Annotated in this window: 55 protein-coding genes and 1 pseudogene (2 of these 56 cut by a window edge); 41 read left to right on the top strand and 15 right to left on the bottom strand. The window is 48.1% G+C overall.

The window, feature by feature from the left end; all coding sequences use genetic code 11:
- The 9 genes from nikB to CHI14_RS19910 form a co-directional block, all read left to right on the top strand.
- Positions 1-177, top strand: partial view of a nickel ABC transporter permease gene (gene nikB / locus CHI14_RS19870; RefSeq protein ID WP_095290629.1) — the 3' portion only. Its footprint begins 771 nt before the window's first position; only the last 177 of its 948 coding nucleotides appear in the window; the start codon falls outside the window, past its left edge; its stop codon occupies positions 175-177.
- Positions 174-1,031: a nickel transporter permease gene (gene nikC, locus CHI14_RS19875; protein WP_095290631.1), complete on the top strand. Its 858-nt coding sequence runs from the start codon at positions 174-176 to the stop codon at positions 1,029-1,031. Before nikB ends, nikC begins: the two co-directional genes overlap by 4 nt.
- The gene (locus CHI14_RS19880) at positions 1,028-1,828 is read left to right on the top strand and encodes an ABC transporter ATP-binding protein (protein ID WP_095290633.1); all 801 of its coding nucleotides are present in this window, start codon (positions 1,028-1,030) and stop codon (positions 1,826-1,828) included. Before nikC ends, CHI14_RS19880 begins: the two co-directional genes overlap by 4 nt.
- On the top strand, positions 1,825-2,679 hold the full coding sequence (locus CHI14_RS19885) for an ABC transporter ATP-binding protein (protein ID WP_249281177.1): 855 nt from the start codon (positions 1,825-1,827) through the stop codon (positions 2,677-2,679). Before CHI14_RS19880 ends, CHI14_RS19885 begins: the two co-directional genes overlap by 4 nt.
- Positions 2,680-3,212: 533 nt before the next feature.
- Positions 3,213-4,310 (top strand): iron-siderophore ABC transporter substrate-binding protein, encoded by a 1,098-nt coding sequence (locus CHI14_RS19890; RefSeq protein ID WP_095290634.1) that lies wholly within the window; start codon positions 3,213-3,215, stop codon positions 4,308-4,310.
- A complete protein-coding gene (locus CHI14_RS19895; RefSeq protein ID WP_095290636.1) occupies positions 4,303-5,343 on the top strand; it encodes a FecCD family ABC transporter permease in 1,041 nt (346 codons plus the stop codon). The genes CHI14_RS19890 and CHI14_RS19895 overlap by 8 nt, the downstream gene beginning before the upstream one ends.
- Positions 5,340-6,371, top strand: a complete 1,032-nt coding sequence (locus CHI14_RS19900) for a FecCD family ABC transporter permease (RefSeq protein ID WP_095290638.1) — start codon at positions 5,340-5,342, stop codon at positions 6,369-6,371. The genes CHI14_RS19895 and CHI14_RS19900 overlap by 4 nt, the downstream gene beginning before the upstream one ends.
- Complete coding sequence (locus CHI14_RS19905; RefSeq protein ID WP_095290640.1) at positions 6,372-7,181, top strand: ABC transporter ATP-binding protein; 810 nt, start codon at positions 6,372-6,374, stop codon at positions 7,179-7,181. It begins immediately after the preceding gene.
- Between the two features lie 442 nt (positions 7,182-7,623).
- A complete protein-coding gene (locus CHI14_RS19910) occupies positions 7,624-9,129 on the top strand; it encodes a malate:quinone oxidoreductase (protein WP_095290641.1) in 1,506 nt (501 codons plus the stop codon).
- A 154-nt stretch (positions 9,130-9,283) separates the two neighbouring features.
- Here the strand turns inward: CHI14_RS19910 and CHI14_RS19915 are convergent, their stop codons facing one another.
- A complete protein-coding gene (locus CHI14_RS19915; RefSeq protein ID WP_095290643.1) occupies positions 9,284-10,357 on the bottom strand; it encodes a hypothetical protein in 1,074 nt (357 codons plus the stop codon).
- A gap of 400 nt (positions 10,358-10,757) precedes the next feature.
- On the opposite strand from CHI14_RS19915, the gene CHI14_RS19920 reads away from it, so the two are divergent.
- Positions 10,758-12,860 carry a TerD family protein gene (locus CHI14_RS19920; RefSeq protein WP_095290645.1) on the top strand — a complete coding sequence of 701 codons (2,103 nt, stop codon included), beginning with the start codon at positions 10,758-10,760 and terminating at the stop codon, positions 12,858-12,860.
- 99 nt (positions 12,861-12,959) lie between these two features.
- Here CHI14_RS19920 and CHI14_RS19925 read toward each other — a convergent pair whose 3' ends face one another.
- Together CHI14_RS19925 and CHI14_RS19930 are read right to left on the bottom strand one after the other, a co-directional pair.
- The gene (locus CHI14_RS19925) at positions 12,960-13,691 is read right to left on the bottom strand and encodes a glycosyltransferase family 2 protein (RefSeq protein ID WP_095290646.1); all 732 of its coding nucleotides are present in this window, start codon (positions 13,689-13,691) and stop codon (positions 12,960-12,962) included.
- Positions 13,691-14,428 carry a glycosyltransferase family 2 protein gene (locus CHI14_RS19930; RefSeq protein WP_095290648.1) on the bottom strand — a complete coding sequence of 246 codons (738 nt, stop codon included), beginning with the start codon at positions 14,426-14,428 and terminating at the stop codon, positions 13,691-13,693. The genes CHI14_RS19925 and CHI14_RS19930 overlap by 1 nt, the downstream gene beginning before the upstream one ends.
- Positions 14,429-14,644: 216 nt before the next feature.
- On the opposite strand from CHI14_RS19930, the pseudogene CHI14_RS19935 reads away from it, so the two are divergent.
- The 7 genes and pseudogenes from CHI14_RS19935 (at position 14,645) to CHI14_RS19965 (ending at position 20,383) form a co-directional block, all read left to right on the top strand.
- Positions 14,645-15,517: pseudogene (locus CHI14_RS19935) on the top strand (AraC family transcriptional regulator).
- A 581-nt stretch (positions 15,518-16,098) separates the two neighbouring features.
- Positions 16,099-17,067: an SMI1/KNR4 family protein gene (locus tag CHI14_RS19940; RefSeq protein WP_095290650.1), complete on the top strand. Its 969-nt coding sequence runs from the start codon at positions 16,099-16,101 to the stop codon at positions 17,065-17,067.
- Between the two features lie 218 nt (positions 17,068-17,285).
- Positions 17,286-18,086 carry an SDR family NAD(P)-dependent oxidoreductase gene (locus CHI14_RS19945; protein WP_095290651.1) on the top strand — a complete coding sequence of 267 codons (801 nt, stop codon included), beginning with the start codon at positions 17,286-17,288 and terminating at the stop codon, positions 18,084-18,086.
- Between the two features lie 62 nt (positions 18,087-18,148).
- Positions 18,149-18,883 (top strand): SDR family NAD(P)-dependent oxidoreductase, encoded by a 735-nt coding sequence (locus tag CHI14_RS19950; protein ID WP_095290653.1) that lies wholly within the window; start codon positions 18,149-18,151, stop codon positions 18,881-18,883.
- 63 nt (positions 18,884-18,946) lie between these two features.
- Complete coding sequence (locus CHI14_RS19955; RefSeq protein ID WP_095290655.1) at positions 18,947-19,360, top strand: MarR family winged helix-turn-helix transcriptional regulator; 414 nt, start codon at positions 18,947-18,949, stop codon at positions 19,358-19,360.
- Between the two features lie 108 nt (positions 19,361-19,468).
- Entirely contained in the window at positions 19,469-19,879 is a 411-nt protein-coding gene (gene flgB / locus CHI14_RS19960; RefSeq protein ID WP_095290656.1) for a flagellar basal body rod protein FlgB, read from the top strand.
- A 132-nt stretch (positions 19,880-20,011) separates the two neighbouring features.
- The gene (locus CHI14_RS19965) at positions 20,012-20,383 is read left to right on the top strand and encodes a winged helix-turn-helix transcriptional regulator (protein ID WP_095290658.1); all 372 of its coding nucleotides are present in this window, start codon (positions 20,012-20,014) and stop codon (positions 20,381-20,383) included.
- A gap of 67 nt (positions 20,384-20,450) precedes the next feature.
- Here CHI14_RS19965 and CHI14_RS19970 read toward each other — a convergent pair whose 3' ends face one another.
- A complete protein-coding gene (locus CHI14_RS19970) occupies positions 20,451-21,521 on the bottom strand; it encodes an SDR family oxidoreductase (RefSeq protein ID WP_095290660.1) in 1,071 nt (356 codons plus the stop codon).
- Between the two features lie 266 nt (positions 21,522-21,787).
- Here CHI14_RS19970 and CHI14_RS19975 point away from each other — a divergent pair, with 266 nt between their 5' ends.
- A complete protein-coding gene (locus CHI14_RS19975; protein WP_095290661.1) occupies positions 21,788-23,110 on the top strand; it encodes an ATP-binding protein in 1,323 nt (440 codons plus the stop codon).
- Between the two features lie 62 nt (positions 23,111-23,172).
- On the opposite strand, the gene CHI14_RS19980 is transcribed toward CHI14_RS19975, so the two are convergent.
- Positions 23,173-23,790 (bottom strand): NUDIX hydrolase, encoded by a 618-nt coding sequence (locus CHI14_RS19980; RefSeq protein ID WP_095290663.1) that lies wholly within the window; start codon positions 23,788-23,790, stop codon positions 23,173-23,175.
- Between the two features lie 218 nt (positions 23,791-24,008).
- Here CHI14_RS19980 and CHI14_RS19985 point away from each other — a divergent pair, with 218 nt between their 5' ends.
- Entirely contained in the window at positions 24,009-24,377 is a 369-nt protein-coding gene (locus CHI14_RS19985; RefSeq protein ID WP_095290665.1) for a DUF4180 domain-containing protein, read from the top strand.
- Positions 24,378-24,401: 24 nt separating this feature from the next.
- Entirely contained in the window at positions 24,402-25,526 is a 1,125-nt protein-coding gene (locus tag CHI14_RS19990; protein WP_095290666.1) for an SGNH/GDSL hydrolase family protein, read from the top strand.
- Between the two features lie 90 nt (positions 25,527-25,616).
- Here the strand turns inward: CHI14_RS19990 and CHI14_RS19995 are convergent, their stop codons facing one another.
- Positions 25,617-26,144 (bottom strand): dihydrofolate reductase family protein, encoded by a 528-nt coding sequence (locus CHI14_RS19995; RefSeq protein ID WP_095290667.1) that lies wholly within the window; start codon positions 26,142-26,144, stop codon positions 25,617-25,619.
- 75 nt (positions 26,145-26,219) lie between these two features.
- On the opposite strand from CHI14_RS19995, the gene CHI14_RS20000 reads away from it, so the two are divergent.
- Positions 26,220-27,122: a helix-turn-helix transcriptional regulator gene (locus tag CHI14_RS20000; protein ID WP_095290669.1), complete on the top strand. Its 903-nt coding sequence runs from the start codon at positions 26,220-26,222 to the stop codon at positions 27,120-27,122.
- A 283-nt stretch (positions 27,123-27,405) separates the two neighbouring features.
- Positions 27,406-27,672 carry a CD3324 family protein gene (locus CHI14_RS20005; protein ID WP_095290671.1) on the top strand — a complete coding sequence of 89 codons (267 nt, stop codon included), beginning with the start codon at positions 27,406-27,408 and terminating at the stop codon, positions 27,670-27,672.
- A 245-nt stretch (positions 27,673-27,917) separates the two neighbouring features.
- Here the strand turns inward: CHI14_RS20005 and CHI14_RS20010 are convergent, their stop codons facing one another.
- Together CHI14_RS20010 and CHI14_RS20015 are read right to left on the bottom strand one after the other, a co-directional pair.
- Positions 27,918-29,786 (bottom strand): AbfB domain-containing protein, encoded by a 1,869-nt coding sequence (locus CHI14_RS20010; RefSeq protein ID WP_095290672.1) that lies wholly within the window; start codon positions 29,784-29,786, stop codon positions 27,918-27,920.
- Positions 29,787-30,037: 251 nt separating this feature from the next.
- Complete coding sequence (locus CHI14_RS20015; protein ID WP_095290673.1) at positions 30,038-31,486, bottom strand: DEAD/DEAH box helicase; 1,449 nt, start codon at positions 31,484-31,486, stop codon at positions 30,038-30,040.
- A gap of 489 nt (positions 31,487-31,975) precedes the next feature.
- Between CHI14_RS20015 and CHI14_RS20020 the strand changes: the two genes are divergently transcribed.
- On the top strand, positions 31,976-32,914 hold the full coding sequence (locus CHI14_RS20020; protein WP_095290674.1) for a macrolide 2'-phosphotransferase: 939 nt from the start codon (positions 31,976-31,978) through the stop codon (positions 32,912-32,914).
- A gap of 77 nt (positions 32,915-32,991) precedes the next feature.
- Here CHI14_RS20020 and CHI14_RS20025 read toward each other — a convergent pair whose 3' ends face one another.
- Complete coding sequence (locus tag CHI14_RS20025; protein WP_170948200.1) at positions 32,992-34,506, bottom strand: leucine-rich repeat domain-containing protein; 1,515 nt, start codon at positions 34,504-34,506, stop codon at positions 32,992-32,994.
- 309 nt (positions 34,507-34,815) lie between these two features.
- Here CHI14_RS20025 and CHI14_RS20030 point away from each other — a divergent pair, with 309 nt between their 5' ends.
- The 6 genes from CHI14_RS20030 to CHI14_RS20055 all read left to right on the top strand — a co-directional run bounded on the left by CHI14_RS20030 (position 34,816) and on the right by CHI14_RS20055 (position 40,716).
- Positions 34,816-35,706 carry a diacylglycerol/lipid kinase family protein gene (locus tag CHI14_RS20030; protein ID WP_095290676.1) on the top strand — a complete coding sequence of 297 codons (891 nt, stop codon included), beginning with the start codon at positions 34,816-34,818 and terminating at the stop codon, positions 35,704-35,706.
- 142 nt (positions 35,707-35,848) lie between these two features.
- On the top strand, positions 35,849-36,766 hold the full coding sequence (locus CHI14_RS20035; protein ID WP_095290677.1) for an aldo/keto reductase: 918 nt from the start codon (positions 35,849-35,851) through the stop codon (positions 36,764-36,766).
- A gap of 274 nt (positions 36,767-37,040) precedes the next feature.
- Positions 37,041-38,423, top strand: a complete 1,383-nt coding sequence (locus tag CHI14_RS20040) for a helix-turn-helix domain-containing protein (protein ID WP_095290678.1) — start codon at positions 37,041-37,043, stop codon at positions 38,421-38,423.
- 345 nt (positions 38,424-38,768) lie between these two features.
- Complete coding sequence (locus tag CHI14_RS20045; protein ID WP_095290679.1) at positions 38,769-39,149, top strand: GntR family transcriptional regulator; 381 nt, start codon at positions 38,769-38,771, stop codon at positions 39,147-39,149.
- On the top strand, positions 39,146-40,021 hold the full coding sequence (locus CHI14_RS20050) for an ATP-binding cassette domain-containing protein (RefSeq protein ID WP_095290680.1): 876 nt from the start codon (positions 39,146-39,148) through the stop codon (positions 40,019-40,021). Before CHI14_RS20045 ends, CHI14_RS20050 begins: the two co-directional genes overlap by 4 nt.
- Positions 40,018-40,716, top strand: a complete 699-nt coding sequence (locus tag CHI14_RS20055) for a hypothetical protein (protein WP_095290681.1) — start codon at positions 40,018-40,020, stop codon at positions 40,714-40,716. Before CHI14_RS20050 ends, CHI14_RS20055 begins: the two co-directional genes overlap by 4 nt.
- A gap of 116 nt (positions 40,717-40,832) precedes the next feature.
- Here the strand turns inward: CHI14_RS20055 and CHI14_RS20060 are convergent, their stop codons facing one another.
- The 3 genes from CHI14_RS20060 to CHI14_RS20070 all read right to left on the bottom strand — a co-directional run bounded on the left by CHI14_RS20060 (position 40,833) and on the right by CHI14_RS20070 (position 43,722).
- Positions 40,833-41,609, bottom strand: a complete 777-nt coding sequence (locus CHI14_RS20060; RefSeq protein ID WP_095290682.1) for an isocitrate lyase/PEP mutase family protein — start codon at positions 41,607-41,609, stop codon at positions 40,833-40,835.
- A 57-nt stretch (positions 41,610-41,666) separates the two neighbouring features.
- Positions 41,667-42,725 carry a bifunctional transcriptional activator/DNA repair enzyme AdaA gene (locus CHI14_RS20065; protein WP_095290683.1) on the bottom strand — a complete coding sequence of 353 codons (1,059 nt, stop codon included), beginning with the start codon at positions 42,723-42,725 and terminating at the stop codon, positions 41,667-41,669.
- Between the two features lie 127 nt (positions 42,726-42,852).
- On the bottom strand, positions 42,853-43,722 hold the full coding sequence (locus CHI14_RS20070) for a DMT family transporter (RefSeq protein ID WP_095290684.1): 870 nt from the start codon (positions 43,720-43,722) through the stop codon (positions 42,853-42,855).
- Positions 43,723-43,924: 202 nt separating this feature from the next.
- Between CHI14_RS20070 and CHI14_RS20075 the strand changes: the two genes are divergently transcribed.
- Entirely contained in the window at positions 43,925-44,512 is a 588-nt protein-coding gene (locus CHI14_RS20075; RefSeq protein WP_095290685.1) for a hypothetical protein, read from the top strand.
- A gap of 121 nt (positions 44,513-44,633) precedes the next feature.
- Here CHI14_RS20075 and CHI14_RS20080 read toward each other — a convergent pair whose 3' ends face one another.
- On the bottom strand, positions 44,634-45,551 hold the full coding sequence (locus CHI14_RS20080; RefSeq protein ID WP_095290686.1) for a phosphatidate cytidylyltransferase: 918 nt from the start codon (positions 45,549-45,551) through the stop codon (positions 44,634-44,636).
- Positions 45,552-45,649: 98 nt separating this feature from the next.
- Between CHI14_RS20080 and CHI14_RS20085 the strand changes: the two genes are divergently transcribed.
- The 3 genes from CHI14_RS20085 (at position 45,650) to CHI14_RS20095 (ending at position 48,910) form a co-directional block, all read left to right on the top strand.
- Positions 45,650-46,192: a hypothetical protein gene (locus CHI14_RS20085; RefSeq protein ID WP_095290687.1), complete on the top strand. Its 543-nt coding sequence runs from the start codon at positions 45,650-45,652 to the stop codon at positions 46,190-46,192.
- Between the two features lie 227 nt (positions 46,193-46,419).
- Positions 46,420-47,745, top strand: coding sequence for a GntP family permease (locus CHI14_RS20090; RefSeq protein ID WP_343226060.1), 1,326 nt, complete (start codon positions 46,420-46,422; stop codon positions 47,743-47,745).
- Between the two features lie 22 nt (positions 47,746-47,767).
- The gene (locus CHI14_RS20095; protein ID WP_095290689.1) at positions 47,768-48,910 is read left to right on the top strand and encodes a glycerate kinase family protein; all 1,143 of its coding nucleotides are present in this window, start codon (positions 47,768-47,770) and stop codon (positions 48,908-48,910) included.
- Between the two features lie 111 nt (positions 48,911-49,021).
- On the opposite strand, the gene CHI14_RS20100 is transcribed toward CHI14_RS20095, so the two are convergent.
- Positions 49,022-50,068 carry a CdaR family transcriptional regulator gene (locus CHI14_RS20100; RefSeq protein WP_095290690.1) on the bottom strand — a complete coding sequence of 349 codons (1,047 nt, stop codon included), beginning with the start codon at positions 50,066-50,068 and terminating at the stop codon, positions 49,022-49,024.
- A gap of 304 nt (positions 50,069-50,372) precedes the next feature.
- Between CHI14_RS20100 and CHI14_RS30130 the strand changes: the two genes are divergently transcribed.
- Positions 50,373-50,513, top strand: a complete 141-nt coding sequence (locus tag CHI14_RS30130; RefSeq protein ID WP_170948201.1) for a hypothetical protein — start codon at positions 50,373-50,375, stop codon at positions 50,511-50,513.
- A 113-nt stretch (positions 50,514-50,626) separates the two neighbouring features.
- Here the strand turns inward: CHI14_RS30130 and CHI14_RS20105 are convergent, their stop codons facing one another.
- Positions 50,627-51,193: a GbsR/MarR family transcriptional regulator gene (locus tag CHI14_RS20105; protein WP_095290691.1), complete on the bottom strand. Its 567-nt coding sequence runs from the start codon at positions 51,191-51,193 to the stop codon at positions 50,627-50,629.
- Positions 51,194-51,393: 200 nt separating this feature from the next.
- Between CHI14_RS20105 and CHI14_RS20110 the strand changes: the two genes are divergently transcribed.
- The 7 genes from CHI14_RS20110 to CHI14_RS20140 form a co-directional block, all read left to right on the top strand.
- A complete protein-coding gene (locus tag CHI14_RS20110; RefSeq protein ID WP_095290692.1) occupies positions 51,394-52,269 on the top strand; it encodes a carbohydrate ABC transporter permease in 876 nt (291 codons plus the stop codon).
- A gap of 5 nt (positions 52,270-52,274) precedes the next feature.
- A complete protein-coding gene (locus CHI14_RS20115) occupies positions 52,275-53,183 on the top strand; it encodes a carbohydrate ABC transporter permease (protein ID WP_481856435.1) in 909 nt (302 codons plus the stop codon).
- A 33-nt stretch (positions 53,184-53,216) separates the two neighbouring features.
- Positions 53,217-54,593, top strand: a complete 1,377-nt coding sequence (locus tag CHI14_RS20120; RefSeq protein ID WP_095290693.1) for an ABC transporter substrate-binding protein — start codon at positions 53,217-53,219, stop codon at positions 54,591-54,593.
- A gap of 14 nt (positions 54,594-54,607) precedes the next feature.
- The gene (locus CHI14_RS20125) at positions 54,608-55,375 is read left to right on the top strand and encodes an HAD family hydrolase (RefSeq protein ID WP_095290694.1); all 768 of its coding nucleotides are present in this window, start codon (positions 54,608-54,610) and stop codon (positions 55,373-55,375) included.
- A complete protein-coding gene (locus CHI14_RS20130) occupies positions 55,372-55,707 on the top strand; it encodes a DMT family transporter (RefSeq protein WP_095290695.1) in 336 nt (111 codons plus the stop codon). Before CHI14_RS20125 ends, CHI14_RS20130 begins: the two co-directional genes overlap by 4 nt.
- Entirely contained in the window at positions 55,707-56,708 is a 1,002-nt protein-coding gene (locus CHI14_RS20135; protein ID WP_095290696.1) for a metallophosphoesterase family protein, read from the top strand. Before CHI14_RS20130 ends, CHI14_RS20135 begins: the two co-directional genes overlap by 1 nt.
- A 179-nt stretch (positions 56,709-56,887) precedes the next feature.
- A protein-coding gene (locus CHI14_RS20140; RefSeq protein ID WP_095290697.1) for a carboxylesterase/lipase family protein crosses the window boundary here: on the top strand, positions 56,888-57,671 show its 5' portion. It continues 677 nt past the right edge of the window; the window shows 784 of its 1,461 coding nt (coding positions 1-784); it begins with the start codon at positions 56,888-56,890; its stop codon lies off the right edge, out of view.

Consider the following 57,671-nt stretch of genomic DNA (forward strand, 5'->3'; position numbering starts at 1 on the left):
TACCCGGGCATTGGCAAGCTCGTCGTTGATGCCATACGCCAGCGCGACTATCCATTGATTCAGGGTTATATTCTGATCATGGCGGTCGTTGTATTCTTTGTAAATACGGCAGTTGATCTATCCTATCGATATTTGAATCCGGAAATGAAACTCAAGGAAAGGGAGGCCCACCGATGAAAACGATGCTTCTGCGTCCACTGGCCGCTAAAAAATCGAAAAAACACAGCCTACAGGCGATCACCGCCTTGTTATTTGTGCTGCTGATCATCGGGGCTTCCATGTATGCCTTTGTTTATCTTAAGCATGACCCTACACTAACCGACCTACGCGGACGGCTGCAGGGTGCAAGTGCTCTCCATCCATTCGGCACCGACCATCTGGGTCGAGATGTACTGACAAGGCTGCTGCTTGGAGGCGGCCAGACGCTCGGTTATAGTCTGTTGGCACTTGGAGCGGCACTGCTCATTGGAATTCCGTTTGGCCTGATTGCGGGATACAAGCGTGGTTGGATTGATAAGCTCTTCATGCGAATTGCTGATGGCTTCCTTGCCTTTCCTGACACGATTGTTGCTATCGTGCTGAGTGGGCTGCTTGGAGCGGGTATCGGTAATTTGGTGCTGGCAATCGTAATCGTCAAGTGGGTCAGCTATGCACGCCTTGTCCGCAGTACCGTCCTGTCCGAGTCGCAAAAGGACTACATTCGTATCGCACGAACCAATGGACTGTCAGACACACGCATTATGACCAAGCATCTGCTCCCGCATATTGCCGGGCATGTGCTCGTACTGGCAAGCCTCGATCTGGGGAAGATCATCCTGCTCATTTCCTCGTTATCGTACATCGGACTTGGGGCCCAGCCACCCACGCCTGAATGGGGAGCAATGCTGAATGACTCCAGGCCCTACTTCCAGTCACGGCCAGAGCTTATGGTCTATCCGGGTTTAGCCATCGTAGTGGTAGTACTGCTTGCAAATATGCTCGGCGACTATCTGAGAGACCGCTTTGACGTGAAAAAGGAGGTGCAGCCGTGATTCTCTCCATTGAGGAATTGAGCATCTTCAGCCGTGAGCGTACCATTGTCGACAGCGTCTCTCTCGCCGTTCGGGAAGGCGAATTCATGGCGCTGGTTGGACAGAGCGGCAGTGGCAAAAGTCTTCTTTCACAGTCGATTGGTCAACTGCTTCCGTCCAACCTGCACGCATCGGGGCGAATCATTTTTGAAGGCAGTAACCTGCTCGAACATAAACCGAAGGAGATGCGCGCCCTGCGGGGAAGCCGCATCTCATATATTTTTCAGGATTATCAGGGGGCGTTTACGCCGTTTCGAAGTATTGGCGGACATTTCGATGAATATCAGAAAATCCATGGAGAAAAGTCTTCTGCTGTCCGGCATAAACGCGCCATCGAGGCGCTGGAGTCCGTTGGGCTTGGCGCAGAGCTGCTTCGGCGCTATCCGTTCCAGTTGAGCGGTGGTCAGCTTCAGCGTGCTTCCATCGCGACATCGCTCATGCTATCGCCAAGGCTGCTGATTGCCGACGAGGCAACTACGGCACTCGACAGCGTCTCGGGTCACCGCGTGCTGGAGCTGCTGGCGCGTAAGCAGGCTGAGACTGGCTGCGCCATTCTGTTCATTACACACGACTGGCGCCATGTGCGCCGTTACGCCAATCGGCTAGCTGTTATGAAGGAAGGACAGATCGTCGAATCGGGCGGGAAACACCGTATTCTTGACCATCCGCAGCATGAGTATACGCGTCAACTGATTGAAGCAGCTCCTGTTCTGAGCCGCTCGTTGAAATCGGGTTTGAAGGAGGCGGAAACGCAATGAAGACAACCGAAATGGAGTACCACAAGGAATCATTCCCGGTTGAGGCACCTGTCCAACAGGACCAGGGTCAATCCGAGCTGTCCGACCAACCCGTGCTGGGTGTGGAACATCTCAGCCGCACTTATGCTGGCGCTGAGCGTCCAGCTGTTAACGGCGTGTCTTTCTCCTTAAACCAAGGGGAGTGCCTCGGCCTGGTTGGCGAGAGCGGCTGTGGCAAGAGTACGCTCGCTCGCTGTCTGCTGCGGATCGAAGATGCGGATTCCGGCTCGATCATGCTTGGCGGTGAGGACATTACGCGGCTTAGCGGCCGACGCCTGCGTCCGCACCGCAGGAAGATCCAGATTGTATTTCAGAATCCGGCTGCAGCGCTGAATCCAAAACTGAAAATTGCTGATTCACTGATTGATCCGTATGAGCAGTTCGGGAGAGACATTAAGCTGTCTCACTTTGCCTATACATCTAAGGACGCCTACGTGAAGCAGCTGCTTGAAGCTGTTGAGCTTACAAGTGATTTGGCTGGACGTTATCCGCATGAGTTAAGCGGCGGGCAGCGTCAGCGTGTAACCATCGCACGTGCCATTAGTATTGAACCGGACGTTATCGTTCTTGACGAACCGACAGCCAGCCTGGATGTGATATCACAGGGCGCTGTTATGCAATTGCTAACCGACTTACGGACATCACTGGGGCTTTCATATTTGTTTATCTCTCATGATCTGGCTGCCGTACATCGTATGAGCCAGCGAATCATCGTCATGAGAGAAGGACAAATCGTCGATCGATTTGGTGCGGATGAGCTGTTCGCAGAAGAACGCCATCCGTATACGAAGGAACTCATCTCAATCTTCTGAGTAAACCCGAGACGTAGGGGATAAAGATATACCCGAACGAATAGGCCACTTTCAATGAGAATTGATTGTGGCTTTTTGATGTTACTTTTGTTTTTCTGTAAGTTTGAAAGCTCATACTTTTGCTGGTTTGCTTATTTAACGTAAGATATCTGAGAATATAATAAGTTGTGTTCCCTCCTTTTTCATGACTCCCGATAGTATGCATACATATTTTTTGTTGACAATCGATTAAAACAAAGGTAAATTTGTGATATCGATAATCATTATCAGTGTCACAATAAGTATAAATGCATAAATATACGAAAACATCATTCTCTACTTTTGCTATAGGTTGATTGGGCACCGATACATAGAGACTGAGTTTCAAGTGAGCAGATGCACGCCACAACAATTCGGGACATCAGCTTCATTCAACCGCCCAGGTTGATTGAAAACGTTCTCGCAATGATTCGTGAAGTAGTTACAGTAACAGCAAGACAGGATCGTTAATCATGATATCCAAAAATTTAATGGAGAAAAGGAAGGGTCTACACATGAAGGGGAAACAAAACATTTCATTAAAAGCACTAATCATCTCGATGATTCTGATCTTGGCACTGGTGGGCTGCTCAACACAGCAATCCGATTCGACGACAGGTTCAACTCCAGCAGCGAACAGTTCGGCAAACACGGATGAATCAGCGACAGAAACAGCGGTTACGCCAGATGAAAGTACACAATATCCAATAACCATCAAGCACGCTCTTGGTGAGACCGTGATCGAAAGCAAGCCTGAGCGAGTGGTTACCGTACAATGGGCCAACCATGACATTGCCCTTGCTCTTAACGTTGTCCCTGTTGGATTCTCAGCGGCAAACTTCGGTGTTCAGGATGATAGCGGGCTGCTTCCTTGGACCAAAGAGAAACTGGACGAGCTTGGTGTAACAGATCCGAACGTGTTCCAGGATACAGACGGTCTTGATTTTGAAGCCATTTCGGATGCTAACCCTGACGTGATTCTTGCTGCGTACTCCGGTATTACACAAGAAGACTACGATACATTAAGCGAGATTGCTCCAGTTGTGGCTTACCCAACAGCTCCATGGGCAACGACCTGGCGTGAACAAGTAAACCTTAATGCTAAAGGCATGGGCATGGAAGCGGAAGGTGAGCAGCTGATCAAAGATACCGAAGACATGATTAAGGAGAAACTGAGTGCCTATCCCCAGATTGCTGGCAAAAAAGTAGTTTGGGTGAACTTCTCTGCACAAGACATGTCCAAACTGCATATTTATACGCCAGTCGACTCTCGTGTCTCTTTCTTGGAAGAACTGGGATTGAGTAATCCCGAAAGTATCACCGAACTCATTAAGGATCCGAAAAGCTACTCATTGGAACTAAGTGCTGAGAATGCAGAGGCTCTTAACGATGCCGATCTGCTGATCGGATACGGCAATGATGAATTGTTAAAGGCCATTCAAGCCGATTCCTTGCTGGGTAAAATCCCTGCGATCGAGAGAGGCTCTGTTGCCTTCATCGATAGCGACACACCTCTGGTTGCTGCCGGAACACCGAACCCGCTCTCGATTGCGTATACCATTGATGAATACTTGAAATTAATCGGGGCAGCGATCGACAAGATCAATGAATAGTTCTTCGACTTCCCCAAACCATTCTTTAAAACTTCATATGCCTAAACATTTCAAGACGGTGCTGTTCCTTTGCATCGTCTTGCTCGGCGTTTGCGTGTTGGCATCACTCACGCTCGGTTCCCGGCTCGTGAGATGGAATGAACTGATAGATGGCCTGTTTTATTCAAATGTAGACTCCTACGGGGCAAATATCGTCCGCAAACGAATATCACGGACCGTGTTCAGTTTATTTTGCGGAGCTGCACTGGGCGTTTCCGGAGCATTGATGCAATCGGTCACGCGCAACCCGCTTGCAGACCCGAGTATTCTGGGTGTCAATACGGGTGCGTCCCTGTTTGTTGTTTTCGGCATTGCCTTTCTGGGCATAAATACGGCAGGCCAATATATCTGGCTGGCCTTGGTTGGCGCTGCGCTTACCGCTGTATTTGTATTCGCTGTCGGTTCCATGGGGCGGGGCGGCGCTACACCCATCAAACTGGTGCTAGCGGGAGCGGCCATAACGGCAGCCCTTTCCTCTCTGGTGACTGCCATCATGATTCCACGCGCTTATGTTATGGATCAATTCAGGTTCTGGCAAGTCGGCAGCGTCGGTTCAGGCGACTGGAGCGATATCGGTACGTTTGTGCCGTTTCTGGCCATGGGTATCATCATTGCTTTTATTACGGCTCCAGCACTGAATGCATTGGCACTGGGTGACGACGTGGCAACCGGGTTGGGTGTTCGAACGGGAGTGCTCAGGCTGATCGCAGCACTTGCGGCGGTTCTATTGTGTGGTGCAACAACGGCATTAGCCGGTCCCATTGGTTTTATCGGACTTTTGGCGACACATGTGATTCGGCTTATACTCGGCTCTGACTTGCGTTTTGTTATTCCGATGTCTGCGATTTCAGGTGCGATTATCTTGACGATATCCGACGTGCTTGGCAGGCTCATCGGCAGTCCGGGAGAGCTCGAGGTCGGTGTGGTTACAGCCTTCATTGGAGCTCCGATTCTTATCATTCTAGCAATCAAATCGAAAGTGCGTTCATTATGAGAAATAATACGATGGAATTGATTATATCGGGCAGACGTCAAAGACGACGTCGGTGGGTCGTTGTTACTGTATTACTTGCCATACTCGCGCTCGCGCTATGCTGTGCCATGCTTTTGCTGGGAAATACCATTTACCCGCTTGGTGATGTCATCCGGGTCCTTTCCGGTGAGCAGATCAAGGGGGCGACATTTGCAATCTATACCATACGTTTACCAAGGATGCTTGCAGGGCTGTTTGCCGGATTTGCCTTCGGTATGGCGGGCTATATCTTTCAGACCATGCTGCGTAACCCCTTGGCGAATCCGAATGTCATCGGTATAACCTCCGGTTCAAGCGCAGCAGCCGTATTTTGCATCACGGTCATTCATGCAAATGGAGCCGTTGTTTCCATTGCTTCGGTCATTGCCGGTCTTGCGACGGTGGTATTGATCTATGTATTATCCAAGGGAAGAACCTTCTCGATCGGAAGATTGATCCTTGTCGGAATAGGTATCCAGGCCATGCTGGATGCTGTCATATCCTATCTTTTGCTGGTCAGTTCGCAGCAGGATATTCCAACTGCGCTTCGCTGGCTCAGCGGCAGCCTCAACGGCTCCAAGATGGACGAGCTTCCGCCTTTAATCATTGCGGTTCTGGTCCTGTCTCCTTTTATTATTGTGCTAGGCAAACATCTTGGTTTACTGGAGCTTGGAGAACAATCGGCCACATCACTTGGTGTTGCTACGGATAAGACAAGAGTTGTACTCATCTTGTGTTCTGTAGGCATGATTGCTCTCGCGACAGCCACTACGGGTCCGATCGCTTTTGTTTCTTTCCTTTCGGGACCTATCGCGAAGAGGCTAGCCGGATCAGGCTTCTCAAATGCCATTCCGGCGGGGCTTGTTGGCGTTAACCTGGTCTTGGCTGCAGATCTCATCGGGCAATTTGCGTTCGAGGTCAGATATCCTGTCGGCATCATCACTGGCATTCTCGGAGCGCCTTATCTGATCTACCTGCTCATCCGAATGAACCGAAAGGGAGAATTATAAATGAAACCGACGCATGAGTTCCAAGCGGAAGACTTAGTGGCTGGCTATGACAATAAAACCGTTATTCATGGCGTAGACCTTGCGATTCCCAGCAACCAAATCAGTGTCATCATTGGAGCTAACGGCTGCGGGAAGTCTACGCTTCTCAAAACATTGGCACGGCTGATCAAGCCGATATCAGGAAAAATTACGCTGGATGGGAAGCCGATCAGCAAATTCCCACCCAAGCAGCTGGCCAGGGTGGTGGGGCTGTTACCCCAATCCCCTATTGTCCCGGAAGGGATCTCCGTTGCCGATTTGGTGGGGAGAGGGCGGTTTCCGCACCAGTCCTTGCTGAGCGGATGGACCAAGAAGGATTACGAAGCGGTAGCAGAAGCCATGGAGATCATGGACATTACCGAGTTTGCCAACCATAACATCGATGAGCTTTCAGGCGGTCAACGACAACGGGTCTGGATTGCGATGGCTCTGGCGCAGCAGACGGATATTCTCTTTCTAGATGAACCAACAACCTTTTTAGATATTACCTATCAGGTTGAGATTCTCGATCTGCTCACCGACCTTAACCGGAGGCATGGTACAACCATTGTCATGGTGCTTCACGACATCAACCTGTCAGCCCGTTATGCGGATCATATCATTGCGTTGGTGGAAGGGAAGCTTGTCGCAGAGGGCGCTCCTTCTGACGTCATTACCAGCACCATGGTGAAAGACATATTTGGCCTGGACTGTACCGTGGTAGAAGATCCGTTGTCAGGCTCCCCTTTGGTTGTACCTCGGGGAAGATACCATGTACATGCTAGCGAGTAACATGCTAATCGGACGTTTTGCTCTAAGAGGCCACAGTAAAACAAGCTTATTCCAGGAATTCATCATCTGGAATAGGCTTTTTCCTTGCCGAGGGCCGGCACATTCGATTTTTTTCCTCATGAGGAGAAGTATAAACCTATAAACCTAGAAACCTAACCTATAATGGCGTTATGGCTTGCCATGTTTTCTATTATCTTGAAAAAATAAATCTTTCACCCCTATAAGCGGGTTAGCGGTAAGGTTGAAACTAAAGTATACTAACAGGTAAACCAAGTAACTTAAAATTGCATATTTCAATCTAACCGTAATATTGATACACTATGACCAAGGTTTAATTTCGTTCAGAAGAGGTTTGGGCCAGTTCAAGAACGGGCTCGCTGCAAATGCCAAATCGATAACGCTTACATCCTTTTGGCAAATATAGGATATAAGGACGGTAGACATGAGCCAGGGACAAACGAGTACAGATGTTATCTTGATTGGTGCCGGAATTATGAGTGCAACATTGGGAACCTTGCTGAAGGAATTGGCACCAGATTGGAATATTAAGGTTTATGAGAAGCTCGCCAGTGCAGGAGAGGAAAGCTCCAACGAATGGAACAATGCCGGAACGGGCCACTCTGCACTTTGCGAATTGAACTATACCGTTGAACGACCGGACGGAACCGTAGATATCAGCAAAGCCATTAAGGTGAATGAGCATTTTCAAGTCTCCAGACAATTTTGGTCCTATCTCGTTAATAGCAATCTGATTCGTAATCCGCGGGACTTCATTATGCCGCTCCCCCATTTGAGTTATGTGCATGGAGAGAGCAATGTCCTGTTTTTGAAAAGACGTTTTGAAGCCTTATCGAACCACCCTTTATTTGAAGGTATGGAATTCTCGGACGACCCGGCAAAATTGCGGAAATGGATTCCTCTGATGATGAAAGGCCGCAAGGGGAAAGAACCGATCGCAGCTACCAAAATCGACTCCGGTACGGATGTTAACTTTGGTGCTTTAACGCGTATGCTGCTCGATAACCTGAAGAATCAAAACGTGGATATCCACTACCAACATAGTGTGAAAAATATTAAACGCAAGCAAGGCGGAGCTTGGGAATTAACGGTGAAGAATCTGAGCAACGGTGCAGTAGAGCGCCATACAGCCAAGTTTGTTTTTATCGGTGCGGGTGGCGGAAGCCTGCATTTGCTGCAAAAAACCGGTATTCCGGAAGGTAAACATATCGGCGGATTCCCGGTCAGCGGACTTTTCATGGTGTGCAAAAATCAGGAGGTTGTGGAGCAGCATCATGCCAAGGTGTATGGTAAAGCTTCGGTGGGCGCTCCGCCGATGTCTGTTCCGCATCTGGATACCCGCTATATTGATAATCAGAAGTCGCTGCTGTTTGGCCCATTTGCGGGATTCTCACCCAAATTCCTGAAGACCGGTTCGAATGCCGACCTCATCACGTCTGTCAAAACACATAACCTTTTGACTATGCTTGCTGCAGGAGTCAAAGAGATCTCACTGACCAAATATCTGATTCAACAGCTTATGTTGTCCAAAGAGCAGCGTATGCAGGAACTTCGTGATTTTGTTCCAAGTGCCAAAAGCGAAGATTGGGATATGGTTCTGGCAGGTCAGCGCGTGCAGGTCATTAAGGATACGGTGCAAGGCGGCAAAGGCACACTTCAGTTTGGTACAGAAGTCGTTACTGCTGCCGACGGCTCAATAGCCGCATTACTCGGCGCATCACCAGGGGCTTCCACTGCGGTGCAAGTCATGCTGGAGATTATGCAGCGATGCTTCCCGCAGCATATGGATTCATGGGAGCCGAAGATTAAGGAAATGATTCCTTCTTACGGCGAGTCCCTGGTGGAGAATCCGGATCTTCTTCGCAAGGTTCACACGACGACAGCCAAGGCACTTGGGCTGACGGATGAGAAGAAGGTTGCTTCGGTGTAAAGAGGCAAAGGAGATAGAACAACATGGCCTCATATTTACTGTAATTATTACAATGGATAAGAATAGAGTATAAAAAAAGCCTTTGCTGACATTAACGTCGGTGAAGGCTTTTTGACGTACTATTCTAGATTAGTGCACGGCACTCCCTCCGGAGCTACAGATAGATCCGTTTTGCTTCGTCCTCAAAGAACTGAGTTACATTCGGATACGTGGTTATATCGATGCGCTTCTGTCGCAATATTCGCTCCATGAAGATTGTGTCCATAAAGATCTTATTGATAATCGTTCTGCACCACTCAGGGGTGTCTTCGAAATATTCCACCAATGCATGAATCTCATCAAACCTGAAAAACAGGATATACGAAGCATAGTTCTGAAGCAGCGTCGTGAAACAGTGGTCCCGATAGGGAGTGGAACGAGCTTCCTTCAGGAAATTTTTCATCATCTCAAACAACGCAGGTTTATTATTGTCGTGCAGCTGCAGCATCTGATCCACATCATTGATGAGCCGCAGCACCGCTTCTAATCCTTTCTCCTCAGGCATGTTCAGCTTGGCCAATTTCCCTTCAATACACTGCAGAAGCTGCAGCGTAAGGTGTTTGCAGGCTTGGATATCGTGTGGAGCAATGGCGATCTGCTCGGTGTACTCCTTAATATTTGTACTATAGTGATCATGAAATGCCGTGAAATAACGCTCCAATGGAATATCGGTTTTGGTATGCACCAAGTTCTGACCGTCAAATGAACACGCGTAGAGCGTTTCCTCGTTAACCGGATGAGCATAAAGGTAGTAAAAGAAGAAAAAGTCTCTTACCTGGTGCTTCTGTTCCTCGTTTAAACGGGTGATTTCGCTCAAGTGAGACAGCTGCAGGAAGCTGTAGTTTTTCATGAAATCATTCATGGTGCTGTACGCGTTATGCGAGTTAACGGACAGCGTGGTGTTTAGGGTGAACAGAAGGTAGTACAGAACCAGTTCATCATATATATCCATCTGTTGAAAAACGTCTGCGAGGACAGGCTGCCAGTCTGGTGCAGATATATAATGCGGATCTCTTGGTATCAATTCGTACATCCAATTCGTGAAAGTCTCTTCCGGGTGATCCGTCAGAAACAAACCAGCACTGTCATCTGCGTATAAGCCGTATTCAAAAGGTTTCGTTCGTACAGGCGGTAATCCGCGTTTGAATTTGATATTCAGATACTCGTTATATAGTGTTTGAAGTTCCATCTGTCATAACCTCGATTCATGCGAAGATCTCTAGATAATTCTTATATATAGTGGTATTCGACGAATATCATTGCATTCCCTATTTGGCTGACTATCAAGCGAGCTGTATTCATTACGGGCGATATTGGCGAACGGTTAATGCAGTCGTAATACTTTCACCCTGTTGGGAGATCGTGGAATCTGAGATGATGGGTCTACCAAAGGTTCGGGTCACGAACTTCGGACCTCTGGCCTTCAGGCTATTGCGATCCTTCCTTCTAACTCAATTGGATGAATAGGGTCGCAGCTCTCCTGAAGGATTTCTATTCAAGAGAGGAGGCGCCCAGGCTATTATATTCCTTCCTTCTCAATCTAACCTTTCACGTTATATAGGGATATAGCTTTCCTGGACTCTTTAATCATGAACCATAATACCATTTATTTAAGGCGAACAAACAAACTGATTATCGAACATCAAGGGGAGGAACAACTGCCCAAGTCTTATCTGGCTACTGCCCTTAAAAATATTGAAACGCTGGGATACACGTTCTCCGATGAACTGATGCGATCCGTACGAAGATTATCCAAGGAACAGTTTGAAGCATTAGTTGTTCAGTTGGTGGCGGATCTGAGAGTGATGGTCGGGGCACATGTGAAGTACAAACCGATGTATCCGGGATTTCCCATGCAGGTCATGCAGGAAGATGAAGCGGAGCTGTATCTCAATGCCATCATTCACTACTTAACCCTTGTATATCCTGATCGTGAACCTGTTGATAGACAGCCTTTGTCTGACAAGACAGATCTGAAAGTGATCCACTTGGGAAGTGAGGAAGATTTCAGAACGCTCATCCTCCAGCTGATTGAAGCAAAGGGATCCATTTCGGAGACGGACAAGAATGACATCGATACCGTACTGGAACATGCGGAACCGGATGAAGTAGATGCGATACTGCCTACTGAAATTCCGTTCAAGGAGAATGTGGGCTTCGTGGTGGCTTCGCTGTTGAAACATGAAAAGGCGAGGTTGGAACGAATCGGTCCGTACTTCAAAACAGCAACCGACGTCCTGCGTTTGGCTGCTGCCTGGTCGAACGGTGATGTCAGTCTGGCTGCGCCTGTACGCTTTCGCAAGTTCAAGCGTCGTGAGAGACGTCTATTGCTTGGTCTACTGGAGCAATGCGGGCCGATCACCGAGGACATGCTCCGGTATAAGGATCGCTGGGTTCGTCTGGGGGAGATTCTGCATCCTTCCGAATATAAGCTTCGGTATCCTCGCTGCGAAGAAGCCTTTGATATTCTGCGCAATAACAAGCCGTTTGCCACCTTCAACAGAAGCGTGGAGCTGGCGTTCCAGTATCACAACACCTGGAGCCTGATCGATCTGCTGTCGCAGCGTCCGGGTGAATTTGCCAGAAGACTGGATCATCTATTGCGAATCACTGAGGATGAGGCCTATGTACTGTTGGCATTTGGTGAGGTAACTTCACAGGTATCGACGCCGGTGCTGCTGCAGGTGAGACAACATTTTGCCCAGCGTAATGAACCCCAGGATCTTCGTGTCTTTTTCCCAAAAGGCAACGTGGCAAAGGCATTCGGCGTTCCGAATCAGCTGCCAGAGCTGGATGAGACGACGTGCCGGGAAGTTGTGCAATTGTGCGAGCAGGCTCTGATTGAACGATTCGCTGCTCTTCCTCCGCTGGGTAAGACGTATATCGATGAACAGCTCCATGACTATCTTGTGCCGTTTTCCCAACGTTCCGCGAGCAAGGCCCTGCGTACCCTCGTGAGAGGCAGCCGGGTACCCATGGGTGAAGGAGATACGATTCGTTTCTTCAACTGGTGGAAGGAAGGCATGGTCAACGGGCAGGACACAGGACGCGTTGATATTGACCTGTCTGCGGTGATGTATGACGAGAACTGGAATTATGTTGAGCACATCTCCTATACGAATCTGCGTTCCACCAAGTATAAGGCTGTTCACAGTGGAGATATCGTATCGGCTCCGCAGGGTGCATGCGAGTTCATTGACCTGCATATTCCGTCGATCGTTAATTATGGCGGCCGATATGTTGTTGCTTCATTGCTGTCGTTCACGAGTCATCCGTATTGCGATCTTCCGGAATGCTTCGCGGGGTGGATGATGCGCAAGAAGCCAGGGTCGGGTGAGATTTTCGAACCATCTACGGTGGCTAACAAAATTGATATTACAGCCGATACACAGATTACGATTCCTGTCATACTGGATCTGGTAGATCGCACGGTGATCTGGACCGATCTTGCCCTAACCAGCCACCCAAACTATTACAACAATGTAGAGGGCAATGAAAAGGGAATGGTCTTGATGGGCAAAGCCATGACCGGATTGCGCAAGCCAGATCTGTACGACCTGTTCATGCTGCATGCAAAGGCTAGGGGTGAACTGGTCGATACACTGGATCAGGCGGACACAGTCTATTCGGTGGAGCAAGGGGTTACTCCGTATGACATCGAGCAGATTATGGCGGAGTACCTGGTTTATTAAGAAAGAGAAAACCTGCAGATATACATTGAAGAAAGAGCAGCTGAACGCTGCTCTTTTTGCGGTATTATCTCATTTTATATTCACAGAGATCAGGTGGAACTATTGGTTAGATAACTGGGCACGTACGAATCTTCTTGGATTCTTCACTTTCAGCACCTTCACATTTTTAGTCAAAAGATCTCGATCACTCACAATCCATGTGTGATCTGCGGAATTCTTTCTACGGATCGCAAGGAAGTTGGATGGACTCCCCGCATAGATCCTGTAGCCTTTTGCCAAGCTGTCCGAACAGAATGCTACGCATTCTCCTCGATTTTTATCACGAAATCCAACCTCAGTGACCACCTGTCGTTTAACAAGAAGGGTTGCGCCCTGGATCAGGGGGACATATTGATTCGCCTTCGTAGGGTAACGAAGCAGAAGGAGTTTTCTGCTGTTAAGGTACATATAGTGGGCCCGTTTCCCTACAATATCTGCATTGGTTTTTACCAGGGTTCGCACACTATCCCTTAGATAGCTCGGTGCATAATAATCGTCGTCATCGAATTTGGCAATGAGGGTATATCTGGCCAGTGCAGTCCCGTGATTAAGGCAAAAGCCAAGGGATAGATTTTCCGGTAAGGAGATTACCCTTACGTTCTCATATGGACTAGCGGCCTTTATATAGTTGCTCGCCTTCAGCTTGTCATTGTTTAATATGACGATAAGCTCCTTATGCTTGTAATTTTGCCGCCCGTAGTTACGGAAAAGGTTGTCCATGCATTCTTGCCGTTTGGTACAGACAATGATGGAAACGGCATGTTGACCATGAATACGAACTGGAGCTGCCATCAGAATTCACCCTTTGGTTTTTTCTGTACATATCGCTTATAATGCTTCGCTGTTCGGATCTTCTTGCTTTTCGAGATGAGTTCGTGATCACTGATGATCCATGTATGGCCGGAGGAGTTTTTCCTGCGGATCGCGACAAAGTTATGCCTGTCTCCCGAGTATACTTTGTATCCCTTCCGTTTACTTCTTATGCAAAACAGATCATCTTCACCGACGCTTCGATTCGGAAACTGGACATGGTTGAATACATCCCGTTTAAAAACAAGCGTAGCACCAGGGAGGAGGGTTACGGGGCGATGTTCATCCTGGGGAAAACGAAGGAGCAGATTCCTGGATCCTCTTAAATATAGATAATGTGCCCGCTTGCCAATGACATCGGCATCCGTGCTCTTGAAGGTCCGCAGGCTTTCCGCCAAATAGTAGGGAGCATAGTAATCGTCATCATCAAACTTGGCAATATAGCTGTATTTTGTTTTCTTGATCGCATAATTGAGGCAAGCACCGAGAGAGGTACGTTCCGGCAGACGGAAAACGTGTACGTTCCGAAGCTTTTTGGCTAAGCTTTGATAAGGAGCAAGAGGAATATTATCGTTGTTGACGATAACGATCATCTCTTTCTTAGAGTGCTTCTGTCGGCTGTAATTCTTAAATAGATTATGGATATAGTTCTGGCGCTTGGTGCAGGCAATGATAGACACGCCTTGTTTGTTCTTGATTATTCCCGGGCTGGCTCCCATTCGATCGCGCTCCTTATCCGTGAGTTCAAAACTATCTTTCTATAAAATATGTACATGACAAGTAAGAGGAACGGCATTGTTATAAAATGGAGAATTCGCCGTCTATGTTGGACGTTCTGCGGATCAATAAAATGCTGCCTGCAGAATGGTGCAGGGAATGTCGGATGCCGGAAGAAAGGCTTTGTTATGCTTGGATCAATGGGGGAGGGAATGATGATGAATACACTGGCACGGCTGAATGAGGGTTTGGCCTATATTGAGGAGAATTTGACGGAGACACTGGATATGAAAGAGGTAGCTCGAATCGCGTGCTGTTCGGAATACCATTTTACACGAATGTTTTCCTTTCTTAGCGGTATTACCTTATCAGAGTACATCCGTCGCCGGCGCTTGACGCTGGCAGCAATGGAGCTCAGCAGTCATGACAGTAAAGTCATCGATGTTGCGCTCAAATATGGGTATACCTCGCCGGATTCCTTCGCCAGGGCTTTTCAGAGCATGCATGGGGTCACACCCTCGGAAGCGAGGAATCATGGCCCTTCGCTCAAGGCCTTCCCCCGGATGACATTTCAATTGACCATTCAAGGAGGAAGCGAAATGAACTATCGTATTGAAGAGAAAGAAGCCTTTCGGATTGTGGGAATCAGTAAAAGGGTGCCAATCGTGTTCAACGGGGTGAACCCGGACATTGCTGCGATGTATCAGCAGCTTACCCCGGAATTGATTGAGACGATCAAGGGGTTATCCAATGTTCAGCCGCTGGGGATCATCAGTGCTTCGGCTCATTTTAGTGAAGGACGGATGGAGGAGAAGGGCGAACTGGATCATTATATCGGTGCAGCCACGACCCAAGTGGCCCCCGATGGTCTGGCATGCCTGGAGGTACCCGCATCGACATGGGCTGTGTTTACTGCAGTGGGCTCCTTTCCGAGTACGCTTCAGGATGTGTGGGGACGAATCTACGCCGAGTGGTTTCCTTCATCCGATTATGAACTTAGCGAAGGACCGGAAATCCTGTGAAATGAGCACAAGGATGTTACCTTGCCGCAATACAGAAGCGAGATATGGATTCCGATCCGGAAGAGCTAATGCAACGTTTAGTATTCCTAAGATGAAGCAGGAGAATAGGCCGGATGCGTGGAAAGGGTAACCGACCTGTTTCCTGTTTCATAAACATTGGAAGAATTACATTCATTCCATCGTATGACATCATACCTGGGGGTGGTAACCATGGATCGTTTGAAAAACAGTGGATTTTATAAGCTTAAGTTTCTGGTAACTCCAGAGGAGGACAAGAAAAGCTCCATTACCACCCCCATTTTGTATACTCCACAACGATGAAGTTGGATGATAAGATCTCTGGTTTTTTTATAAAAAACGAAGGAATCAGCTTTTCTTAAGTATATCAAGAAACAGACGAAGCTGCTGCGCTGTTCAGTAGGATCTTCAACGGAGGATGTGCATGAGCAAAACCCTCTGTGTGGGTTAGTAGAGATGCAGCAGCCGATCTGGCAAACTCCTGGGTCTTCACAACCTATTCACTCGTGCTGAATATGGCATGAGGCCAACTTGAATACTAGTTAGGAATGGCATTGCTGGAGAAGGCAATCTCATAAATGGTATAATTTTCAGCAAGGTATATCGAGCGAATGATCAGGGAGGTAAGTAGGATGAGAGAAGAGTTATTGGAGCAGCTGGAAGAATGGCATGAACAGGATGAATTCGAAGAGATTGTGGATGCGATTACAGCGATTGATGTGGAAGAGCGTGACTATGAGCTGATCGGTCATTTGGGTAGAGCACTGAACAACCTGGAGCGTTACGAAGAGGCAGTTGAACAATTTCTGACGGTTGCCGAAGAGGGTCTGGACGACCCCTTGTGGCATTATCGCATTGGTCTGGCATACTATTACCTGGAGCAATATGAGAAGGCACGTGAGGCTTTTGAAACAGCAGACCGACTGGATCCGGGGGATGAAGATACACAGGAGTTTCTCGAATGGATTCGCAGTAAGACAGCCGAGAAGCCTGCTGAGGAAATAACTCAAGTGACAGCTCAGGAGACAGATCACTCCGTCCCGGCAATCTCCATGGAGCAGACCAGTGTTAGTGATCCGAATTCCACGGACTTCTGGGATGACAACGCCGAAGCTTTGCAGAACTGGGTTCTGCCTTCACCTACGGACGAGCAGGTTGAGTCAGTAGAGGAGAGGCTCGTTTTCAAATTGCCTAGAGCCTATGTCGACATGATGAAAATACATAATGGTGGGATCCCTCGTTATCGATATGTTCCAGTCAGCGAGGCGGGAGCTGCAGAGAAGAGACTCATTGAGATTTCGGGAATGCTGGGCATCGGCCAGGAGAAGAAGCATTCCCTGTGCGGTGAAGAAGGCAGCAGATGGATCATTGAGCAAGGTGGCTATCCGGAGATTGGTGTGGTTCTATGTAAGTCCCCATCCGATGCTGAGATCATTATGCTGGATTACCGTGCATCGGACAATGCGGGTGAGCCTGAGGTTGTTCATGTGGATAAGGGAAACAACTATAAGATCACATGGATTGCTCCCGACTTTGATACCTTTGTCCGTAGTCTGGTCAATGAGGACAATCGCCGTCCTGACCTTTCTGGTTCAATTTAAGTTAGTCTACCCAATACCCTGTCCGACTCTTTCATTCCAAATGAGAGCGTTGGACAGGGTATTTTAGTTCTCGGATAACCAAAATAAGTTAAATGTAGCCATGCCATTGCATATCGGTTAGTCTGGTGCTATTATTTAGACATCTAATAGTTATATATCTAAATAATAATCAGCTTAGAACCATTACAGGTTTCTTAAATATAAGGAGCGTGGTGAATATGGACAGAATGAAGGACAAGGTCGTGCTTGTTACCGGAGGAGCTTCTGGCATCGGCTTATCCGCTGCCAACTTGATGGCTGCGGAAGGTGCTAAAGTCGTCATTGCCGATTTTAATGTCGATGGAGCTATAGAAGCTGCCAAAGAAATTCAACTCCGAGGAGGCGATGCCGTAGGCATATTCGTTGATGCTGCGAAAGAAACTTCAATTCAAGAAGCGGTTGAATTTACGGCACAGCGGTACGGTAAACTCACATGCTTGTTTAACAATGTGGGCTTGACGAACCTCAAGAAGGATTTGGACGTGGTTCATGTAGACCTGGATGAGTGGGATCGACTGATGAATGTTAACCTCAAGAGTGTATTGCTGGGCTGCAGATTTGCCATTCCTCATATGATCGGTGCTGGTGGAGGGTCCATCATCAATACAGCATCCATGGCAGGTTTTACAGGTGATGCCGTTCGTGTGGCTTATGGAGCTTCCAAAGCAGGTGTGGTCAATCTTACAAAGTATATTGCAGCCCAATACGGGAAGCACAACATTCGTTGTAATGCTGTTGCACCCGGTCTGATTTTGACACCGGCAGCGCAGGATAACATGCCACAAGACGTGCTGAATATGTTTGCAAAGTATAATGCACTGCCTTATCACGGAGAACCGGATGATATCGGACATACCGTCCTATTCCTGGCTTCCGACGAGTCCAAATTTATTACCGGCCAGACGATTCAGGTGGAAGGCGGGCATTATATCGCTAATCCAACGGTTCCTGATTTCGAGCAGTTTATGCAAAGCGTATAAGCCTTCATTGCCGGTTTTATTCCTATAAAAAAACATTCAAAACAAAGTGAGGAGCAACGGACATGGGAAAATTGGAAGGTAAAGTAGCTATTATTACAGGCGGAGCTTCAGGCATTGGCGAGTGCATGGTGGATCTTTTTGCACAGGAAGGTGCCATCGTGATTGCAGCAGATATTAATGAGGCGGCGCTGGAGACAGCTAGCCAGAAGCAGAATGTATATGGAATGAAATTAAACGTGGCATCGGACGAGAACTGGGAGGCACTGGCGAAGGTCGTCAACGAGCGATTTGGTAAAATAGACATCTTGGTCAACAATGCAGGTATCTCATCCGAAAAACCATTTGAGGAGATCAACGCACAGGACTGGGAGAAGATGCTTTCCATTAACGGATTTGGCCCGTTTGCGGGCATGAAGCATGTGACTCCATATATGGCAGCTCAGAAGAAAGGTTCCATCGTTAATATTTCTTCGTATACTGCGATGATTGGGCAGGGCTTCAATCACTACTCGGCGTCGAAGGGCGCGGTACGTGCGTTGTCCAAAGCAGCGGCTACGACATTCGGACGTCAGGGCATTCGTGTCAATGCTCTTTTCCCAGGGATTATCGAAACGCCTATGACCCAATCCCTGAGCACGTCCAAAGAACTGCTTGGTCGGCTGATTCAGGCAACGCCTCTGCAGCGTCTGGGTCAAGCCATGGATATTGCCAAAGCGGCACTGTTCCTGGCTTCCGATGATTCCTCCTATATTACCGGCTCCGAGCTGGTTATTGATGGTGGATACTCCGCACAATAGTGTGTAGAATAATGACAGCTCTTAATTTTCATTAGGGGCTGTCTTTTTTATGAGGAGGCAGTTATGGAAGAGAAAACAATTTTTGAAATCATACACAATATGGATACCTTCACCAACAAGTTGATTATACAGTGGAACAAATCATTTAATGAGGACCTGGGCGTTTCTCATGTTCTTGTGCTTTCCCATTTGAAGCAAAACGGAAAAAGTCGACCATCGGATATTGCGAAAGTACTGGGGCTTACCCCGCCGACTCTCAGTTATTTATCCGATAAGCTGGTCGGGAAGAATCTGGCTGTCAGGGTCGTTGATGAATCCGATCGCCGCAATAGTTACCTGGATATCACCGATGATGGCTCCGAAGTTCTTGGCAGAGCATCCATGGAGGGACAAAAGCTGCGCAGAGCGTTATTTGAAAAATTAACTGCACAGGACCGGGAGAAGTTAGCGGAGATTTTTGAGAAGCTGAATCGCTAATGCTGTGTTGAGTTTTATATGTAAGAATTGAGTGAATGTTGACAGAGGGCAACTTTTTTTCTTATGATAAGTGGGACTGCACCATTATGCTCTGAAGGAGACTGAGCCGTGATTGAAACCAACACGTCAAGACGCAATGAATCTCTTTTGCAAGTGCTGAACGTGCAGCACAAGGTCACCACGGACAATATTGCCAATGCAGACACACCCAATTACAAAAAGAAATCGGTGGAGTTTGAAGAAGCACTGAGACGTATCGTTGAAAATGGTACAACCAGAGAGCTGGACATGCACCGGACACATCCGAAGCATCTGCCTGCCAAAGATCTCAATTCTTCTGTCGTTCCATACCGGATTGTGGAGAACACCGAAACAACGATGAACAACAACGGCAATAATGTGGACATTGATGCCGAAATGGCGAACCTGTCGGAGAACCAGCTCATGTATAACTACATGGTTGACCGGGTAAGCGGGCATTACAACAAAATGAAAAACATTCTGCAGAGCTTGAAATGAAGAATGTCCAGCGGCCCCGAGGGCTGCTTTTTTTATTGGATGATAACGATGTACCATGATCTATAATTAAATTGCAAAGTGATTGTATTGTAGACTAGAAGGGAAAATGGTGTAGAGGGAGGCAGGAGATAAATGCAGGAACCGATCAAAGTATATAATACTGCGGTCGAAGCTTTACTTGAAGTGATCGGCGGCAAATGGAAGCCAGTTATTCTGTTCCATCTTACTTTTGGCAAAAAACGTAATGGTGAATTGATGAAGCTCATGCCTGCCATTGCTCAGAAAGTATTGACCCAGCAGCTTGGTGAACTTATGGAGGCGGGAATCATATCCCGTATTTCCCATCATCAAATTCCACCGAAGGTTGAATATGAGCTAACGGAATATGGGTGGAGTCTTAAGGAGATTCTCCATTCGATGTGCAGATGGGGAGATACCCATGTTGAAAAAGTATACGGTAATCGAGCAAAAATTCTGTTTAAGCCTCCCACCTCGGATAGTTAACCGAAATTACCAAAACAAGCAGATTCCCGAGGTTTGGGAATCCGCTTGTTTTGCATTTAATATTCCATTACGGAATGATTCTGCGCTCACGCAAATTCGCGAATATATCCATAAACATCGATTCGGTTTCAACAAAATCATGAAAGCCAAAGCGGCGGGCTTTGGAACCATCTGCGAAGAAATCATAATCCCATGAGAATACAAAGTCGCCGAAGGCCCAGGAAGAGACATCATCATAGGAGGTTTCCATCAAGCCATATTTATCAATCATGGATTTCCACAGACTTTCTTTGTCTGCCATTACCGTTGCCAGCGAGAGCGGAAGTGGAGGTGCCGTTTCCAGTTCAAAAAAGGCAGCGATTTTGGGCCAAAGTTCATTCCAACGAAACAAATCGCCATTGGTAATATTAAACGCCTGATTGGCGCAGCGGGGGTCGGTTGCCGCCCAAACGGTAGCGCGAGCCAGCAGGGCAGCATCGGTCATTTCGAGCAGGGAGTGGTAAGCACCTGGCTTACCGGGGAAGCGAAGTGGCAGCCCAAGTTCCTTGGAGATGGACGCATATATCCCAATAACCATGGCGAGATTCATTGGATTGCCGAGTGCGAAACCACATACAACAGACGGACGCATTGCCGACCAGGTCCAGCCGCTTCCGGGCTGCCTTCTCTCAAGAAACTGCTGCTGATCCACATTGAATTCAGGTGGCATATGGTGTGCATCCGTTTCCCGTGCAGGTGTTTTGAACGGGCCCAGATGAGCACCATATACCTTATAACCTTGCATTAGACTGATATGCTGGAGGTTGGGGGCGATGGGCTCGGTGGCATTGACCACATTGACGAGCATTGCCAGGTTGGGTTGTACCAATTCGGACCAAGTAGGGCGATCCTGATAAGCAGCATAAAAAATGTGAGTGACCGTCGTCAATGGACTCAGCTTGGCCTGCGTATCGGCTTCATTCAATAAATCCACCGATATATAACGAAGTCTCGGAGAGTTTTGCCCTCCGCGGCGTGATACCCCAATGACATTCCATTCCGGAAGTGTCGTCAGATAATCAATAAGGTTACTTCCAATGACTCCGCCCGCACCAATAACGAGAGCAGTGTGGCGTGTAATAGGTTGATCGGGTTTCAATGGGCATGCTCCTTTCTTTTCCTGTACATTATTGTGAGCCAGCAAAAGAAAGGTGTGAAGTACGCACCTTGAAGTCATATACGCACTTGAAAGTAATATTTCGGCTGTAAAGCAGGTTCACGGGCTTTGGAAATGTAGTAAAAAACTCTCGGATGCTGCTATGCTACATCGTTCATTTTCTAAAGATGGATACGTATGTTACTATATACAGCATTAGAAGCCCGAACGGTATTTGCAAGCGCTAATCGGGCATGTAGGAGAAAGATATGCGTAATTGGCTTAAAAATGAAAATGTACAAATGACGGCAGTCGCCCTGGCTACAGCCATTGGTGCGCAATTTAAGATCAATCCTTTTCAGGAAGACTATTTTCGAATCGGTTTGGGCGTGAGTATCCTATTGTTCCTGCTTATGATCATGCCGCATCTGTCTTATGTGAAGACGGGGATTCTGACGGGGATCGTGAGCTTTATCGTGCAATCCGTAGATTTACTGTACGATGTGAATTCGATGTCGGTCCTGGAAAGTTTGCATGACAACATTGGAGCGGGCATCTATTATATTGTCTTCTCATATGGTCTTAGCAAGTTCAAGAACAGGTTTCACGAGATTCAACCGCTTCTCCTGGGTGGCTTAATTACATGTGTAGATTTCTCCTCCAATCTCATTGAGCTTTTCATTCGCGGTGTATTGAATGGGACCAGCATCTTCGATATGAGAGAATGGCTGTATCTGCTCGTTGTGGGTGGGCTGCGAAGTTATTTTATCAGCGGTTTGTACAATAGTATCGCGGTGAGACAGATGAGGCTCATGCATGCGGAGCAGGAGAAGCGAATGGAGCAAATGCTCAATGTCAACTCCGGTCTCTACGGCGAGGTCTTTTATCTGAAAAAGGCCATGAAGACAATCGAAGGCATAACGGCGGATAGCTACGACCTCTATCGGGATCTTAGGGAACAGGATATGAATCAATACAGTCAGCGGACACTGGGGATTGCTCAGCAGATCCATGAGGTGAAGAAAGACTCGCAGCGCATCCTGGCCGGACTGCTGAAACTATATGACAGCGAGAAGGCAGTCAACATGAGCCTGTCGGAGGTTCTGAATTTCGCCGTGAAGGGCAATCTTAAATACGCTGAGATGCTGGATAAAAAAATACAAATTCAAATGGAACAGCAGTATGATTGCGAATCGCCTTTTTACATTCCACTCTTAACGGTGATGAACAATCTGATCGCCAATGCTGTGGAAGTGATCGAGCTCGAAGGGACTATTCGGATACAGGTCTATGAACAGGATGAAGATGTACATTTTGCAGTCATCGATTCTGGCAAAGGAATACCTGAAGCCAAGCGAAATATTATTTTCGAACCTGGCTATACGACAAAATTCAATCAGGCAGGCATTGCAGCAACAGGAATTGGTTTGTCCCATGTTCGAGATATTGTCCAGTCCATGGAGGGACATATCACGGTCAAATTTGCTGAGAAAAGCGGGCGAGGGACCGCCTTTGATGTGTCGATTCCCAAAAGGAACCTGATTAAAGGTGCGGAACTCGAGAACACGATCCGTCCAGATCAGAATCTATAATAAACAGAAAGATAGCGACTGTACCCTACTTAAGGGAGAGTCGCTATTTGGCGTGTTTGATTTTAATCCAAAATGACTTCTTTGGTGGGATGATCGAGAAACTCAAACATGGTCTTCACCTGCTCTGCTGTATTTCTTTCAAGCGAAAGCTCAGGCAGATCATGCCTGTCGAAGAACTGGACCGCACTGGTTTCCACACCAGTTTCAGCTGTACCACCTGTAATCTCGCACCAAATAAACATCTTGTATATATGATAAGGTTCGGGTGGATGGCCATGGAATTTCTTGTCCAATACGGCCAACAGGCGCAAGGGCACGACATCGAAGCCGGATTCTTCCTTGATTTCCTTCACGGCTACTTCCGACGGAGAGAGACCGATGTCGCTCCAGCCCCCTGGCAAGGCCCAGGCTCCATCGATTTTTTCCTGCACCAAAAGGATTTTGTTATCTTTGAAAACAACACCTCGAATATCGACTTTGGGCGTTGCATATCCAGAATCACTCGCAAAAGTGAGTGATATCTTCTCCTTGTTTACAGAAGTATAGTTAGCCAAGATATCCACACTAATCTTTCTCAATTCCTCGTAGCGTTCGATATCATATACATCTTTGCCATAAGTTAAACCGGTCTGAGCAATAGCCTGAATCTGTTTAGCCCAATCGAGCCACTTCATGTCCATGGTAGCATCCCTCTTTCTTAGGCAAATCGCGAAATATAATTTCTATAGGAAATAAATCCATTATAGCAGAGGAATTCCAGCGAGTGATTACAAATAAGAAGCAAACCCAGGAATGTTGGAGGAGCGAAATGTTCCATATTGCTGTGAAATATACATTGCTTTTTGCGAAGGAAATGCGAGATAGTATAGGGAAATGAGATATGGAAGGAGCATGTGAAATGGATATTACAATCGATCAACAGGGCAACTCCAAGGTTGCTATTATTGAGAGTAACGACATCGTCATCAGCAAAGTGCAAGATGCACTGGATCTGATGGCGTCGGTAAATTATCTGAACGAGGCATACAAGCTGATCATCGACAAATCGAACATTACGGAAGAATTCTTCGATCTGAAAACGAAGCAGGCCGGTGAGATTCTGCAAAAGTACGTTAATTACCAGGTGAAGCTTGCCATTGTTGGTGATTTTGACGGCTACAGCAGCAAAAGTCTGAAGGATTTCATTTATGAGTGCAATAATGGCAAGCATGTGTTCTTCGTAAAAACAAAAGAGGAAGCGCTTCATATTCTACATGGCCTGGATTAATTATTCGTAGAGGAGGATTACAGGGTGAGAGAGAGTGACAAGTTACAGGTGCATGTTCTGTCTGAGATACAGAATCTGAAAGTACATGGCAGGACAACAGAGCAGCGGGCACCGCTGACGTTATTTTGGACAGGCAGCGCCATTGAACTCCAAGTCACAGGATCTGAACTCTGGGTGGAAGTGGAGTCGGACTACAATATCCATGAACCGTGGATCAGTATCCTGATCAATGGAGTTCCTGTAAGCAGGCAGATGGTTACAGCAGGACGGTATTGGATCTGTATCTTCCGGGGCATGAGCGAAGGTACAGTGAAGAACGTACGCATCGTCAAGGATGTGCAGGCCATGAGCTCAGACCCGGGCTGCTTATTGCAATTCTATGCCCTGAAGTCGGATGGTGCATTCCTGCCTGTGCAAGAGAAGCCGTACAAAATGGAGTTTATTGGGGATAGCATCACATCTGGAGAAGGTGCAATAGGGGCCAGAGCGGAAGAAGACTGGATTCCAATGTGGTTCAGCGCGATACATAACTATACGTACATGACAGCAGAGGCAATGAACGCAGACTACAGAGTGATATCCCAGAGCGGTTGGGGTGTACTTACAAGCTGGGACAATAACCCGAACAATAACATTCCTGATTATTATGAACAAGTCTGCGGTCTGCTCTCGGGTGAGAATAACCAGGCACTCGGAGCCGCGGACCCGTATGATTTTGAGTCCTGGCAGCCGGACGTGGTTGTAATCAACCTGGGAAGCAACGATGGAGGTGCCTTCCAGACACCGGAATGGAGAGATCCGGTAACTGGAAAGGTACATAAGCAGCGTTTAAACGAAGACGGGAGCTATCATGAAGAGGATTTGGCTGCTTTTGAGAATGCGGTAGACCGGTTCCTGGTCAAACTCCGTAAGAATAATCCAAAGGCTCAGCTTGTCTGGGCCTATGGCATGCTTGGTTTTCCTATGATGCCTGCCATCTACCGTGCGGTTGACCGTTATACGAAGCGGACAGGCGACCGAAGGGTATCCGTCCTGCAGCTTCCGGATACAACGGAAGAGACGATTGGGGCTCGAACTCATCCGGGCGAGTTATCCCACCGGCGGGCAGCAGAGACGTTAACGGACTACCTGCAAGGAATGCTGGCTTAATGAGGAATGCTGTACTGGTGCTGGCCTGAATAAAACAAAGACCACACTTCCCCTTTGGGGAAGCGTGGTCTTTTTCTCGTATTGGTTGGGTTATACCTGAACCTGATAACGGATGGATATGATCTGACCGAGTGTCTGTGTTCCCATCATCTTCAGATTACTCGGTACAATTCCCTCGGGAAATAAGGGAATGCCTTCTCCGAGAATTTTCGGAATGATGGCAACTTCAATTTCATGCAGCAGCCGTTTTTCCATAACAGCCTGAACCAGCTGACCGCCGCCAACGATCCATAGATCGGCATCGGATGCCTGCTGTAATCGGGGAATCAGGCTCTCCACTGGCTCGGTTGTAAACTGCACATGTGGGGCAGGTGGCTGCTCCGAACGTGAGAGTACATATGTGGGTCGGTCTGCATAAGGGAAATCTTCGGATAGCTTAAGCACGTCTTCGTACGTGGTTCGGCCCATGACTACTGTCCCAATCGTTTGATAAAATGCAGCATACCCGTTATCTCCACCGTCACCTTCCACGTCAAACAGCCAATCTACCGAACCGTCCTTTCTTGCAATATAACCATCCAGACTCATCGCAATGTACAGCACCACTTTATTGGACATTATAGATCGCTCCCTTCTGTTTCGTATGATACACTCTAACTATGACAAATGTTGACGTAGTTGGGTGGTGGAATCATGAATGGTCGAAAACTAGCCATAATGAGACTGATGGATTCAAGAAAAAAGTTTACCGCTCGTGAACTGGCAGAACGATTCGGTGTATCCGTCCGTACCATTCAGCGTGACTTGGATGCGCTGCAGGAGATGGGGTTTCCTTTGTACACGGAGGTCGGCGCGAATGGGGGTTACAGGGTTTTGCCTAATCGAATTCTGCCGCCCCTGCAGCTGACACAGAACGAGGCACTCGGTCTGTTCCTGATGATCGAATATTTGCAGCAGGTCCCGGATTTTCCGTATGGATCCATGCGAGAGCATTTGGCGGAACAGTATTTCTCCACCTTGCCGCAGGATGTGCAGGACCTGATTGTACGCATGAGAGAACATGTGACGTTTGTACAGCATCCGGGTGAGCACGCAGAGATGTTAACGACCGAAATCCTTCATGCTGCCGTAGATAAAAGAGAGATTGAATTTACGTATCATTCCCGAAAAGGGAGGAGAGAAACACAGGCCTATCCCATTGGCATCTACTATGAAAATGGATTTTGGTACATGCCCGCCCGCCATAAGGAGCATGTGTTGTTATATCGCGTGGACCGCATGCAGCAATTGAGAGTGCTTGATTCCATAGATGAGTCCATTCCCAGCCTGCAAGCATGGTTTAGATCCGAAGACGACAGGGAAGGCGTGGAAGTGGTACTGCATTTCACCGAGTTTGGTACAAGGCTCGCACATTCGGATGTGCTGTTCCAGTCGATTCAAGGCCATGAATGGAGAGGGCTGGTTCCCCTGGAGGAATTCCCATTCACTGCACGGAAGCTGCTTGCCTACGGTCCTGAAGTTAAAGTGGTCTCGCCAGAACCATTGCAGCAGGCTCTTCGGGAGATGCTGGAGAAGAGTTGGAGACAATATTCTTAATGTGGAGGCGATGGAATGAGGCTGATCAGGAGGATATCGCTGGGCGTGGATCGAATGGATTCATGTGAGGGATCAAACAGCGCCTACATATGGGTGCCGAATGGGGGGCTACCATGATTCGATTCATAAGAGGTTTCACGATCCGCTCTATGCAGAGTCCATGCGATGAACAACGGCGGTTGTTTGCATAGAGCCATGACTTTCCTTTCCGCCACATAGAACTCAGAAGTGTACGTCGTATGACTCTGCTGCCTTAAAGACTAATTTTAAGGAGCGGAGCAGCATGAATTATATTAATGCAGATGCGATCTTGCCGGAAGAATTATTAAAAGAGATCCAGAGGCACATCCCGGGTGGGCTGGTTTACATTCCAAAACCCAAGGAAGCTCACAAAAAGTGGGGCGAAAAATCGGGCAGCAGAGCCGTTGTGAAAGAGCGTAATGAGCAGATCCGGCGCCTATTCGCTGCAGGTGTAACTGTACAGGAGCTGACGGAACGTTTTTTCCTGTCCATCGACAGTATTAAGAAAATTGTGTATTCCAAAAAATAAGGATGAAGAGCCGCATTAGAGAAATCTAATGTGGCTTTTTTGTGTAAAGATTCGTTATTAAATGTGAAATGGCACATTCAGGGAGCCATCTATAAGAAATTTGAAGAATAGCGCTTAAGAGGTGAAAGAGTAGCGTGATACGATTCATCAAGATAATAAAAGGCTGCACTCTTAGATCAGATTCTAAGATGCAGCCTTTATAATAATGGATTCTTACGGATGAGATCAGCCTTCACAACGTCAAACTAGAAATTGGTTCGCCCGAACGTAGCATCACTTTTCACGGTTGAGCCGCTGGATGCGTTAATGGTATCGAGCTGCAGTACGTAGTCATAGTGCCGGATGTAATACCCGGGCTGACTGTACGATTGAAGTGATATTTTGGAGCTGTCTGCCCAGCCGGGGCTGCTCAGGAAGGTTGCATCTCCCTTATAAGCAGCTGTGTCTGCATAGGCTTCAAGCACAATTTTGTTGCTGCTGTTTCGCTTCAGGAAGTACCCCGGGAAGTTGACGGACTCCAGCGAAATGCCCGTAGAGCTGGCGAGACCTGGAACAACGCGGAACTGGGAATCCAGTACAGGCGAGACATTCGCATCAACACGAGCTGTGAAATTGGAATGCCGGATATAACGGTCCGGATAGTTATGTGAGCTGAACTGGCTGTAGCCTGTCGCTTCCGGGGCAGCAGGACCCAGCATTTTGACCTCATGCAGCGTTGGAGTGTACCAATTACCGGGGTTGTTCCACAGCACGGCATTCACCATATGGATACGTACATAGCGGGCCGTAAAGTGCACTGCATCTGTGGTAAACCCGTAGGTCAGGTTATTGGTCCGATCCAGTGTGGAATAGTTGACGCCATCGTTGCTGATCTCAATCTTGTATTTGTAATACCCCTCCGATCCTTTGTACATAAACCAGGAGATATCGATCTCGGTAATGGTCTTCGGCGATCCGAAGTCAACCTGCCACCACGCAGGCCATGCATTGGAAGAGGCCGTCCATGAAGTCTGGTAGTTGCCGTCATTCACATTGGCAGCGGAAGAACCGGAGGCTGTGGATATGGCCGCAGCAGTCTTGCCTTGAGCGTGATTGACGAGAGAGGACGGCGCTACCGTACCTGTAGCAGCATCGATACTCCAATCTTTATACCACTCCAGTGATGCCGTACCGTTGGTATCGTTCAGGGTTAGAGGGAGCCAGATATGCTTATGCTCGCCCAGATTCATTGGATTCCAGCGGTCTCCCATATAAATATAGGACGTGGTGCTGCTGCCTGTAATCGTGGCAATATCATGAATCTGTGATCCAAAGGCGGAAGGATTGCCATAGGGGGTAAGTGCAGACCATGGTCCAGTCATGGATGTAGCTGTCGCATAAGCCCCCTGATTCGGATACCAGCCAGCGGCCTGGGAGGTGAAGAGGTAATAACGGTTTCCCTTTTTCACAACGGCAGGAGCCTCACGGTAGCTGTTCTCAAACTGCCAGCCTACTAAGGATTCAACGCCTGTATAGCTTGCATTCATTTTGAAGATAGCCATCGTATCGTTCGCGCCGCCATTTTTGCGTGAGGCACTGATGAGATATCCCGTACCATCGGTATCCACGAACACCGTCATATCGCGGGACTCATAGTTCAGTGGCCGGAAGCTACCCTCATACGTGAATTTGCCATTCGGTGTATTGCTGGTCGCTACGGCGACACGTCCCAGATTATAATCCGTTCCGTTCTCATAATGTGCCCAGAGCACATACTGCTGCGTAGCGGGATTGTAGATCACTTTGGGGCGCTCAATTTTGCTGGAGGCAAGCTCTGTTGCGGAATCCTTGGTGAGGATGGCATTGCTGAATGTCCAGTTTCTCAGATCGGTTGAAGTATAGACGTTAACACTGTCAAACTTGCCACCTACCGCATGCTCGCCATACCAGTAATACGTGCTTCCCACTTTCAGAATATTACCGCTGTTCGCATGAATGGGGTTACCTGCGGTATCCAGCCAATCGGAGCCGTTGTTAATGGTCACACTTGCCGCGTCCGTTCGTTCCGGATGGAAGCCAAACATCGTCAGTGTCAGGGTCAGAACCAGAATCCATGCATACTTCCTGCTTCTCATTACATGCACCTCCCCAAGGTTATGAGCAAAAGTAGAGCGCTTTCACATATATTCTAGCTGGACTTCCATTCGTTTCAAGTGAACAATTCATCCATTGATGAACAAACAGTTGCTTTCCGATACAAAAGCGGGGGGAGCGAGGAGTTCTTTATAAGACGTGATCATTTACTTGCTGAAAACCTGCATAAATCAAAGAAGGAGTGCCTGAAGACACTCCCTCTTCTAAGATGTATTAAATTCGTATTCTCTGCTTACACATGCTTCCCTTTGCGAACCTTCAGCTGCTTCCCCTTGACCGTTGTGTTTTGCATCATTTCCAGTACAAGCGGGCCTTTGCCGTTTAGAATCTCCACATCGGTCACGTTATCGAGAATGGTAATAATCCCGATATCATCTGCGGTGACACCCTCCAGTTTGGCGATGGTACCTACGAAGTCCACGGCACGCAGCTTTTTCTTCTTGCCGCCGTTGAAGTTCAGCTTCATGATCTGCTGGTTCAGCTGTTCACGCTTGTCTTTTTTACGTTCAGGTACAATCTTCAGACGCTTCTCGAATTCTTCCCTGCGGCGATCGACGGCTTCTTCAGATGGTGCCGGAACAACCGGGATCTCGAATCCGATATAGGATTCAATCTCAGCTAGGCGTCTGCCATCCTTCGGCGTAACCAGCGTGATAGCCTTACCTGTCTTACCTGCACGTCCGGTACGGCCTGTGCGGTGCACATAGCTCTCTTTTTCCAGCGGAATATCATAGTTGATAACATGAGTGATATTCGTGATATCGATCCCGCGTGCCGCAACATCGGTTGCAACCAGATAACGGAATTGGCCTCTTCTGAATGCATTCATGACTTCGATCCGCTCGTCCTGCTCCATGCCTCCGTGGATTCGGTCTGCTGGGTAGTCCAGGTCAGCCATCACCCGGAACAGTTTATCCACGTTCTCCTGTGTACGGCAGAATACAATGCAGCTGTCCGGATTTTCCACGATAAACAGATCCTCCAGCACAGCAGTCTTGTTAACTTCGGATACCCGAACAACCTCGTGTTCTATTGTAGCGGTTGTGAGACCACTTGCTTTGATCTCGATCTCTACCGGATTATCCATGTACTTACGTGAGAGACGGGCAACATCCTCAGGGAATGTAGCGGAGAATAACATCGTTACGCGCTCGCGAGGCAAGGCCTGAATAATGGCTTGTACCGTCTCGATAAAGCCCATGTTCAGCATTTCATCCGCCTCGTCAATGACGAGATAGGCAATCCGCTCGAGCGGCAGCGTGCCGCGTTCAATATGGTCCAGCACACGTCCCGGCGTACCTACGGCGACATGTGTTCTTTGTTTTAGCTCTGCTTTTTGAATATAAAAAGGAGATTGTCCATAGAGTGCCGTGGCTTTAATCCGCTTATAGCGTCCAATATTGGTGATGTCTTCATTGACCTGCAAGGCCAGTTCACGGGTTGGCGTGAGAATCAAGGCCTGCGGTTTATTTTCATTCCATTCCACCAGCTCACAGATTGGAATACCGTACGCTGCTGTTTTACCACTGCCTGTCTGGGATTTGACCACGAGGTCTTTATTTTCCAAAGCGACCGGAATTACTTCAGTCTGAACCTCAGTTGGCGTTTCATAACCGAGACTATCCAGTGCCCGAACGATCTCTTCGCCAAGTTTATAATCTTTGAATTGTTGCTTGCTCATCGTTAACCTCTTTTGCATTAGTTTTGAGTAATCATACCCGAGACGTGCAGGATGCTTACTATAAGCATTACACCATACCAATATCGTATACCTGTTCATTATACTCTATATGCAGGAAGGCCAGTGGGGGAATTGATCTGAGCGAATGGGCAAATCAGGAAATTCATGCTGGAACCAGGAATTGGAATATGTTAGCATAGGGGTAACTTACTGAACGGAGGGATACGTGTGGCACATTTTTTCCGATTGAGATAGTAGCGAAACGTTTGTTTACGCGTTGCTGCTTGCTGCCTGTGTGCAGATAATCGGGAGAGGTTTGCCTATTTACACGTATGCCGTATTCATAGTGGACACTCTTTCCTAAGAGTGGTTCTTTGATGTACCACTATAAGACTGCACATGTTTAGGTATATCCCTTAATCCGAGATCAAGGCACAGGCGTGGATGTCTGTGTTTTTTATTTTTCCGAGGAAAAGGGGAGGAATGGGTATGACAGGACCAATTTCGAATGAACAGGTAAAACTTCAACAGGATATATGGCTGCTCGCTGAACAGAATGGGCTTCGAATCCGCAGAGATTCGATGGAAATCAATGAGTCCGGGATGGACTTCAGGGTGGCCTTTGCTACGGATGAGAGTGGGCAAAAGTGGGTTCTGCGCCAGCCAAGACGTGGAGATGTATGGGAGCGTGCCGAGAATGAGCGCAGGGTATTGGGGGTTGTGCAGGATAACTTGTCTGTTAAGGTGCCGGATTGGCGAATTTGTACACCGGAGCTGATTGCTTACCCCTTGCTGGACGGTGAACCGATTGCTGTAGTCGATCCTGCTGGGGGAGGATATGCATGGCGCTTTCCACAGGAAGACCTATCGGATGTATTCTATGATTCGCTGGCCGCTGCACTCGTACAACTGCATGGCATTGATGCCAATGAAGCGGTACAAGGCGGAGTGCGGAGCAAGACGCCTAGGGAAGTGCGCCAGGAGTTTGCTGCCAATATGGAGCAGATTAAGCAGAGCTTTACGGTACCGGAGCGACTCGCCGAGCGGTGGGAAAAATGGGTGTCTACAGACCATTTCTGGCCTGAGCACGTCACATTCAATCATGGTGATCTGCATCCACCGCATATTATCGTCGATCATACACAGCGGGTAACCGGGCTTATCGACTGGACGGAAGCGGAGATCGCTGATCCAGGGAAGGATTTTGTGATCTTGTATGGGCTTTTCCAGGATGCCGGATTGCGCGATCTGTTAAAGCGGTACGAAAAGGCAGGGGGAAAAACATGGCCCCGGATGTTTGATCATATTCGGGAGCAGTGGGCTGCTTACCCGGTACTGGTTGCACAATTTGCTCTAATCACAGGGGAAGAGTCTACGATGGAGATGGCGAGAGGCATGCTGACTAGCTGGGATGTGCCACAGGATTAAACCGACTGTATAAATAATAAGCCTATCGCACGTAGTTCATACAAGAACCTGCGATAGGCTTATTTATCGTAAAACCTTTAAGATTCTACACTGTTGTCCACCTGTTTATTCTCAAAAATCAGAATCGTTTTGCTTCGCCCGATATATCCGACTGTTGTATTAAGCTGCTCCGAAACAAAGCGAACAGGTACAAAAGCCGTACCATTTTCGATCAACAAGGGAGCATCGTTCATCAGGAGCGAATCGTCTACAACCACCTGTTTGTTGCCGGCAGTCCAGCGAATGGTTTTATCACCTTGTGTGATTACGGCCTCCTGCTTGTTGCGATTCCAACCCACCTGGGCATTCAGTTGTTCGGACACAAATCGCAGTGGCACATACGTACGCCCTTCATGGATAAAAGGTGCAGCTTCCAGGGTGTATGTGCGATCACCCACATAGGCTGTGGTCGATCCTTCGATCAGACGCTGGAAACGGCCTTGCGGTGTGCGTTTCTGTTCCCGCACATTCATCTGGTTAAGGAGACTCATGGTACTGCTGCCACTCGATACGTCTAGGTAGTTATTTTGCACAGTCAACCCGGCGGATTCCCCTTCCGTCGTCGGGGTCAGTACGTTAGGAGATACAGAGGTGGAAGCTCCGATGTCCTGTACCGTATTCACGGGAATAGCCTGTGTAAAAGTAAAATCGGCAAGCGGCGTTAGATCCCATACACGATTGTTCGCAAGCTTCAGCACTTCCAGCTTGGTGAGCTGTCGTAATGGCTCCAGATCATAGATCTGATTGGATTCCGCATTAAGCTCGGTTAACCGCACCAATCCTTCAAGTGCCTTGAGGTGCTGAATTTGGTTACTCGAGATGTCGAGCCCCTGAAGACGCGTCATATGCTGCAACGGGGTTAGGTCCGAGATTGCATTGCCTGCCACGTTTAGTCTCAATAATGTATTATCCATATCAGCCAGTGGGGCCAGTGATTGAAGCCGATTATTTGCTACGTTCAGCTGCTGCAGCCGGGATTGATTAACCAGTGGAGTCAGATCCGCGATCTCATTGTTGGAAATCTCCAGCCATTTCAGATGATCTAGTTCCGACAAAGCGGAAAGGCTGTAGATCTGATTGCCACTGGCATAAAACGTATGTAATCGGGTGAAGCCACGAACCACTTCTATGGAAGAGATAGAGTTGTTGCTGATGTACAGCCGTCCCAGTTCCTTCAGGTCAGCGAGTGCCTCAATGGATGTAATATAATTGTTGCTTACGTCGATTTCCCGGAGCTGGTCCAGATGCTTCAGCGGGGTCAGATCCTCAATCTCATTGCCGTATAGGCGGAGATGTGTCAGGTTGGTTGCATATTCGAGTCCCGACAGGCTCTGTATCCCTGCATTACTCAGATCAACAACGGTAAGCTGTTCCAGGTCGGAGGAAGTTAAGGGTGAATCTACCGGTTTGTTCAAGATGAGTTTAAGTCCGTTTTCCAGTGCAGGATCTTCTATGATGCCTTTGCCCGAGTCCATCGTTGCGTAGGCCATGGCTTGCCCGGACGCACCGATACTTAGAATGAATATTAGACATAGTAGTGCGATTCTTTTCATTGCATGCATTCCCTCCGATATTCAAAAGTTCTTCTAGCTTTTATGTAATCCACGCATTGTAAAGGTCAGGTCAACAGGAATGAATCCTCAACATTTCTCTAGTTATTAACCCGTCAGCCGAGAAAAGGAACATCAATTTCAGGGACAGGTAACAGCTCTACTTCTATTCTATATGAAACAAGCCTTGATCTGTACTCCTCCAGGTGAACTTTACCAAAAAAAATCTTTTGGTCTGCCAGCCTTATTCATCCTCCCCCGAGAAAGGGTATAGAAGAAGTAAATATGTGCAGGTGGAGGGGAGAGGCGTTTATGCGTCAAGCCATGATCATTAGCAATCCGTCATCGGGAAAAGAAGAGGCTCAGCAGTACGTGTCTGAAGTTCAGGCGATTCTGGAATCGCAGCAATATCAAGTGATGATTAATGAGACAGCCGGGGTGGGTGATGCAACCAGTTACTGTCTGGACGCCTGCAAAGACGGCTGTGATCTGGTCATATCCATTGGGGGAGACGGCACACTGCATGAGACCATTAATGGCATGATGGATCAGAACCATCGTCCCAGGCTGGGTATTGTGCCACTGGGTACAGTGAATGATTTTGCCCGTGCGCTCCATCTGTCTCTCGATCCGGATGAAGCCATTAAGCAGCTTGGCTCAGATCAGGTACGTAAGGTGGATCTGGGGAAAGTTAATGATCGTCTCTTCGCCAATGTGGTGGCAGCCGGTTCATTGGCTGAGGCGTTATCTTCTGTCTCATCGGAAGACAAGTCGAAGCTGGGCTCCCTGGCTTATTTGAAGGAAGGATTGAAGGACCTCGTGTCCTCGCCCGCCTATCCTTTGAAGATTGAATACGATGGGCTGACGTGGGAGGGGGAATCCCCGTTGTTTCTAGCTGCGCTAACCAATTCGGTTGGCGGATTTGAGAAGCTGTCTCCGGATGCAGTGGTGGACGATGGACTGATTCATTGTTTTGTAATCCGCAATATCAGTGTGTTTAACAGCCTGACACTGGGAACCTCCTTATTGTTTGGGCATCTGAAGGGCCATAAGGATGTGGATTATTTTACGGCAAAAGAGGTTCGGGTAAGCTGCACTGAATCGGTTCGCACCAATGTGGACGGGGAGGGAGGTCCTGCACTGCCTATCGAGATCAGTGTTCTGCCTCAACATATTGAAGTGATCGTGCCTCAAGAAACGTAAGCCTGTCGAGAAATGGAGAAAAAAACGACCATTTTTCCATATAAGATGTCTAAAAATCCATTGAAACCGATTGCAGATCTGTGTCACAATCAAAGCTGGAAGACAAGTATATACCAATATCCGAATATGGAGGGAAATCACCTTGAGAACAATAAAACTTGGCAGCAGCTCACTTGAAGTACCAGTTGTGGCCGTAGGCTGCATGCGCATCAATTCACTCAGCAACAAAGAGGCAGAACAATTTGTTCATTCCGCCATGGAAGTCGGTGCGAACTTCTTCGACCATGCAGATATTTATGGAAACGGGGCATGTGAAGAGATTTTTGCAGAGGCGGTACAGATGAATCCCCAGATTCGTGAAAATATGATTTTGCAATCCAAATGCGGTATCCGCAAGGGCATGTTTGATTTCTCCAAAGAGCATATCCTGAATTCAGTGGATGGCATTCTGCAGCGTCTGAAAACCGAGTATCTTGATGTTCTGCTGCTGCACCGTCCGGATGCTCTCGTGGAGCCGGAAGAAGTGGCAGAGGCGTTTGATCTGCTCGAGCGCGAAGGTAAAGTGCGCCATTTCGGGGTATCCAACCAGAATCCGAACCAGATTGAACTGTTGAAAAAGTACGTGAAGCAGCCGCTGGTAGCCAACCAGCTTCAGCTGAGTATTACCAACACAACAATGATCTCCAGCGGGATCAACGTGAACATGGAGAACGATGCAGCCGTGAACCGTGATGGCAGTATTTTGGATTATTGCCGTTTGCACGATATCACGATCCAGCCATGGTCTCCGTTCCAATATGGCTTCTTCGAAGGTGTATTCCTGGGCAGCGACAAGTTCCCGGAACTGAACGCCAAGATCGATGAGATTGCAGCCAAATATGATGTGAGCAACACCACCATCGCGATTGCCTGGTTGCTGCGTCACCCAGCTCAAATGCAGCCTGTAACTGGCACAACGAATATTGAACGCCTGAAGGACTGTGTGAAAGCCGGAGATGTTCATCTTACACGCCAGGAGTGGTACGAAATCTATCGTGCTGCTGGCAACATCCTGCCTTAAATCTGATTCACAAACAGAGTTGCAGAGTCTACTCTCTTATACGAAAACACGAGCATTTATTCGGCTCGTGTTTTTTGTTTTTTTCCTGATTTGATGCGCGTTCATTCCCGGTATAAAATAGGGGGACGGGGTTTATTTTATCAAAAGGATTAAATTGTAATTAATACAAATTAGTTGAAATTATTATGTTGACCCTTTCTTTTGGATTACATATAATTACTTTTGCAAACCGTTAATCCTGTATATGGCTTTAATTTGGGAGGGTGGTGTTCGTTTGGAGCCGACAACCACGATTCGCGATCATTTAGAGAATTATCTGAAGCGCGAGCAGATGTCCATCAGTTTTTTTTCGGAAGCATCGGGTATTAATTCGGGTACGCTGAGCAATATTTTGAACAAAAACCGCCCGATTGCGATGCAGCAGTTGGACCGAATCACTTCAGCCATGAAGCTTGAAGAAGGCCATTTCTATGAATTGTATATAGATGAGTGTTTCGTTCATGCTACCCCCGATTGGCGAAGACTGGGCCCCTTCCTTCACCGTTGTGCGGAGTTAGACAAGCTAAATTGTATTGAAGAGGTTATCCAATTGATGATGGATAATCTATCGTATATTCCCCTTTTATTTGATCTGGCTGAGGAATTCTACCACGAAGGTAGATTTAAACCAGCCATCCTCTTATATGAAACGATCGCTGAGAGTGAGAAAATGCAGCATTCGGAGCGTCTTGCTCTATGTCAGTATCGGCTGTTCAAGTTGGGTCTGACCAATGACCAGCAGAGAAACCTGATCATCGCAGCCAAGTTCGAGTATTATGTCGATCGCCTGGATGAACGATATCAGTTGGACGCTCTTAATGAACTGATCAATGCTTTTGGAGCACTACACCGATGGAGCAAAGTGCAGGAGTTGTCCGAGAAGCTAAAAGTGAAGGCAACCATTCATTATGAATTGAATGGCAGAAAAAAACAGGAAGAAACCAAAAAGCCTATTGTTTTCTATGTCCTTTATTCCGATTTGGCTGCTGGAAGTGCATGTTATCATCTCAAGGATTACGATAGTGCTTTAAAATATGTCTCATTATATGCAGATAACAGCTGGGTTAAGGACCCCGATCAGGATGAGATTGTGGTTATTCATCAGTTCCAGGAATGGGCTGTAGCAAATCGTTATATCTATCAATTGATGGCGGGGCAGTTCGAGATACTGCCTTCCTATTTAGAATATATATCTACCAAGGAAAATGAAATTTTTCCTGCGCTTTGCGATATAGTCACCGCCGCTAATCGTTATGGTGAAAATATCGATTATGTTCTTGAACAGTATCAATCCTATTTTACGTATCAGGAACAGAGTAATCGAATTGGAAAGGTTAGCAAGCAGGTTACAGATGATCGTTATTTACGTCTTTTAGCTGATCTCGGAGCGTATTATCTAAAGAAAGATGATTATCATAAAGGCTTTGGATTTGTGCTTGATAGTTTAAGATTTTCTATTGAAATTAGCAGCGGCAGGGGGATGCTAAGGGGTATCGGCTTGTTTGAACAGTATAGGGATTATGCGACCGATACAGCCAAGCAGCAGTACAAAATGATTATTAGTGAGGTGCAGAAACTCAATGAAGAGAAAGTTGGCTTTGCTGATAGCTACATGTAGCATTGTGGTAAGCATACTAACTCCTGCAAGTGAGCTTGACTTAAGTACGGATGCTCCAAACCCCGCAATTATGAGAACCGCTGATCATGGTTTCGGCTCTTAATCCCATTAGGAAATTGGAACGCTTCTGAATTTTCATTCAGAGGCGTTTCTTTTGTTTGCTCTGATCATGACAAAGAAGGAGTGTTCATTGTTTCATCTTAAACGGATGAACTAACTCGAACCAGCAGATTCAAAAAAATGAAGATACGGGATAGTTGGCTATTTACTTTTGGATATTTGTGTACTATAGTTAGTTACACAAGTAACTAACCAATTAACCTAAATAACGAAAGTTGGATTGGCATGAAATCGACTTTGGATGAATCACAACCCATATTTCATCAGATTGCCATGATGATTATGGATGATATTGTGGAAGGCAGATTACAAGCGGAAGAGCAGGTTCCATCGACCAATGAGCTCTCACGGTTCTACAATATCAATCCGGCAACAGCACGCAAAGGGCTGCAGGAGCTTGTGGACAGAGGAATCATTTATAAACAGCGAGGTGTTGGGATGTTTGTCGCCAAAGGAGCAAGAGATGCACTGTTGGTCGAGCGAAAGCAGCATTTTTACGAAGAATACATTATGCCACTGCTCGAGGAAGCCAGACGGATTCATATGAATGAAGACATGATTATTGATCTGATTAAAGGCAAGAGAGACAAGGAGAGTGAGTCATGATTCGTATAGATCAGGTAAGCTACGGTTATCATCAGACACCTGTTTTGGACCATGCCACATTGCATGAAAGTGAGCCGGTCATTAGTGCAATCTGGGGGAGGAACGGAGCCGGGAAGACAACACTTATGAGTTTGCTTGCTGGACACAACCGTCCTGAACAGGGCAGCATTCAAGTCATGGGGGAGGACCCCTATAATAATCTGGCTGCTCAGAAGCATCTCTGCTACGTTCAGGAGAATCACCCGCTGGGCAGGAATTGGACGATAAGTGACCTGGTACGATTCGGTCAGTATTTCCATCCGGAGTGGAATCAGGAATTGGCGGAGCGGTTAATTGATCTGTTTGAGTTGCCGTCCAAAAGGAAGATTGTCAAATTTTCTAAAGGGATGAAAACGGCTGCCCAGATGGTTCTCGGCCTCGCAAGCCATGCGAGTGTTACCATTCTGGATGAGCCGACCAACGGGCTGGATGCAGAGAAGCGCAAATTTTTCTATAATGCCTTGCTTGAAAGTTATGAAGAGCATCCCCGCTTGATTCTGGTTTCTACCCATCATATTGAGGAGATTCAGCCGTTATGTGAGTCACTCATCGTGCTCCATCAAGGTGGTGTACTGTGTCATGAACAGATGGAGCAGATGCGCGAGAGAGGAATTCTGCTAACAGGGTTAATTCGTGATATAGATCAGGTTACCCAAGGTGAGAAAATCATTGAGTCTGCACAGCTCGGGTCAACAAAAAAGGTGATGATCGATGCCTCTTACTCCAAGGAGTGGAGAGATATAGCGCAGGCGCATGGTCTTTCCATTGAAAAAGCAACCCTGCAGGACTATTTGGTTAACCTGACGCGGAAACAGGAGGTGCTTAAGGGATGAATGCAATAAAAGGTACAAATCGACTGATTCTGGATGATATGCGTTGGTATCTGATGCTCTTCTCACTCATTACACTTATGCTTACGGCAGTATATCTGGCAGTGGGCTTCATATTTGATGTTGCTTTTACCACTCAGCTGTTCGGGCCCATGTACGGAGGGATCTGTGCATTTGCCGTGGCAGGCCTCATTACGCTGTACCCTGTTGCAATTGGACTGGGGAGCACCCGGATTCAGTTTCTGAAATCCTTCTATCTCATCTCTGCATGGATGGTGGTTGGTACCATTACCATTCTGAATGTGATCTATCTAATTATGCATCTGCTTCATGAAGCGGGATGGCTTGGTGTAACCTTTTATCAGTTGGGTAGGCTGCACTCAAGTCATTATCAATTCCTGTCTTATCTCTGGATTGACTTGATGATTGGATTTCTTGTCCTCGGGTTATCTATCTTTTTGACGGTTTGCTGGATACGACTGGGGATGCGCAATTTCCTGATCCTGTTCTTCGGCTTGGGTCTAATTCTTACACTGGCTTTCGTTTTGTCCGACCTGAGTGCTCTCGTACAATGGTTCACGAGTATCAACATCCTGGTGTTTGCCACGGTCTTGGGGGCTTTGAGCTGGGGATTGATTCTATGCACCTATCCCATGATGAAGAATGCGCCGCTTACGATGAAGGGCAGAAAAGAGTAGCAGAGTTACCGGTATACGTTAAAGACTGTATGGATCTATGAAATCAAACGTAAACAAACACGAGTGCATGACTGCCTCGTGTTTTTCTGTGTATATAACCTGCACCTGTAATCTTCTTAGCTTGTTTCGAGTAAAATGCTTCGACCGAGTTCCTTCAGGTGTTCCATGGCACTCTGATAAGGATAAGGTCCATAGCTTACCCGGGCTACCCCGAGCCTCGCGAGCTGTGCTGGTGTTGGCTCGTTAGATGTCACCATCACGTTTACTGGAATCGGGGAGCGTTCACATACTTCCAGAATGAGTTGTGGATCCTGTAGACCTGGAACGAATAGCCCGCTGGCTCCTGCCTCTGCATAAGCGTGGGACCGTAATAGGGCTTCTTCCAGGTGGGATGAGGTATGCTGCGATGGGGCCGTTTGCAGAAATATATCCGTGCGAGCGTTAATGAATAGGGGAATGTCCATCAGTTCAGCGGCTTCCCGAGCGGCTCTCAAGCGCAGAACGAATTCCTCAATGGCATAGAGACCTGTTCCACCAGGAAGTTGATCCTCGATGTTAATGCCGACAGCACCGTGTTCAATTACCCGGAGGACGTTTTCCTTCACTTCTGACGCATACCTGCCATGCCCTCCCTCAATATCAATGGTAACAGGCAGTTTAGTGCTGGATGTGATGCGAGCCAGATTGGAAAGTACCCATTCAAACGGCATGACCTCTCCGTCCTGCTCACCATGAGCCGCGGCAACAGACCAGCTTCCGGTGGCTATGGCTGCGGCTCCAATCGATTCAATGGCTTGCGTGCTTCCGGCATCCCACACATTGACTAGCACGAGTGGATTACCTTTGATGTGCAGCTGGTGAAATAGCTGTGCTTGTTCTTTCAGGGTCTGCATAGGATGATTTTCCTCCGTTATATCGTTATATATGGATTTACTTTCACTGACGATGTCTCAACGAATTTGTTCATAAGCAGTCTTCTCATGGGTTAACAGCCAGTTCTTGCGAGTGAGGCCACCGCCGTACCCACCCAGATCACCACTTGCATTAATGACCCTGTGGCACGGGATTACAATGGCCAGTTGATTGGCTCCATTGGCCTGTGCGACAGCACGGCATGCGGACGGTTTACCCAGTGCAACAGCGATATCCTGATATGACCTCGTCTCGCCTGGCGGAATCGCCATAAGCTGCTCCCAGACGCTCTTCTGGAATGGTGTTCCTAAACAGAACAACGGGGTGTGAAATGCTGTTAAAGTCCCGTCAAAATATTCCGCAAGTTCTCTTTCTATGGACCGAATGGGTTCAGTTACTCCAGGTACGATGGCGGACTTGGTTCGTTTCCGAAGGCGCTCCACTTCCCGCTCCAGACCTCTGCGATCCACAAATTCAAGCAAATACAGGGCTGTATCATCTGCCACGGCCATCATGGGTCCAAGACGTGTATCGATCCAGGAGGCCTTCAGCACTCGCCCGTCATCCACTTGAGTAGGAGCGGCGCCCATAATTCGGGAGAAAGCATCCCGGAAACCGCTGCTGGATTCGTAACCTGTCGATAGCTGAGCATCGATAATGGTGCGGCCTGAGCGGATATTCTTCAAGGCCAGTCCCATGCGGCGTGCGCGAGCGTACTCCACAAAGGTCATGCCGAACCGCTTTTTGAACTGGCGGCGTGCTGTGGACTCATCAATGGACAAATCCTTGAAATCCTGACCTTTCCAACGCTTTTCCGGATTGTTCTCCACGGCCTCGACCAGTATTCGGACTATATCGGATACCTGGTTGGGGTGGGATAATGGACGGCAGCGCTGACAGGGGCGAAATGAAGCGAGTAGTGCCTGCTGTGCGGTCTCATAAAACTCACAGTTCTCAAATTTGGGCTTCCGTGCAGGGCAGGTAGGGCGGCAGAATACCCCCGTTGTTTTGACACCAACATAGAATAAACCTTCGTATTCCGAATCTTTGGCAACCAGAGCCTGATAATATTGTTCTTTCAGTTCAGCAGAGATCATTAAACGCACGTCCTTACGATTTTTGTTCCAGCCAGCAAGATGCAGTTCTTTCGGAAGTCACATCTTTCCTCGTTATTATAAAAAAACGATGCGCATGGCATCGCCGAAAATCAGGCATGAATATTTTTTATTTCAATGCAATATGTTTCTTTCCTCCAGTCCAGTTTACCAAAAAGATCCCCAGGAATATAAATAACCCGCCAATATAAACGTAGCTCTGGATGACCTCCCCAAGAAGCAGCCAGCCGGATAGTATGCCGAAGAACGGGGCTAGAAAAAGAAAGGCGCTTGTTTTGCCAGGATCGCCTTTGCTCAGCAGGTAGTACCATGTAGCAAACTGAACGATGGAGCCAAGCAGTGCCAGGTATAGAACAGCACGAATGGAAATGGCGTTAGGCTCCAGATGTGGTGTCTCCACCGTTAAACTGAGCAGTAATAGGAGCAGGCCGCCGAATAACATCTGATAAGCGGTCAGTACCCAGGTGCTGAAGCGGGTCCCCCATTTTTTTACGAGTAAAGTAGCAATGGCCCACGACACAGCGGAGCCTATGCCCAGCCACGTTCCTTCTGATAACTGCAAGTGAAATCCCAACGTAACAAACACGCCTGCAATACCAATAACGACACCTATCCACTGATAAAATCGGTATTTCAGTTGGAGAAACAGACCTCCCAGAATAACGACCAACAACGGATTGGTAAACGTAAGAATGGAGGTCTCTCCAGAAGGAATGGTACGCATACTAAGAAAGATGCAGGCCATAACCCCGGTCGTCTGGAACATACCAATAACGAATAGGCGGGTCCAGTCCGGTAAGGTGGAAGGGAGATTTTTGTTCCACACCCATAATGCCATGAGTCCCCCAGCCAGTGTAAAGCGGATACCTACGAGAAGAAGTGGAGAGATATAAGCGAGCCCGATTTTGCCAACAGCAAAAGAAGAACCCATAAGCGAAGTAGCAATGATGACAAGTATGATGTAAACCAAACGATTCAATATGTTCCCCCCTAAATTCGGTAATGCTTTTGTCTAACCAAGATAACACGTCAATAGTTCAGAACTCATCGAAGTGTGGCTGTAATGATCAAATTCGGAGGGTTTACATATTATGGAGCTTCATGAGGGACGATATGGTGTAGTGATTAATAAGGCATGTGTCGTTTACATGGATTAGACCACGATGGAAGGAGTACCAATGATGAAAAAGAACACGAATACATTTGCTCTTTGGGCATCAGTGCTTTGCATTCTACTGCTGATCAGCGCCTGTGGCGCGAAAAATAACAATGAGTCGGTTCAGGAACACGCTTATCCGCAATCCAAGCAGCCTATCGAGGAAGCGGGAAAAGGATCCATTCCGAACTCGGATGCCAAGCAGGGCAATGAGGATCAGGCGAATACGGCGGATGGCGATGAAGGAAAGTTGTCGGCTCAATCCGATTCATCAGCAAATGAAGAACAGATCACCATTCAAATTGACCAATCGGACAAGCCGACAGAGAATAACAAAAGCTTTGACTTCTCCGTGAGTCAGGTGCCAGAGGGCTACACCCTCTCTGAATTACGGTGGACATCCAACCAGATTACCATTATTAACTCGCCTGCAGAGGCCATTCAACATGGTGGTGACGGTAAAGAAGGCTTCTATATTAGCGGGAACGGACAGTTCTCCGGCTTTATGTATTCGGATGAAATGAAGGGTGAACGGGGCAAAATCACACTTGTCTACAAGAATGAAGCGGGTAAGGAAATCCTGGCTGAGCAGGAAGTTCAGTTGAAAAAATAAAGAATAAGCAGCCGATATTGAACTGCACCCCAATTGTTGGACAACATCTAGCAATTGGAGGTGCAGTTTTTTTCTTTGGCACGATATCCAAAAATGCATCTTGCGTTAAGCGTTGTCTGCTCTACATGAAATCGAAGAAATAACGAACGACATGAAACATGACCGGAGACGTATAGGTCAGGCTGTCGACCCGGCTCAGATAGCTTTTTTTGAGTGCATCGAATTTGTTGTCGTCCCCGATTAACAAGTCGCGCTTGAGCACAGACACCGTCAGACTTCCGAAGAAACCGGCAAGGCTGATCAATACACCGATAAAGATTCCGAATTGCCAATCGAACGGAGTCAGATAAGGGTGAATGAAATAGGAGGCTGCTGTTGTGATCACGAATGCACAGGCGAATCCTTCCCATGTCAGAAATGGATTGGCTGTGGGCACCACTTTACGTTTGCCCAGATAGAGGGAGACCAGATAGTGGACCACATCGTTAAGTTGTGTTAACACTACGAGGAACAGGACCAGCTTCGACCCATACTCCGGTGTTGCGAACGGAAAGTAAGCCAGATGGCTAAGCCCGAATACCATCAGCATCAATCCCCACTGCGTAGAACTTACACTTCGCAGGAAGCCGACTGTTCCCTTATTAATCAAGCGGGGAAGCGGCAGCACGAGGAAGACATACAGCGGAATAAAGACGATAAACATTCCATACCATCCGATATAGATCCAATAGAACTGTACCGGTATAGCGAGATAAGCCCATAGGAACAGCCGGCGGTCAGCCTTTCGGGTACTGCGGATCATGGAGAAATACTCTTTGAGCGCGAAGAACGCGAGTACCATCAACGAGATGAGGGAAACAATCGGATTGAAGAGCGTAGCCAGACAGAAAATGACGAGCATGCCCCACCAGGTCTTGATTTTGTTGCCGATGCCCGAATAATCCTTATCCGGCTGAAGCTTGGCAATGATTTTATACACGATATGTATGACGAGTAATGCTGCAAAAATGAGCGTTAGTGTGAAGAGCGAGCTGCTCACGAACCAATCACCTGCTTATTCCAGAAGTAAGATCCCATAATTGGGTACCTATGTTATTATGAAGGAATAGTGCCAACTTGATAAGGGGAAATTTCGTTATGACAGCCGACCGTTCAATCTACATCCTGCTTACGAATACAGGGACACTGTTTACCAAGGTTATTCAGAGTTACACCAGAGCACCATACAATCATGCCTCGATCTCTTTCAACCGGGAATTATCCGAGCTGTACAGCTTCGGCCGCAAGCACCCGAACAATCCGCTGAATGGCGGGTTTGTGAGGGAGGATATTCAGACGGGTACATATAGCAAATATCCAAATACAACTTGTGTCATTTATGAGCTTCAGGTTACAGACCGCGAGGTGGAAAAAATGAAACGCGTGCTGCAGATCTTCATCCGCAGCCGTCAGAAGTACATGTACAATCTGCTGGGGGTCATCGGCATTACCCTGAAGGAGCCCGTGGAATTCAGCAACTCCTACTTTTGCTCCCAGTTCGTGGCGGAAATCCTTCAACGTTCAGGAATTAAGCTGTGGAATAAGCTGCCTGCACTGGTGACCCCCGATGATTTTAGGCAAAGTGACCGCCTGAAGCTGGTGTACGAAGGAAGGTTAAGCGACTATAAGCCAGTCACCTAAACGCTGAACAGCCTGCTGCCTCGAATCATTGGGCAGCAGGCTGTTCTTGTATATTATAGGGACGATCTCGCTGACTGATCAATGTCTAATCCTTCAATAAACTCAAAGACTTTACAGTTAGGGGTATGAACCAGAGCATTTTTTACGTTTACCTGTTGTGCATATGCACAATGAATTTCGTCCTTTCATCAATATTTATTTAATGCGCCAGCCTCTATAATGAAAGCGTGTTCAACAAGAGCAAGGGGGCAATCACAATGGAGGCTTTAACTATTAGTTGGATTGGCGCACTGGCAGGGCTTGCTATTGCCATCATATTGATCTTAAGGAAGCTGAACCCGGTCTATTCGTTATTTCTGGGGGCAATTGTAGGCGCTTTAATTGGTGGAGCAAACCTGGAAGAGACCGTAAACATATTGGTGAATGGCACGCAAAGCGTCATGGGCACCGTGCTCCGCGTCCTTGCGGCAGGGGTTCTGGCAGGTGTCATGATGGAGTCTGGAGCGGCAGAGACCATAGCTCAGGCCATTGTGCGAAAATTTGGCGGAAGCAAGGCAATTCTAGCATTGGCACTGGCCACGATGATTATTACAGCTGTTGGGGTATTCATCCCCGTTGCCGTACTCATCGTGGCACCAATCGCACTGTCTGTCGGTAACAAAATGGGCATTTCCAAACTGGCCCTGATTCTTGCGCTATCTGGCGGTGGTAAGGCGGGTAACATTATCTCTCCGAATCCCAATACGATTGCAGCGGCACGTGGATTCGATCTGGATCTCAGCAATGTCATGCTGGCAGGTGTGATTCCGGCCATCTGCGGATTAATTGTAACCGTTATCGTCGCTTCAATGCTCAAAAATAAAGGCGTAATGGTTACTGATCAGGAAGCAGAGCAGGGTGAAGTGGATACCTCACAGTACCCGCCGCTGAAAAAAGCAATTGTTGCACCTCTGGTAGCCATCATTTTGTTAATGATTAACCCGATTGGTTCAATAACAGGGGTAGAGGTACTATCGACGTTCAAAGTGGATGCGATGTATATTCTGCCGCTTGCCGGCATCATCGGCATGCTGGCGATGGGACAAGGTAGAAACATTGTGAAGTATACAACTTCCGGATTAAATAAAATGACAGCAACCGTGCTTATACTGATCGGCGCAGGCGGGATTGCGGGTCTGATCTCTGCATCCGACCTGTCAGGTCAGGTGGTTAGTTTAATTGAAGCATCCGGCATCTCAGGCACCTTCCTGGCGCCGATTGCGGGTATTCTGATGGCAGCAGCTACTGCCTCTACATCAACCGGTGTCATTCTGGCAACGGGCTCGTTCGGTGACGCAATTCTGAACATGGGGACGGCTCCGCTCGCAGCAGCGGTTATGGTGCACACCGGGGCAACCGTCATTGATTCTCTGCCTCAGGGGAATTACTTCCACGTTTCGGCAGACAGCATGAAAATGACGATCCGGCAGCGGATGGGTGTCATTCCTTATGAAGCGATTGTAGGTGGGACGATGGCGATTGTAGCCACATTACTATACGGATTTATCCTCTAATATCAAGGATGGGGTGAGAAGAATGGGAGAGAAGACATTTGTACTGGCACCGGATTCATTCAAGGAGAGCATGACGGCGAAGGAAGTCTGTATTGCGATGGAAAAAGGATTGCGTAAAATCTATCCGGACGCCAGTTATATCCATGTGCCCATGGCAGACGGCGGAGAGGGAACCGTACAATCTTTGGTCGATGCTTCGAACGGTGCTATTCACCGGAAAGAAGTAAGTGGGCCGCTTGGCCAACCGGTCATGGCGCAGTATGGCATTCTGGGCGACGGCACAACGGCAGCCATTGAGATGGCATCAGCCAGCGGCATTCATCTGGTAACCCCGGACAGCCGGGACCCGCTCCGCACGACTACTTACGGAACAGGAGAACTGATTCGGGCATGTCTGGATCTGGGCATTCGCAAAATCATTATCGGGATTGGTGGCAGTGCCACCAACGATGGCGGTACAGGTATGGCTGAGGCGCTTGGGGCGAAGTTTCTGGATGCCCAAGGGCAACCACTTGCTCGTGGCGGCGGGGATCTGAACAAGTTGGCCCATATCGATGTGTCGGGTCTGGACCCGCGTTTGCAGGAAGTGGAGCTCATTGTAGCCTGTGATGTGACCAATCCGTTGTGCGGAGAGCATGGTGCTTCAAGGGTATTTGGACCGCAGAAGGGGGCTACACCGGAAATGGTGCAGCTGCTGGATGCCAATCTCTCTCATTATGCGGAAGTGGTGAAACAGCAGCTGGGCAAGGATATTCGGGATGTTCCAGGCGCCGGAGCAGCAGGTGGACTGGGTGCAGGACTGCTGATATTTACCCAGGCTGTTCTGCGTAAAGGTATTGAGATTGTCATCGAATACACAGGTTTGCAGGGCAAGCTGGATCATGCAGATGTGGTGTTTACAGGTGAGGGCGGAATTGATTTTCAAACGAAATTTGGCAAAACCCCTTACGGTGTTGCACAGGCCGCCAAGGAAGCAGGCAAACCGGTCATCGCCATCGCAGGGTATGTTGGTGAAGGGATTGATACGCTGTACACGGAAGGTATTGATGCTGTATTCGGTATTGTACCGGGCGCAGCCGATCTGGATAGGCTGCTTCGTGAAGGGCCGGAGAATGTGGAGCGTACCATGGAGAACATTGCAAGAGTGCTGAAGTTGGGTTTGTGATCTTGATGATCTGTAGGGATGAAATGATAATTTAAAGTAAAACGGAGACGGGTTACGGATCTGCCAGGGCGCAGATGCTGTATGCCCGTCTCTTTGCTGTGATGGCAAGTGTCACTGATGGAGTGAGAGCAGGCCATGGGTAAGTTCGATCAGTTCGAGCCAGTTGTGAGGGTCTCTGCCCGTAATACTCTCTATGCGTTTGAGGCGATACTGCAGCGTATTGCGATGAATGTTCAGATCGTTAGCTGTCATGGTCATGCTGCCGTTATGGTGGATGAAGCTGCGCAAGGTTTCCAGCAGATCTGCGTGATCTTCCAGCCTGCTAATGATGTTGGCTTGAGACGTCAGGCGAGCCTTACTGAAGCTTACCAGAAAGTGCACATCATCATAGTGAAGGAGAGGGGTAGCCGGCTGAAGTGCCATCAGAATATTCATGACGGATCTCGCCTGCTCATAACAAACGGCGACGTTGGGTTCTTTTCGGCTGACCGAAATAAAGCAGTGAGGCTGTTCTTGACGCAATCGCTCAAGGAGTGAATCAAGATCTGCTTCACTTTGAATCATGATAATCTGTGCGTCACCTTCGTCTTCCATGGAGAACGAGGGGAACTGCAGCAATATTTTGCCTATACTTTCATTGAATTCAGGAGCATTTCCAGTAGCCTTGATGTGGAGGAGGACAGTTGGCAGCTGCAGATCCAGGTTGTATTGCAATGCTTCTTTCCTGATCTTCAAGGAATAGGAGCCGTAATGATTCAATAGGCGTTCCAGAAAGGCCTTCTTGCGCGAGGTTTCGTGAGCCAGACTCTCCAATTGGTTGCGTTGTTCAATGAGGAGTGCAACCGTTGTCCGTACAATGTTACAGAACGGGCGAACCTCGTCCGGATGGCCGGAAATCCCGATGACTCCCACATGCTGCTTGTTGATCGTAATCGGTTCATTGGTGCCCATTTTTTCTAATTTACCGTCCTGCCATACCTCAATTCGGCTTCCTGTTGTCAGTGCACGAACAGCGCCCTGATGAACAGTTCCGACCCGCTCTTTCTGGCCGCTTCCAATAATAATGCCCTGTTCATTCATGATGTTGATGTTATACGGGATGTCCTGCATCATTTTGTCGACGATTTCCTGTGCCTGTTTCTCGGTGAGCTGCAGCAACGCTATTCCTCCTTCCCATGTATTTTGTGTAATATAGGCGATCTGTTATTTGGAATGATGGCCTATCATCCACATTGTGCATATGAACGAAATTATAAATGATGGATAAGGCTTACACAAATTCTTCGAGTTATTATGAATGTGCTCAGTCATCATTTTGAGGAGATGGTTGCACGTGTAATTCTTTACTGGCCGAACCTATAGTTCCTTTAAATAGTCCTTATGTGCCTTCCCCCAGCCGCACATGCCATCCAAAAGTGACCCGATCGTCTATCCGTGATCGTACGTTCAAACGGATAACCAATTGACCCGGGCAGAAGCGGTAAAAGTATTAAATGTATTGTTCCAGCGTACGCCGGCTGCGAGTACAGGTTCACCATCGTTCTCTGACGTACCCGCGTCTCACTGGGCATACGTAGATATCGAAGCTGCAGCACAGCAATAATGATCTGTACAATTGAAAATAAATAAGGCTACCCGAAGGGGTGGCCTTATTTGTATTTAAAGAACGGAGGGCATCTTATTAGTAAGATACAAAAATTCTACATATATACAGCTTTAATCATGTTCAACTGGAGCATTGCCATAAAAACCACCATCCCGCAGCTGGTTTACAAATCCCTGCAGCCACTGATAATACTGCTCCGCATGCTGAAGTTTATGCAGGTCCCGCAAAGCTTCCTCCCGCTCCTCTGGCATAGTTGTTCTGGCGAGGATAATCTCGGATAACTTCGGGATGACCTCCTGAAGACTCTCCTGCATAACGTCAATTTCCCGTTGGAGTTTGGCGCCAAAGAAATTTTGAAATGTACGGAAAAAGTCTGTTTCCGCCAAATAAAGATCCTGCCGCTCGCGCTTCTCCTCCAGTTTGTAAACCATCTGTGATTCCGTAAGAGAACGGACTGCATAGCTCATATTGCTTTTGCTCATGTTCATGGACGTCTTCATTTCTTCCAATGTCATGGGCCGATCCTCGAAATACATAATGCCATACAGCTGGCCAAAGGAATGATTAACTCCGTATAAATCCATGGTATGGGCAATGGCGTCTATGACTTTCTCCCTGAGTTCCTGCCGATAGGACACCACCGTAGGCTCCTGTTCCCCGGCCAATTCTTTTCCCACAAACTCACCTCTAGTATATGGATGGGATTTCCTTTTACGTCTTCATATTTTACATGACTTCCTGTGATTTTAACATAACCCGGAAATTGATTTTTCAAATGTATTATACAATCATTTTTGTACAGAAGAGAATAGAGAGCATTTTTAACCAAGTTTATTCCTAATGTTAAATAAAAATTGAACGACGAGGAGTGTGTGAATTGCGTGTGAAATTATGGAGGGAAACAGAGGCAGTTCTGTTCACCCTTCCCGCTCTGGTCCCGCTGCTTGTTTTCTGGATGGGGCCACTGGGATACATCGTTTACCTAAGTTTTACGGATTGGGATTTTATGAGTCCGGACAAGCTGTTCGTTGGTTTGGAGAACTACAGTTATCTGCTGACCAACTCCGAGTTTTACAAGTCGCTCAAGGTGACCCTGCTGTTCGGATTAGGGAGTGTGATCCCTACTATCGTTGGCGGACTGGCACTGGCCATGCTCATGAACAGCCGAATCAAATCATCCGGCCTGTTCCGAACGCTGCTGTTTTCCCCTTGGGTTACACCAACGGTAGCCGTATCCATTGCATGGTCATGGATTTTCGAACCCGAGGTGGGGCTTGCCAATCTGATGCTGGGCTGGGTCGGCGTATCTCCCATCGGCTGGCTTAGGGATGCGGACTGGGCACTTGTGGCCGTGCTTATTGTAACGCTGTGGAAATCCATTGGCTGGTCCATGGTATTCTATCTAGTTGCACTGCGTAACCTGCCATCCGATCTGCTGGAGGCAGCATCCATTGATGGTGCAGGAAGCTGGGACAAGTTTCGAAGCATTACACTGCCATTGATCTCGCCAACCACGTTCTTCCTGTCGATCATTCTGACGATACAGTCCTTACAGGCCTATGATCAGATCAATGTTATGACGCAGGGGGGACCTGCCGGATCAACGAGAACACTGCTCTATATGTATTATCAGTCTGCGTTTGAATCCTTCAATGTAGGCGAGGCATCGGCCATTGCTGTTGTCATTATTCTGATCTGCGTACTGCTGTCGGTTGTATCGTTCCTGCTCAGCAGACGCCTGGTGCACTACTAATGGACATGACCGCGATAAGTAAACAAACAAGTAAAGGTTCGAGTCGTGAAAATACACAAAAAGAAAAGGCTCCCCGCTCAGGAAAAGTACTAGGTACCGCCATCCGATATCTTCTGCTGGCGTTAATCAGTCTGGCGATGGCCTTCCCTTTTTACTGGATGGTGATCAGCGGCTTCAAGACCAATGATGAGATCTGGCAATTCCCGCCGACCTTCTGGCCCGAGACGTTCCGCTGGAACAATTATGTGGATGCATGGCAGTCGGCTCCATTTGCCCGTTACATGCTGAACAGTACAGGTGTTGCAGCTGCGATCTGTCTGTTCCAGATCATCAACTCCAGCATGATGGCTTACGCCTTGACTCACATGCGTTTTCGAATGAAGGGCATACTCACCGGACTTATTCTGGTCGGGTATATGATTCCGAGCACAGCAGTTTATCTGCCCAGTTATCTGGTTCTCAGCGAACTCAGACTGTTGGATTCCTATACAGGATTGATCGTATCCAACTGTGTCAGCGTGTTTTCCATTTTCCTGATTCGTCAGGCATTCATGCAGGTGTCTCATGAGCTTGTGGAAGCTGGACAGCTCGACGGTGCATCGCACTTCCGCATTTTGTGGACCATTATAGCTCCACTGGTTCGCTCGACATTTGCCGTAATGGTATTGATTACGTTCATCGACCAGTACAACAATTACTTCTGGCCGATGCTGATTACGAAAGACCCGAACCTGCAGCTGGTATCGGCAGGTCTGCGCAGTTTCTTTGTAGAAGGCGGAGCCTATGGACTGGCATGGCCACAAATTATGGCGGCGAGTGCGTTCACTATTGCACCACTGCTCATTCTCTTCCTGTTTACTCAGAAAACGATCATGCAAAGTGTAAACATGACGGCTGGCGTAAACAAAAACTGATTTTTACAACATATTTATATAGGAGGAATCATAATGAATTGGAGTCTGGCGAGTACAGCGTGGAGGAAAAAATGGAGACTCAGGTGGAAAGGCGGCATGTCACTGGTACTGGCGGCGAGCTTTGCCCTCATTACGGCGTGTGGTTCGACAGCGGACAGCGGTTCAGGTACAGGCTCAGATGCAGCAGCAAGCGGGGCGGATTCGTCGTCCAGCGGTCCGGTGGAGATTGAGTTCTGGTACGGCCTGGGAGGTAACCTGGGAGATAACATGAAAAAAACGATTGATGCCTTCAATGCCTCGCAGAACGAGGTTATCGTGAAAGGTATTGTACAAGCGGACTATACGGAGACGGAACAAAAGCTGCAGGCAGCAATTGCTTCCAAAAAGGTACCCGCAGCTGTACTCAGTGCCAATATGGACTGGGCTCGCAAAGGATATTATGCATCCATGGACGAGATGATTGCTGCCGATCAGGACTTCAATAAAGAGGACTACGTCCAAACCTTCCTGGATCAAGGGAAAGTGGACGGCAAGCAGTACTTTTTACCGATGTACGGAACCACTCAAGTCATGTATTACCGGATGGATACCCTGAAGGAGAGTGGGATCGACCCTGCAAGTCTGACAACATGGGAAGCGCTGGCGGAAGCTGCCGCGAAGATGACCAAGCAGGAGAACGGCAAAACGACCTTCTACGGCTGGGAACCGATGTGGGGCAACGAAAACATGGTTGATGCCGTACTGGGCAAAGGCGGGCAAATTCTGAGTGATGACGGCAAGACTGTGATGATCGATTCACCGGAGTGGGTAGAGACATGGGAACTGTTCCGCAAATGGATTCACGATGACAAGATCATGGGCATTCACTTTGGCGGACAAGGCTGGGAGTACTGGTACAAGACAATTGATGATGTCATGAAAAATAAAGCAGCAGGCTACACTGGCTCCAGCGGTGATCAGGGCGACCTGGACTTCAGTATCGTGGCTGCCATGGAGCAGCCGGGCTGGGAAGGTGTAGGACAAGGCAAACCGGTAGCAAGTGCAATCATGGCCGGAATCCCGGCTGCAGCAAGTCCTGAACAGCAGCAAGCGGCGTATCAATGGCTGACGTATTTCTCGGAGACGGCCAATACAGCGGCTTGGTCCATGAACACAGGTTACATCGCTGTTCGTCAGTCTGCGCAGGAAGATCCGGATTTCAAAGCGTTCAGTGAAGAAAATCCACAGATCAAGGTTCCTCTGCAGCAAGCAGCACATGCTTCCGCTCCATTCCAGGATCCGACGGGTGGCAAGATCAACGAAGCATTGAAGGATGCGGCAGACCAGGTGCAGATTAACAATATGCCTGCGGAACAGGCCCTTAAGGAAGCCAAAGAGAAGGCTCAGAAGGAACTGGATCGGGTGAAATAAGGAGCTTAAACAAGATGTCTGAATTAAACTTGGGAAACCTGTCTACCCCGATTGAGGCCATTCTGTTTGACAAGGATGGAACCCTGCTGGATTTTACGGTGATGTGGGGGTTCTGGACGGATTGTGTAATGGAGAACTTCAGGGAAGAACTTGCTGCACGTGGCTTTCCGTTCGCCGAAGATGAGATTCCCTATATTTGGGGGACGCGCCACGACGAACAAGGCCGGATGAATGGATATGATGTACGGGGGCCCCTTGCCATGGGCACGATGGAGGAAGTTTATGCCGTACTGACGTGGCATGGGTACCGTGCAGGGCTGAGCTGGGCAGAAGCCAAAATCATCGTAAGGGAGTGTCTTTTGCAGGCGGAATATGCCATGAATAAGGCTCGTCCCGTCCAGCCTCTTCCGGGAGTACGTGCATTTTTGGAGCAATGCCGAGACAAGGGGTTGAAGATGGGTGTAGTTACTGCAGATGAGACAGAGAGTGCTCTACGCCATCTGCAGTGGATGGGTATCGAATCCTTTTTCTCCGTAGTGGTGGGAACCGATCAGGTTGGACGGGGCAAACCATTTCCTGACATGTTATTGCTGGCCTGTGAGCGCATGGGTGTCTCGGTTAGCGAATCTGTTGTGATTGGGGATACGGACGGGGATATGGAAATGGCACGCTCTGCAAGGGCAGCATGGAAGATTGCCGTAGGTGATCCTGAACAGATCCGGCTCTCCGACCTGACGGTACGGTCATTTCATGAACTGCTCGAAGTTGGGGTGACTGGATGACGAGCCATGCCTATACAGGATGGATATTGCTCGCGCTGGCCATCGGACTGGAATTGAGCGGTACGATTCTGATGCGAGTATCCGATGGGTTTACCCGCCTGTGGCCTTCCATCCTGATGTTTGTCTGTTATGGGGCAAGCTTTACCTTGTTGAATTTTGCAGTGAAGTATATGCCTCTAGGGGTTGCCTATGCGATCTGGTCAGGGGTAGGCATTACGCTGATTGGAGTTGTAGGCCATTACTTTCTGGGTGAACGCCTGAAGGCGATGTCCGTTGTCTGGATGGGCTTCATCTTGATTGGCATTATTGGACTGAAATGGAGTGATTCCTGATGGGAAATGAACAACAACGTGAGCAACCGCTAGTCAGCTTCCAGGTCATCACGGACACTCATGTGAGAGATCAAGCTGATCATATCTACAACCGTCATCTGGAGAAGGCATTAGCCGACATTACATCGTATGCCAAGGGCAGCAGCGGGATCATGCATGTGGGCGATGTGACGGATCGCGGTCTGCCGGAAGAATACAAGGAACTGGAGCGTATTCTGGACATGTACCGGAATGTGCTACCCGAGATACGTTACACGGTGGGCAATCATGATATAGGAGCCATTCTCTGGCAAGATCCACCGATTAATCTAACCACAATGACATCTCATGAGGTCAGTGAAGTGTTGGGCCATATAGAGCATGCGGGTGAAAAGGAAAGCGGAATTACAGATATCCTCATGTCGACGGAAGGAATCTGGGAGAAACGATTGAATGATTTCACAGCCATCACAGGCATGAAGGGTTCATATCACGACCACTGGATTGAAGGTTATCATTATATCTTTTTGGGTTCGGAGCAGCCCCATCCGAAGGACTGCGATATGTCTGCAGAACAGCTGGATTGGCTGGAGACAACGTTGTCGGAACAGTCATCTCCTGACCAGCCGATCTTTGTTTTTTTGCACCAGCCGCTGATGGATACAGTAGCAGGTTCGATGAAAGATCAGGGGTGGTTTGGCGTAAACCAGGATGCTGAAGTGAAGGCCATTTTGAGTCGCTATCCTCAGGCGATTTTGTTCTCGGGACATACCCATTGGCAGCTGGAGGCACCGCGCACCATGTACGAAGGTGGTAGTCATCTGCCAACGATGTTTAATGCCGCATCTGTAGCGTACTTGTGGACGGATGAGGATGAGCATCTCGAGGGCAGTCAGGGTTTGCAGGTGGATGTGTATAGCGATCAGGTCGTCGTCAGAGGACGTGATTATGTAACCGGCACCTGGATTGATGGGGCAGAGTATACGATTCCCTATCCGGTGAAAGTACGGGGCGACATATAGGTTAATAGAGCATAGAAGGCTTCGCCCGATCCCTTGGCGGAGTCTTCATTTTGTGCATAAAAGTTCCACGTGAAACGTCTCAACCCGGCCTTTTTGGGTAAACTTGTAAATTGGTCAGGCGGGGCTCTATACTCAATAGTATGTATAACATTTGATAGCAGAGAGGATGTATACGCCGCATGAGAGAACTTCAAGTTAACACACGGTACGGTACAGTTGAGGGAGAACATCTGCATGGAACGAGTGTATGGAAAGGCATCCCTTATGCCAAACCGCCAGTTGGCGAATTGCGATTTCAAGCACCGATTCCGCCTGAATCCTGGGATGGAGTCAGGGAAGCGAAGAAGTTCGGACCTGAAAATATACAGCCAAGACATCATCAAGCAGAAGGGATATTCGGAGAGTCTCCTGCCGAGTCGGAGGACAGTCTCTATCTGAACATCTGGGCACCGGAAAAGGAAAGCCATCATCCTCTCCCCGTTATGGTATGGATTCATGGGGGTTCATTCACTTCGGGTGCGGGAAGCCAGCCATTGTATGATGGAACCCAACTGGTCCTGCGTGGCGATGTCATCGTTGTGACGATTAACTATCGTCTCGGTCCGCTTGGATTCATGCATATGGCACCACTTGGGGAAGGGTTTGCAACCAACGTTGGCCTGCTGGATCAGGTTGCTGCCCTGCAATGGGTGCAGGACAACATCGGAGCCTTTGGCGGTGATTCTGGCAATGTTACTGTATTTGGTGAATCTGCCGGCAGTATGAGCATTGCTGCATTGATGGCCATGCCGGCCGCCAAGGGATTGTACCACCGTGCCATTATGCAAAGCGGAGCATCGCAGTTCATGCCAGCAGAGCAGGCTGCCGAGATCCGGAACGGTGTATTGAAGGTTCTGGGCGTAACCCAGGATGATCTGCATAAATTGAAAGATATCCCGGCGGAGCAGATCCTTGCTGCTGGCG

The organism is Paenibacillus sp. 7516 (assembly GCF_002272715.1).
GTDB classification, from domain to species: Bacteria; Bacillota; Bacilli; order Paenibacillales; family Paenibacillaceae; genus Paenibacillus; species Paenibacillus illinoisensis_A.

Bases quoted from the DNA above. Each gene is read 5' to 3' on its own strand.
- nikC (WP_095290631.1), top strand. From the start codon at position 174: ATGAAAACGATGCTTCTGCGTCCACTGGCCGCTAAAAAATCGAAAAAA.
- CHI14_RS19885 (WP_249281177.1), top strand. From the start codon at position 1,825: ATGAAGACAACCGAAATGGAGTACCACAAGGAATCATTCCCGGTTGAG.
- CHI14_RS19890 (WP_095290634.1), top strand. From the start codon at position 3,213: ATGAAGGGGAAACAAAACATTTCATTAAAAGCACTAATCATCTCGATG.
- CHI14_RS19895 (WP_095290636.1), top strand. From the start codon at position 4,303: ATGAATAGTTCTTCGACTTCCCCAAACCATTCTTTAAAACTTCATATG.
- CHI14_RS19900 (WP_095290638.1), top strand. From the start codon at position 5,340: ATGAGAAATAATACGATGGAATTGATTATATCGGGCAGACGTCAAAGA.
- CHI14_RS19905 (WP_095290640.1), top strand. From the start codon at position 6,372: ATGAAACCGACGCATGAGTTCCAAGCGGAAGACTTAGTGGCTGGCTAT.
- CHI14_RS19910 (WP_095290641.1), top strand. From the start codon at position 7,624: ATGAGCCAGGGACAAACGAGTACAGATGTTATCTTGATTGGTGCCGGA.
- CHI14_RS19915 (WP_095290643.1), bottom strand. From the start codon at position 10,357: ATGGAACTTCAAACACTATATAACGAGTATCTGAATATCAAATTCAAA.
- CHI14_RS19920 (WP_095290645.1), top strand. From the start codon at position 10,758: ATGAACCATAATACCATTTATTTAAGGCGAACAAACAAACTGATTATC.
- CHI14_RS19925 (WP_095290646.1), bottom strand. From the start codon at position 13,691: ATGGCAGCTCCAGTTCGTATTCATGGTCAACATGCCGTTTCCATCATT.
- CHI14_RS19930 (WP_095290648.1), bottom strand. From the start codon at position 14,428: ATGGGAGCCAGCCCGGGAATAATCAAGAACAAACAAGGCGTGTCTATC.
- CHI14_RS19940 (WP_095290650.1), top strand. From the start codon at position 16,099: ATGAGAGAAGAGTTATTGGAGCAGCTGGAAGAATGGCATGAACAGGAT.
- CHI14_RS19945 (WP_095290651.1), top strand. From the start codon at position 17,286: ATGGACAGAATGAAGGACAAGGTCGTGCTTGTTACCGGAGGAGCTTCT.
- CHI14_RS19950 (WP_095290653.1), top strand. From the start codon at position 18,149: ATGGGAAAATTGGAAGGTAAAGTAGCTATTATTACAGGCGGAGCTTCA.
- CHI14_RS19955 (WP_095290655.1), top strand. From the start codon at position 18,947: ATGGAAGAGAAAACAATTTTTGAAATCATACACAATATGGATACCTTC.
- CHI14_RS19965 (WP_095290658.1), top strand. From the start codon at position 20,012: ATGCAGGAACCGATCAAAGTATATAATACTGCGGTCGAAGCTTTACTT.
- CHI14_RS19975 (WP_095290661.1), top strand. From the start codon at position 21,788: ATGCGTAATTGGCTTAAAAATGAAAATGTACAAATGACGGCAGTCGCC.
- CHI14_RS19980 (WP_095290663.1), bottom strand. From the start codon at position 23,790: ATGGACATGAAGTGGCTCGATTGGGCTAAACAGATTCAGGCTATTGCT.
- CHI14_RS19985 (WP_095290665.1), top strand. From the start codon at position 24,009: ATGGATATTACAATCGATCAACAGGGCAACTCCAAGGTTGCTATTATT.
- CHI14_RS19995 (WP_095290667.1), bottom strand. From the start codon at position 26,144: ATGTCCAATAAAGTGGTGCTGTACATTGCGATGAGTCTGGATGGTTAT.
- CHI14_RS20000 (WP_095290669.1), top strand. From the start codon at position 26,220: ATGAATGGTCGAAAACTAGCCATAATGAGACTGATGGATTCAAGAAAA.
- CHI14_RS20005 (WP_095290671.1), top strand. From the start codon at position 27,406: ATGAATTATATTAATGCAGATGCGATCTTGCCGGAAGAATTATTAAAA.
- CHI14_RS20010 (WP_095290672.1), bottom strand. From the start codon at position 29,786: ATGAGAAGCAGGAAGTATGCATGGATTCTGGTTCTGACCCTGACACTG.
- CHI14_RS20015 (WP_095290673.1), bottom strand. From the start codon at position 31,486: ATGAGCAAGCAACAATTCAAAGATTATAAACTTGGCGAAGAGATCGTT.
- CHI14_RS20020 (WP_095290674.1), top strand. From the start codon at position 31,976: ATGACAGGACCAATTTCGAATGAACAGGTAAAACTTCAACAGGATATA.
- CHI14_RS20025 (WP_170948200.1), bottom strand. From the start codon at position 34,506: ATGAAAAGAATCGCACTACTATGTCTAATATTCATTCTAAGTATCGGT.
- CHI14_RS20030 (WP_095290676.1), top strand. From the start codon at position 34,816: ATGCGTCAAGCCATGATCATTAGCAATCCGTCATCGGGAAAAGAAGAG.
- CHI14_RS20045 (WP_095290679.1), top strand. From the start codon at position 38,769: ATGAAATCGACTTTGGATGAATCACAACCCATATTTCATCAGATTGCC.
- CHI14_RS20050 (WP_095290680.1), top strand. From the start codon at position 39,146: ATGATTCGTATAGATCAGGTAAGCTACGGTTATCATCAGACACCTGTT.
- CHI14_RS20055 (WP_095290681.1), top strand. From the start codon at position 40,018: ATGAATGCAATAAAAGGTACAAATCGACTGATTCTGGATGATATGCGT.
- CHI14_RS20060 (WP_095290682.1), bottom strand. From the start codon at position 41,609: ATGCAGACCCTGAAAGAACAAGCACAGCTATTTCACCAGCTGCACATC.
- CHI14_RS20065 (WP_095290683.1), bottom strand. From the start codon at position 42,725: ATGATCTCTGCTGAACTGAAAGAACAATATTATCAGGCTCTGGTTGCC.
- CHI14_RS20075 (WP_095290685.1), top strand. From the start codon at position 43,925: ATGAAAAAGAACACGAATACATTTGCTCTTTGGGCATCAGTGCTTTGC.
- CHI14_RS20085 (WP_095290687.1), top strand. From the start codon at position 45,650: ATGACAGCCGACCGTTCAATCTACATCCTGCTTACGAATACAGGGACA.
- CHI14_RS20095 (WP_095290689.1), top strand. From the start codon at position 47,768: ATGGGAGAGAAGACATTTGTACTGGCACCGGATTCATTCAAGGAGAGC.
- CHI14_RS20115 (WP_481856435.1), top strand. From the start codon at position 52,275: ATGACCGCGATAAGTAAACAAACAAGTAAAGGTTCGAGTCGTGAAAAT.
- CHI14_RS20120 (WP_095290693.1), top strand. From the start codon at position 53,217: ATGAATTGGAGTCTGGCGAGTACAGCGTGGAGGAAAAAATGGAGACTC.
- CHI14_RS20125 (WP_095290694.1), top strand. From the start codon at position 54,608: ATGTCTGAATTAAACTTGGGAAACCTGTCTACCCCGATTGAGGCCATT.
- CHI14_RS20130 (WP_095290695.1), top strand. From the start codon at position 55,372: ATGACGAGCCATGCCTATACAGGATGGATATTGCTCGCGCTGGCCATC.
- CHI14_RS20135 (WP_095290696.1), top strand. From the start codon at position 55,707: ATGGGAAATGAACAACAACGTGAGCAACCGCTAGTCAGCTTCCAGGTC.